The following is a 57,159-nucleotide window of genomic DNA, read 5'->3' on the forward strand; positions in this document are numbered from 1 at the left end:
CCACGAGGCTGTCCAGGCTGTCCGATTCCTCTTCGGCCACGATGGAGATGTAGGTGCGGCCGTTGCGGACCTCAATGTCAATGTCGCCATCGATGTCAGCGATGTCCAGAAGTTCTTCGAGGTAGTCGGCAGCAACATCGCCCTCTTCCTCCAGGCGGCTGGCCGTTGAGCCCTTCGTGGAAGTGGCATCACTCACGGACTCGTCGCGGTCTTCGGTGACCTCGTCGGAAAGGGCGTGTTCGGTGCTCTCGGCTGACATTACTTCTTCTTCCTGTTCTTGCGTTGTGGCTGAATGCGCTGACCCTTGGCCTCGATGATTGCAGCGGCAGCGGCGGCCTCTGCTTCGGCGTCGGCCTTCTTCCCGCCCAGGATGGGCAGGGCCGGCAGGCCCTTGGCCGCACGGCGCTCGGCCAGTGCCTTGGCGGCGGGGGATCCCGGCGTCGGCATCCGTCGGATGACAAAGAATTGCTGTGCCATGGTCCACAGGTTGGTGGTGGTCCAGTAAATCAGCACACCGATGGGGAAGTTGATGCCGCCCACGCCGAACACGATCGGCAGGATGTACAGCATCATTTTCTGCTGGCGCATGAACGGGCTGGCCATGGCTTCTTCAGACATGTTCTTGGCCATGATCTGCTTCTGCGTGATGAACTGCGAGGCCGTCATGGCCAGGATCATCACGATGGAGAGGATCCAGACGGAGGTCAGGTTGCCTTCGCCGCCGTGCAGGAGCGATGCGGAGAGCGTGGCTCCGAAGATCGTGGAGTCGTCAAACTGCACTACCTGCTCGTGGCTCATTGCCCCGATCCCGAGGCCCTTGTCACGGGCAGTACTGATACCCGACAACACCGTAAACAGCGCGAAGAAGAACGGCATCTGAATCAGCATGGGCAAGCAGGCGGAGAACGGGTTGGTGCCGTGCTTCTTGTACATGGCCATCTGTTCCTGCGCCATTGCCTGGCGGGAGAGCTGGTCGGTCTTGCCCTTGTACTTGTCCTGGAGTTTCTTCAGGTCCGGCTGCAGCAGCTGCATGCCGCGCTGGGCTTTAATCTGCTTGACGAACACCGGGATCAAAGCGGCACGGATCACCAGCACCAGGCCGATGATGGAGAGCGTCCATGTCCAGCCGGAGGCCTCCGGCATGCCGATGGAACTCAGGCCCTCATGAAAACCCACCATGATGATGGACACAAGCCACTTGAACGGAAACATGATTGTTTCAAAGAAGTCCATACGATATCCCTATTCGTCAGGCCGCAAGGCGGCCTTCTCCATCAGTCTGAGCAGCCAGGTACTTGTCCGGGTTGTTCAGCACAACAATTGTGGGGGTCCGGTTTTCAGGCCATTCCCGGTGGCCGGCGGGGACATGGTCCACGCCGCCGGCATTCCACGGGTGGCAGCGGGCGAGGCGCCGGACGGCAAGCCAACTCCCTTTGACTGCACCATGGACAGTGATTGCTTCAAGGGCGTATGCCGAGCATGAAGGGAAGAAGCGGCAAACCTGGCCGTACAAGGGGGAAATCACCTTGCGATAGGCCTTGAGCAGCAGAATGAGGATGTTGCGGGGCAGGTTCCAGATGACCTTGCCCAGGGTGACGGCAACAGGCTGCAGGAAATGGACGACGGCGGCAGTCACGTTATGCACGCTGTGTCCCTTCCTGTGTTGTACCGGTAGAACCGTTAACAGCAGCCCGCGGAAGGCGGCTGCCCAACCGGCTCACCGTCGATTCCAGCGCGGCGTTGTAGTCCGCCAACAACTGATCCCAGCTGGCGGCCGCGGACGCAGGCAGAGCCCGGACCACTATGGCGAACCCGGTACCGTACTCGCGTAGCGAGGCAGCACCGGCTTCCCTCAGTCTCCTCTTAACGAGGTTCCTGACCACAGCGTTCCCGACACCTTTGGAAACGATAAACCCGATCCGGCTGGGTTCGTCGGCAGCGATAGCTGCCGTATATAACACTACGTTCCGGCGCCCATTGCGGACACCGGAACGTACGGTTGTTGAAAAATCGGATGCAGTCCTCAAACGGTTACGGGTGGCCAGCACCTTAAACTCGCAAAGAAATGTAAACCGACGAGTCAGTTATTTAGGCCGACAGTTCGGTGCGGCCCTTGCCACGACGGGCTGCCAGGATGGCACGGCCGGCACGGGTACGCATACGAAGGCGGAAGCCGTGCTTCTTGGCTCGACGGCGGTTATTCGGCTGAAAAGTCCGCTTGCTCACGTTAGTTACTCCAGTGGATCAAAGGTGCGCCCACCCGATCAGTAAAGGGGAAGAACTGGCCGACGCTAAGTTTTGTAATGCACGCTTCCCCCGGCTGCTCGAACGCGGTGCGTCTGAGAGATTCAGATGGGGCCAAAAAGCGGACACAAAGGACTTCACAACGTTAGGGCAAATTACGCCCGAGAGTCAAACCGGGACGGCCCGCGGTCCTTGTCCCCAGCTGTGGTTAACCATCCACAACAGCCTGTGGATGAACTGGCTCACAGGCCCCTTTTTAGAACCACACGGGTGTAATTATCCACAAGCTACTTCCCAGCTATCTTCTGGCGTTTTGATCCCCTAGAGTGGCTCAGTAGCCGATTATCCACGGACTGTGCATAACCCTGTGGATGAAGCTGGACCAGCATCCTGGTTCCGGACTTGGGGCTGCAGGTAATGCAGGCAAAGCAAGTTTTGAGGAACTGATTGATGACAGTAGACGAAGCCAACCACGCCAATACTGTCGGAAGTTCCTGGCGGCGCGTTGTCAGCCTGCTGGAGCAGGACGACCGCGTTTCACCACGGCAGCGGGGCTTTGTCATCCTGGCCCAGGCCCAGGGCCTGATCGGTTCAACCCTTCTGGTGGCCGTCCCCAACGAACTCACCCGCGAGGTCCTGCAGACGCAGGTCAAAGATGCGCTGGACGACGCACTGCACAACGTTTTCTCTGAGGACATCCGCTGTGCCATCGACGTGGACACCGATCTGGTGCCCATCCATGAGGAGCCGGAACTCGTCGTCGAGCCGTCCTTCACGTCCGACCAGCTGATCGAGCAGAAGCCGCAACCCATGCTGCCGAGCACCTCCCACGAGTTCGGGCGGCTGAATCCCAAGTACGTGTTCGATACCTTCGTCATCGGCTCGTCCAACCGTTTTGCCCACGCGGCCGCGGTGGCCGTTGCCGAAGCGCCGGCCAAGGCCTACAACCCGCTCTTCATCTATGGTGACTCGGGGCTGGGCAAAACCCACCTCCTGCACGCCATCGGCCATTACGCCCGCCGCCTCTACAGCGGCATTCGTGTCCGGTACGTGAACTCTGAAGAATTCACCAACGACTTCATCAACTCCATCCGCGACGACGAGGGTGCGAGTTTCAAGACCACGTACCGCAACGTGGACGTGCTGCTGATCGACGACATCCAGTTCCTGGCAGGCAAGGACCGGACGTTGGAAGAGTTCTTCCATACATTCAATTCCCTGCACAACAACAACAAACAGGTGGTCATCACCTCGGACCAGCCGCCCAAGCTCCTGGCAGGGTTCGAAGACAGGATGAAGTCCCGCTTCGAGTGGGGCCTGCTCACGGACATCCAGCCGCCGGAACTTGAAACCCGAATCGCCATTCTCCGGAAGAAGGCGCTCAGTGAGGGCCTCTCCGCGCCGGACGACGCCCTCGAGTACATCGCTTCCAAGATCTCCAGCAACATCCGCGAACTCGAAGGCGCCCTCATCCGCGTCACGGCGTTCGCGAGCCTGAACCGGCAGCCGGTTGACGTTGCCCTGGCAGAGATGGTCCTCAAGGACCTCATCACCGATGACGGCGCCCAGGAGATCACCTCCAGCCAGATCCTCACGCAGACGGCGGAGTACTTCAAGCTCAGCATGGAGGAACTCTGCAGCAAGTCACGCACCCGAACACTGGTGACGGCCCGCCAGATCGCGATGTACCTGTGCCGCGAGCTCACGGACATGTCGCTGCCCAAGATCGGCCAGGAGCTCGGCGGCCGCGACCACACCACGGTGATCCATGCGGACCGCAAGATCCGCGAACTCATGGCCGAGCGCCGTGTGATCTACAACCAGGTCACCGAGCTCACCAACAGGATCAAACAGCAGCAGCGCGACTCCTGACCCTCCGCCTCTATACCTTATTAACAGGTGCATGTGGATAACCCTGTGGACAGTTAAGGGGACAAGTGCGGTTAATGGGCTTAAAACCCTTAACCCATCTGTGGATCAGCGAAACCGCCAAAATTCTTATCCCCATCCACACCCTGTTTAAAACCTGCTTCACCCACAGTCCATGAACAGGGCTTAACCGCCGGATCCTGCGGCGAGACGGGGTTATCCACAGTTTCCACAGCAGTTATTAACACTACTAATCCCAAAAAATTGATTTCCCTCAAACAACAATCTGGATCCACACGGCGAACCTGCCAGGGCCTGGCGGCCCAGGACAACCGGGATCCTTGCCGGGGATGGGTTAATCCCGGATCTTCCGGCTAAGCTGTCAGCAGCGCTCCCATCCTCGGGTTTCTTTGTGGTTCAGCAAGCACGGACCATGCAGGTTCAGGAGTTTGGGGCACCCACTTTTGGAACTCCACGATGGAGTTCCCGGTTCAGACATGGCAGCAGCAATGAAAGGCGGCACCCTTCCGTGAAGTTCAGAGTCGATCGGGACGTCCTGGCAGAAGCCGTCACATGGACAGCCCGCTCGTTGTCTCCGCGGCCGCCAGTACCGGTCCTTTCAGGCCTGCTCCTCAAGGCTGAGTCCGGCACCGTAAGCCTTTCGAGTTTCGACTACGAAACCTCTGCCCGGCTTGAGATCCCGGCTGACATCGCGGTGGAAGGCACCATCCTGGTATCGGGCCGTCTCCTGGCAGACATCTGCCGCAGCCTGCCTTCGGCCCCGGTTGACGTGGAAACGGACGGCAACAAAGTCACGCTTACTTGCCGCCGCAGCAGTTTCCACCTAGCCACCATGCCGGAAGCCGAGTACCCGCCGCTGCCGGCGTTGCCCACGATCAGCGGCACAGTTCCCGGTGATGCTTTCGCCCAAGCTGTTTCCCAGGTCATCATCGCGGCCAGTAAGGATGACACCCTCCCCATCCTGACCGGCGTCAGGATGGAAATTGAGGATGATCTCATTACTCTCCTGGCCACCGACAGGTACCGGCTGGCCATGCGCGAAGTCCCATGGAAGCCCGTCACCCCGGGAATTTCCACCAGCGCGCTGGTCAAGGCGAAGACCCTGAATGAAGTTGCCAAAACACTGGGCAACAGCGGTGACATCAACCTGGCCCTGGCGGACGACGACAGCCGGCTCATCGGCTTCGAAAGCGGCGGCCGCACCACCACATCTCTGCTGGTGGATGGCGACTACCCCAAAATCCGTTCGCTTTTCCCCGACACGACACCCATCCACGCCACCGTGCAGACCCAGGAACTGGTCGAAGCCGTGCGTCGTGTGTCCCTGGTGGCCGAACGCAACACCCCGGTGCGCCTGGCCTTCACCGAAGGCCAGCTGCACCTCGACGCCGGAACCGGCGAGGATGCGCAGGCCTCTGAAGAGCTCGAGGCACAGTTGTCCGGTGAGGACATCACGGTGGCCTTCAATCCCCACTACTTGGTGGAAGGGCTGAGCGTCATTGAAACCAAGTACGTCCGGTTCTCCTTCACCACCGCGCCCAAACCAGCGATGATCACGGCCCAGGCGGATGTCGACGGCGAAGACCAGGACGACTACCGCTACTTGGTCATGCCGGTCCGCCTCCCCAACTAGCAGCCTCCCAGCCTCCCACCCAACTAGGTAGCAGTAGATGTCGTTATGAGGGTTCAAAACGACATCTACTGCTACCTAGTTGGGATGACGTCCCCGCAGCCACACCACCAGCGCAGAAAAGAGATCCAGCGTGCATATCGGACTGATCGGCCTTGGCAAAATGGGTTTCAACATGCGCGAACGCCTGCGCAAGGGTGGAATTGACGTCACCGGCTTCGACCGCAATCCGGACGTCACCGATGTTTCCTCGCTGGACGAACTCATCGCCGCCGTCCCGGCACCCCGGATTATCTGGGTCATGGTCCCGGCCGGCGATATCACCGATGCGGTCGTCACCGAACTCGGGGCCAAACTCGACGCCGGCGACCTGGTGATCGACGGCGGCAACTCGCGGTTCACCGAGGACCAGAAACATGGTGCCGCGCTGGCCGAAAAGGGCATCCGGTTTGCCGACTGCGGTGTCTCCGGCGGCGTGTGGGGCCTCCAAAACGGCTACGGCTTGATGGCCGGCGGTGACGCGGCCGACATCGAACGGGCCCTCCCGGTCTTCGACGCACTCCGCCCGGAAGGCGAACGGGCCGACAGCTTTGTGCATGTGGGCGGGGTCGGCGCCGGACACTACGCGAAGATGGTCCACAATGGCATCGAGTACGGCCTGATGCAGGCCTACGCCGAGGGCTATGAATTGCTCGCGGCCAAGGACATCGTCAACGATCTTCCCGGGACCTTCCGCGCCTGGCAAAAGGGAACGGTTGTCCGGTCCTGGCTGCTGGACCTCATGGTGAAGGCCCTTGACGAAGATCCGGGCCTTGCCTCCATCGATGATTACGTAGAAGATTCCGGCGAGGGCCGCTGGACCGTCGAAGAGGCGATCGCCAACGCAGTGCCCGCTCCTGCCATCACGGCAGCACTTTTTGCCCGTTTCTCCTCACGGGAAGACAATTCCCCCGCCATGAAGATGGTTTCGGCGCTGCGCCACCAGTTCGGCGGGCATGCCACCCGCCCTGCCAAATAGCTCCAATCCCCGGGACCCGAGGGTTTCGAGAATCCTGAAGACCGCGTGTACCTAGAACACCTCTCACTGACTGACTTCCGCAGTTACGCCCAGGTTGACCTTGCCCTGGAACCTGGCGTCACGGTGCTGGTGGGATCCAACGGAATTGGCAAGACCAACCTGATGGAAGCCATCGGCTACCTCGCCACCCTCAGCTCGCACCGTGTCAGCGCAGACGGTCCGCTGCTGAGGTTCGGTACGGAGCGTGCCCTGGTCCGGGCCCGGCTGGTCCGCGAAGGCCAGATCACCGTGCTCGAACTGGAAATCAATGCCAGCCGTGCAAACCGTGGCCGCATCAACCGCAGCAATCCCGTGCGTGCGCGGGACATCCTCGGGATCTGCCAGACCGTGCTCTTCGCCCCCGAAGACCTGGCGCTGGTCAAAGGTGATCCGTCCAACCGGCGCCGGTTCCTCGATGAGCTGCTGGTCAGCCTGGTTCCGCGGCACGCGGCAACCCGCAGCGACTATGACCGTGTGCTGAAGCAGCGTAATGCGTTGCTGAAATCTGCGAGGGCCGGCAAATTCACCGCCGGCCACGAAGCCACTCTTGACGTGTGGGACCAGCACATGGCCAGGGCCGGCGCCGAGCTGCTGCATGCCCGGCTGGAACTGGTAGAGCGGCTTCGTCCGCACTTGGCCAGTGCCTATGCGCAGCTCACGGACGGTTCAAAGGTTGCCGACGCCGCCTACCGCTCAAGCCTGCAAAACATGATGGACGACGACGGCGGCGCAGCACCGGGTGCTGCCTTTCCGTCCGCTACGGGCGGACCGGTTCAGGAAGACCTCCGGACGCTGACGGTGGAAGAACTCACCGAAGCGTACGTCCGGGCGTTCGCCGCGTCCCGCCGCAAGGAACTTGAGCGTGGCATTTCACTGGTGGGCCCGCACCGCGACGAGCTGGAACTTGTCCTGGGCGAGGCTCCGGCCAAGGGGTACGCCTCACACGGCGAAACATGGTCCATGTGCCTCTCCCTCCGGCTGGCGTCCTACTATGTGATGCTCGACGACGCCCGAACGGGCGGGTCCGCTCCCATCCTGATCCTCGATGATGTTTTTGCCGAACTCGATGTCCAGCGGCGGCGTAAACTGGCGGCAATAGTCTCCGGTGCGGAACAGGTGCTGGTGACTGCCGCCGTCGACGCCGATATTCCGGAAGAACTCTCCGGCCGGCGGGTGAAGGTCATCCCGGGAGGAATCGATGAATAAGGATGAAAACGGCGGCCTCCAGCCCGGCCGGGATCCCGACAACATCGACGCGCCGCAGGCGGCGCTGAATCGGATGCGCGAAGCAGCAGCGGCACGCGGCGAGATCCGCCGCAAGGCACCACCCGCCGCCGGTGCCGGCAAGACAAAACGTGGCGGCATCCGGGACACCCGAGGTTTTAGCCAGTTCCACTCCACCGGCCGTGATCCGCTGGGCCTCGGCAAGGTGGTGGGACGCCTGGTGGCCGAACGCGGCTGGACCTCGCCCGTTGCTGTCGGGTCGGTGATGGCCGAATGGGCCACCCTTGTGGGGCCGGAAATCTCCGCGCACTGCACACCGGAGAGCTTTACGGACACCACTTTGCACGTTCGCTGCGACTCAACGGCCTGGGCCACCCAGCTTCGCCTTCTCAGCATCAGCCTGCTCGAGAAGTTCCGCACCGAACTTGGTGACGGCGTGGTGACCAGCATCCACGTCCTGGGCCCGTCGGCGCCCAGTTGGCGCAAGGGAGGGCGAAGCGTTAACGGCCGCGGCCCCCGCGATACTTACGGGTGAGCCTGCGAGGTCCGTGCCGCCGTCGTCGACTATTGAATATTCGCCCAAGGGCGTGTAGGGCGATGCAACGGCCGTGGGGTGTATAGGCACCCGGAGACCGGACCGCTGGGGCGCCCAAGGCGGGGTCAACGGCCTGACAAAGGCACATTGCCTGCCGCCGAGGCCCTCCGAATGCGGGTGAACGCCGCGATCCACGATAGAATCGCAACAGATAACTGGGCGCCGGTGAAACGTTGACTGAGTCCGTTTTCCGCACGCTTCCCGCTGGCGGATCGCGGTTCCGCATGTCAGCTAACTCGCCAGCGCCATCAGTTTGTGCCTGTTGGCCGAAGCTTTCCCTGGGGGAAGGACTCCGGCCGGCCATCATCGAAAACAGAGGAGTCGACAGCGCCTGTGGCTAACGACAATACAGATATCCAGGCAGTGGAACCCGCAGTTGAGGATGCCCGTACCCCCGACACCCCGGCAGACGCTGTGACCCCCCGTGAATACGGTGCAAGTGACATTACCGTCCTTGAAGGCCTCGAAGCCGTGCGCAAACGCCCCGGCATGTACATCGGCTCGACCGGTCCGCGCGGCCTCCACCACCTGGTCTATGAAGTGGTGGACAACTCTGTAGATGAGGCTTTGGCCGGTTACTGCACGCACATCGAGGTAGTCCTTCAGGCCGATGGCGGCGTCAAGGTGGTGGACGATGGCCGTGGAATCCCCGTGGATATGCACCCCACCGAACACAAGCCCACCGTCGAAGTTGTGATGACAATCCTGCACGCGGGCGGCAAGTTCGGCGGCGGTGGTTACGCGGTTTCCGGCGGCCTGCACGGTGTGGGCATCTCCGTAGTGAACGCACTTTCCAGCCGTGTTGACACCGAAGTCCGGCGCCAGGGACACGTCTGGCGGATGTCTTTCGCCGACGGCGGCAAGCCCCAGGGCGGCCTTGTCCAGGGCGAGGAGACGGACCACACCGGAACCACGCAGACCTTCTACCCGGATGCCGGCATTTTCGAAAGCACTGAATTCGATTTTGAGACGCTTCGGGCCCGCTTCCAGCAGATGGCCTTCCTGAACAAGGGCCTGCGCATTACCCTGACCGACGAGCGCACCTCCCCGGAGGACAACGACGGCGACCTGGACCTGGACGCCGTGGTCACCGAGGGCGAAGTCACCGCAGAGCACCGCACCGTGGTCTACCAGTACGACGACGGCCTGCTGGACTACGTCAAGCACCTGAACTCCGGGAAGAAGGTCGACGTCGTTCACGAGGACGTGATTGCCTTCGAAACCGAGGACAAGGATCGGCGTATCGCGCTGGAAATGGCTATGCAGTGGACCAACGCGTATTCCGAAAGCGTCCACACCTACGCCAACACCATCAACACCCACGAGGGCGGAACGCATGAAGAGGGCTTCCGCGCCGCCATGACCTCGCTCATCAACCGCTACGCGCGGGAGAAGGGCATCATCAAGGAAAAGGATGACAACCTCACCGGCGATGACATCCGTGAGGGCCTGACTGCCGTTATTTCAGTCAAGCTTGCCGAGCCGCAATTCGAGGGACAGACAAAGACCAAGCTGGGCAACTCCGAGGTCAAGGGCTTTGTCCAGCGCGTTGTCACAGACGGACTCGGCGACTGGCTGGAGCGCAATCCGGGTCCGGCCCGTGACGTTATCCGTAAGGCAATTTCCGCGGCCCAGGCCCGTATGGCGGCCCGCAAGGCACGCGACAACGCCCGCCGCAAGAGCCCGCTCGAGTCCTTCGGCATGCCTGGAAAACTTTCGGACTGCTCCTCGAAGGACCCGGCAAGGTGCGAGGTCTACATTGTGGAGGGTGACTCCGCAGGTGGTTCCGCCAAACGCGGCCGCAACCCGGAAACCCAGGCGATCCTGCCGCTCCGCGGCAAGATCCTGAACGTTGAGCGGGCACGCCTGGACAAGGCCCTGGGCAACGCCGAGGTCCAGTCCATGATTACTGCCTTTGGCACCGGCATCGGCGAGGACTTCGACCTCAGCAAGCTCCGGTACCACAAGATCGTGCTGATGGCCGATGCCGACGTCGACGGACAGCACATCACCACGCTGCTGATGACGCTCCTTTTCCGGTACATGCGTCCCCTCATCGAGAACGGTTACGTCTACCTGGCCCAGCCGCCGCTGTACCGCATCAAGTGGTCCAATGCGCCGCACGACTACGTCTTCAGCGATAAACAGCGCGATGCCAAGCTGCTGTCGGGGCAGGCAGCCGGACGCCGCATTCCGAAGGACAACGGCATCCAGCGCTACAAGGGCTTGGGCGAAATGGACTACACCGAGCTCTGGGACACCACCATGGACCCGGACAACCGGACCCTCCTGCAGGTCACCATGGACGATGCCCTGGCTGCGGACCAGATCTTCTCCACCCTGATGGGCGAGGACGTTGAATCACGCCGAAACTTCATCCAGCAGAACGCCAAGGACGTCAGGTTCCTGGATATCTAGCGGTACTCCCGACTGATATTCCAGAACTGACATATACCTGAAACGGAAAATATAGACGATGAGTGACGAGACACCCGAGAACCAGGCGGAATCCGCCGATCTTCCGGAAACCGTGCTTGAAGGCGATGTGCTGATCGACCGCGTAGAGCAGGTGGACCTGCAGACCGAAATGCAGCGGTCCTATCTCGACTACGCGATGGCCGTTATTGTGGGCCGCGCCCTTCCTGACGTGCGCGACGGCCTGAAGCCGGTACACCGCCGCGTGCTGTACGCGATGTTTGACGGCGGGTACCGCCCGGACCGCTCGTTCAACAAGTGCGCGCGTGTGGTGGGCGAGGTCATGGGCCAGTACCACCCCCACGGCGACACCGCCATTTACGACGCCTTGGTCCGCCTGATCCAGGACTGGACCATGCGCTACCCGCTGGCGCTTGGGCAGGGAAACTTCGGTTCCCCTGGCAATGACGGTGCTGCCGCCCCGCGGTACACCGAAACCAAGATGGCGCAGCTGGCCATGGAGATGGTCCGGGACATCGATGAGGAAACCGTCGATTTCCAGGACAACTACGACGGCAAGAACCAGGAACCAACCATCCTGCCGGCGCGTTTCCCCAACCTGCTGGTCAACGGTTCCTCAGGCATCGCCGTCGGCATGGCCACCAACATCCCGCCGCACAACCTGCGAGAGGTCGCCGACGGCGTCCAATGGTACTTGGCGAATCCGACCGCCAGCCGCGAGGAACTGCTCGAAGAGCTGCTGCTGCGGGTTAAGGGACCCGACTTCCCCACCGGGGCCACGATCCTGGGGCACAAGGGTATCGAGGACGCTTACCGCACCGGCCGCGGATCTGTCACGATGCGGGCTGTGGTCAACGTTGAGGAACTCCAAGGCCGTACTTGCCTGGTGGTTACCGAGCTGCCCTACCAGGCCAACCCGGACAACCTGGCCATCAAGATCGCCGAACTGGTCAAGGACGGCAAGATCTCCGGCATCGCGGACCTCCGCGATGAGACGTCCGGCCGTACGGGCCAGCGCCTGGTCATCGTGCTTAAGCGCGATGCCGTTGCCAAGGTAGTGCTGAACAACCTTTACAAGCACACCGAACTGCAAAGCAACTTCTCCGCGAACATGCTGGCCATCGTGGACGGAGTGCCGCGCACGCTCAGCCTGGATGCCTTCATCCGGCACTGGGTGACCCACCAGCTGGACGTTATCGCCCGGCGCACGAAGTACCGCCTGCGCAAGGCCGAGGAAGAAGCACATATCCTGCGGGCGCTGCTCAAGGCCCTGGACATGCTGGACGAGGTCATCGCTCTCATCCGGGCCTCGAACACCACGGAGGCGGCCCGCGACGGGCTGATGCAACTGCTGGACATCGACGAACTGCAGGCACGGGCCATCCTGGACATGCAGTTGCGCCGCCTGGCAGCCCTGGAACGCCAGAAGATCCAGGACCGGCACTCAGAACTCGAAGCGCTGATTGCTGAGTACAACTCGATCCTGGCCTCGGAGGAGCGTCAGCGCGAGATCATCAGCACCGAATTGGCTGAGATCGTGGCCAAGCACGGTGATGACCGCCGCACGAAGATCCTGATGGGCTTCGACGGCGACATGTCCATGGAGGACCTGATCCCCGAAGAGGAAATGGTTGTCACCATTACCCGTGGCGGCTACGTCAAGCGGACCCGCAGCGACAACTACCGTTCGCAGCAGCGCGGCGGCAAGGGCATCAAGGGCGCCCAGCTGCGCGGCGACGACGTGGTGGAGCACTTCTTTGTAACCACCACGCACCACTGGCTGCTGTTCTTCACCAACCTCGGCAGGGTTTACCGGGCCAAGGCTTACGAACTGGTGGAGGCGGGCCGCGATGCCAAGGGCCAGCACGTCGCCAACCTGATGGCTTTCCAGCCGGACGAACACATCGCCCAGGTACTGGACCTCAAGGACTACCAGCACGCGCCCTACCTGGTCCTCGCAACCAAACGTGGACTGGTCAAGAAGACCCGGCTGGAGGATTACGACACCAACCGTTCTGCCGGCGTCATTGCCATCAACCTCCGGGACGAGGACGAACTGGTGTCCGCCCAGCTGGTCTCCGAATCGGACGACCTCCTGCTCGTCTCACGCAAGGGCCAGTCCATCCGGTTCACGGCCACCGATGACGCACTGCGGCCGATGGGGCGTGCCACGTCCGGCGTCACCGGCATGAAGTTCCGGGAGGACGACGAACTGCTGGCCGCCAACGTGGTCACGGACGGCTCCTTTGTGTTCATCGTGACCGAGGGCGGCTACGCCAAACGCACGGCCGTGGAGGAATACAGGCTCCAGGGCCGCGGCGGCCTGGGAATCAAGGTTGCCAAGCTGGCCGAGGAACGCGGTGACCTCGTGGGAGCCCTGATTGTCCAGGAGGAAGACGAAGTCCTGGTAGTCATGGAAGGCGGCAAGGTGGTCCGTTCCTCCGTGGCTGGCGTCCCTGCCAAGGGCCGCGACACCATGGGAGTGATCTTCGCCAAACCTGACAAGAATGACCGCATCATCGAAGTGGCCCGGAACAGCGAACGCGGTCTTGAGGGCGATGAATCCTTGGAGGATGACGTAACGTTGGCTGAAGAGGACGGATCCCCCGAGGGGTCCGCAGGGTCAGCAGCAGTGGCAGAGACAGCACCGGCCGTTGAGTCAGAGGACGCCTCCGGCGACGCTGAGCCGAACGAAGACTACACCGGAGGTAACGAGTGAGTAATCCCGACTCATATCCCAAGCAGAACAGCAATGTTCCCGGCGGAACGGGGCAGCCCGCGGCTGCCCCCCGAGTAAACGCCCCCGTTCGTCCCCAGCAGCGCCCTGCGGCTCCGGCAGGCCTGCCCGGCCAGCGCCCCGCGGCAGCAGGCCAGCGTCCGCAGGCCCAGCCCGGGCAGGCCCAGCCTGGACAGGGCCAGCGCCCGGCTCAGCGTCCCGCCACGGCAGGGCAGCGACCCGCGCCTGGCGGTCCGGGACTGGTAAAGCCGGCCCCCAAAGCCAAGGTCAGGCGTGCGCGCCTGCTGGTCAGCAAAGTTGATCCCTGGTCCGTCCTGAAAATGGCGTTCCTGCTCTCTGTGGCGTTGGGAATCGTTACGGTCGTTGCGGCCATCGTGCTCTGGACGGTCCTGGACCTGACCGGCATCTTCGACCAGGTGGACAGTCTCCTGGGCACCCTCGCCGGGTCCGAAGGCGGGGGCTTCGAATTGAAGAAGGTTGCGTCGCTGGGGCAGGTGGCCTCCTTTGCCACCATCATCGCCGTAGTGAACGTGGTCCTGCTGACCGCGTTGTCCATGTTGTCTGCAGTGCTGTACAACATCTCCGCCACCCTGGTGGGCGGTATTGGCGTTACCCTCACGGATGACTGAAAATCCCATAATTCCGGCGGATTTTTTGCTCGGAATGCCTCGATTTGAGATCGGGCCGGGATGTGCTGTACAGTCATATCTCGGCCCGATGAGGCATCGGGGCGTATAGCTCAGGCGGTTAGAGCGCTTCGCTGATAACGAAGAGGTCCCAGGTTCAAGTCCTGGTACGCCCACGGAACCTGTGCAGGTTTCAGGAAAGGTTCAGTCCTCCGGTTGGTCGATTGAGTCGGAACGGGGTGCATGTGAAGAAGTTGCTGGTTCTTGCAGCTGCGATCGCAGGCGTCCTGCTCTACCGGAAAGCACAGGAATCCGAGGCCCGGAAAACGGTCTGGAGCGAATCAACCGATACGGTTGATTAGCACGGATTCCCGGATCGGGAGCTGGCAAGAGGCTCCCAGGTTCTAGGGTATGATTGACGGGTTGCTTCTTATGGGGGCATGGCGCAATTGGTAGCGCACCTGCTTTGCAAGCAGGGGGTTCGGGGTTCGAGTCCCCGTGCCTCCACCATATGGAAAGTCCCGGACAGCGGAAACGCTGTCCGGGACTTTTTGGTTAACTCGAAAAAGTAGGGTTGGACAGTGAACTTCTTCATCGCGGCACTCGGCGTGCTGGGCGTTGCCTCGTCCGGTCCGCTGATCGCGGCCACCCTCGGTGCCACCACTGTCAGCGCCCTGGCCATCGCGTTCTGGCGCAATGCCATAGGCGCGGTGGTGATGGCCACACCCACCCTCGTGCGCGAACCGCGGCAGTTCGGGGCCATTTCCGGCCGGGAGTTCCGCTGGTCGCTGCTTGCCGCCGTCGCCCTGGCCCTGCACTTCGCGTGCTTCATCACCTCACTGCAGCTGACCTCCGTGGCCGCCGCGACTGCCCTCGTGTGCCTTCAATCCGGTTGGATTGCTGTCTTCCAGCTATTTCGTGGCACGAAACACCGCTGGCCCGTACTGGCCGGCCTGGGCATAGCTTTCGGCGGCGTCGTTGCCATCACGGGTTTTGATATGGGCAGCTCCCCCGAGGCGCTCTTGGGCGACCTGCTGGCGGTGGCCGGCGGGGCCCTGGCCGGGCTGTACACGCTGGCGGGCGGCAAGGCGCGGCAAAGCATGACCACAGGGACGTACACGACGCTCTGCTACGGCATGTGCGCCGCACTGGTGGCCGTCCTCGCCCTGTTCAGCGGACAACCCCTGACAGGGTTCGACGCCGGCGGCTGGCTGGGGATTATCGCCATCACCGTGTGTGCGCAATTGGTGGGCCACACAGCCTTCAACCACCTGCTGGCCACGATGAGCCCGTTGCTGGTCTCGATGATCATCTTGCTGGAAATCCCCGGCGCTGCGGTGCTGGCGGCCGTCTTCCTGGACGAAACCCTCCCGGCCGGAACCTATGCAGGGTTGGCCCTGATCCTGGTAGGACTGGCCGTCGTCGTCCTGGGACAACGGTCCGGAAACGCCCGACGGCGGCGCCTGGATTCAGAGGACGGCACCCGGGACGGCGAACCGCCGTCGGACCGCCTCGCGGAGCTCGGAACGGACTGACCGTAAGGACCGTACCGAAGGTGCTTACTGGCCGCCGCGGCGGACCGGCTGAGCCGTGTTGACGGTGTGGATGGCACGCAGCAGCTTGGCCGGGAAGTAAACGGAGAAGAAGACCACCATGGGGGCCTTGAGAGCCATTTTCTTCACGTTGTGGGCCTTGTACGTCCGGTCGAAACGCGTCACGTAGTAGCGGTAGTCGCGGGGTGAATCTTCCAGCCGGCGGGCAGACATTCCGGACACCATCTGCGGCCAGTACTGCACTTTGAGTTCGTGGTCGGCAAGATGCAGGGACAGATCGATGTCCTCATGCATCTCATCCTTCTCATCACGGCAGGTCTCGGACCGAATGGTTTCCCACGCCGAGGCCCGAAGCGCCATGTTTGAGCCAAAGAGAAAGTGGTATTGGTGCTTGGCGAGCTTAAGCATCAGCTGGCGCATTTTGTCGTCGGCTTTAAGGCCGAACCGGCGCATTGGCATGTCGTAGTAGACCACCGGGCCCGTGGCCGCTTGGACTGAGGGGTCCTGGAACGCCTTCTGGACCTGCTCCACCCAGTCCGGCTCCACGACGGAGTCGGCGTCAATCCGGCCCAGAATGTCACCGGTTGCATGGTCCAGGCCAAAGTTGCGGGTGGGAATCAACCCCTGGTCGCGGTCTTGGCTCAGCAGGATGATGGGGCTTTCCGGATACTCCAGCTGCATCTGCTGCACGATTGCCGCGGTCCGGTCTGTGGAGAGGTTGTCCACCACGATGATCTCGTGCGCCGGGACCGATTGGTAGACGGCAGCGATGAGGCACTGCCGGATCACACTTTCCTCGTTGTAAGCCGGGATGACAATGGACACGCGGGGCAGCTGTGCTGCGTCGTTCAAGGCATCCCCAGAGGATTTATCGGCTGACATCAGTTCAAATTTAGCATCGATCGGTGACCGCCCCACGGGCTGCCGGCTCAAGTCCGGACAAACACTGGGAAAACACTGAAGGGGCCCGCACCAGGCGGGACCCCTTCAGCTGACGGCGCAAAGCGCCTGAACTGCTAGACGGTGTCCTTGTCCGCGGATCCGTTCATGTTGGAGGCGATGTTCTTCATCGCGGTCTTGGCATCGGTTGTTGCCTTCGCGGCAGCGTCCTTGGCGTCCTCGGCGACGTGCTTGGCTTTGTCGGCTGCATCTTCAGCAGCCTCCTTGGCATCTTCCGCGACATCCTTGGCCTTTTCCGCAACGGCCCCTGCAGCTGAGGCAGCAGCGGCTGCCACGTTGCCGACGGCGTCGGCTGCGGTTTCCTTGAGGTCGTTGACCGTGGTGGCGGGCACCGGGGCGGGTGTGGGCGTCACCGGAGAAGGGGTCTTCCACGGATCTTCAACCGGCTTGGAAGCCTTCCACGCGGCAACACCAGCGGCCACGGCGGCGGCGATGATGCCGAAGACCAGCCAACCGCGTTTCTTGGGCTTCTCAGGCTGGGCGATCTGCACGCCTACCACCTTGCCGGCTTCATGCGCGGCTGCCTTGAGCTGGGTCCCTGCCGTGTGGGCCTGCTCCTGGATGGAGTGCACAACTCCGGAATCGGCAAGACGCTGGGCTACGGCGTCCACGTGCAACGGAGCATTCTCCAGCGTGCGGTGAACAGCTTCGGACGCCTGGCCGATCTGGTCCGAGAGGCGTGGCAGGTACTCCACCACTACGCGGTCGCGGGCGTTCAGGATCACGGGTGTGGCTTTGTCCAGCGCTTCGTGAAGGCGCGGAGTGGTGCCTTCAACAGCATCGTGGATCTTTGGGGCCAGGTGGGCTAGCCCGTCCTGGATCCGCGGCGTTACTGTTGCTACGCCGTCGGCAAGGTTGTGGGCGGCTGTCTTAAGCCCTTCCTGGATCTTGGGAGATGCGGTATCCAGGCCATGCTGCAGGCGGGGAACGGCCCAGTCCACTGCTGCTTCCACGCGGGGGGCTGCCCAGTCCTTGGCGTTCTCTACCGCGCTGTTGACTGACTGCTCAAGGTCACGGGCAATACGATCCGATTTCTTCACAACTACCTCCCGATTAATGTGACGGTTCTGTTGTTAGCCTACGTGGATTGACCTTCACCGGCTATTCTTGGCCCGGAATTCAGGCTGATTTCACCCAGCGCGGAACTGCCGTCCACACCCGTGCCGCTTTGGCGGGCCGTGAAAGAATAAGCGTTATGACTGCCATCGCAACCGCAAAAGCAACCATCCACACCAGCCTCGGCGACATCGTCGTGAACCTCTTCGGGAACCACGCCCCCAAGACGGTCAAGAACTTCATCGGCCTCGCCACGGGCGAGCAGGCCTGGACCCACCCGGAAACCGGCGAGGACAAGACGGGTACCCCGCTGTACAACGGCACCATCTTCCACCGCATCATCAAGGATTTCATGATCCAGGCCGGCGACCCCCTGGGCCGTGGTGTGGGCGGACCCGGCTACAAGTTCGACGACGAAATCCACCCCGAGCTCAGCTTCAACCAGCCCTACAAGCTGGCCATGGCCAACGCAGGCATCCAGATGGGCAAGGGCACCAACGGCTCCCAGTTCTTCATCACCACGATCCCCACCGACTGGCTGCAGGGCAAGCACAGCATCTTCGGCGAGGTGGCTGACGAGGACTCCAAGAAGGTCGTCGACGCCATCGAGGGTGTCCGCACCGGCATGGGCGACCGCCCGGTCGAGGACGTCACCATCAACAGCATTGACATCGAACAGCTCTAACAAGCACCAATGAGTTACGGAATCCCTGCGGCGGAGCCGTCAGCGCAAGTTCCGGTCTGCCCCCGGCACCCGGACCGGCCCTCCTATGTGCGGTGCCAGCGCTGCGGGCGCCCCGCGTGCCCTGACTGCCAGCGCGCGGCCGCCGTCGGGTTCCAATGTGTTGACTGCGTCAACGAAACAGCACGTTCGACGCCGGCCGTCAGGACCGTCTACGGCGGTACGGTGACAACCGGCAAGCCCATCGTCACGTACGGAATTATCGCCGTCTGTGCGCTGATGTACGTCCTGCAGTGGATAGTGCCCGGCGGCGCCGTATACGAACAGTTCGCGTACAACAATGTGTTCGCGACGCCCGCCTACGGCGCGTTTGAGCCCTGGCGCATGCTGACGGCCGCGTTCCTGCACTCTCCAGATTCAGTCCTCCACATCGTGCTGAACATGTATACGCTGTGGATTTTCGGGCAGGCCCTCGAGCCGCTTCTGGGCAGGGTCCGCTTTCTGGCGGTTTACCTGATCTCAGCCGTCGGCGGTTCGGTGGGCTATCTGCTCCTCAATCCGCTGCTGGTCCCAGGCCAGCAGCTCGCCGGAGTCGTCGGGGCATCCGGTGCCATTTTCGGACTCTTCGGGGCGATGCTCCTGGTCCAGCGGCATCGGGGCGGGGAAACGCGCCAGCTATGGGTGCTGATAGCCATCAACGGCGTCATCGGCTTCCTGATCCCCCAGATCGCTTGGCAGGCCCACTTGGGCGGCCTCATCACCGGGGCGTTGTGCGCTGCGGTGGTAGCGTACACGCCGCGCGGCCCGCGTCAGGGCCTGCTCCAGGCAGCTGGCCTGGTGGCCGTTTTTGGGCTGCTGATTCTCGTGAGCTGGGTCCGCGTCACGGCGGGCTGATTTTGGCGCTGTAGCCGCTCTTACCGAAGACCCCGGTGTCCCTTGGACACCGGGGTCTTTTTGTGTCCGGAATGCCGACGGAGGTTTTCCACAGGGTTTATCCACATTGTTGGTAACTTACACGGGTGTAGTTCAAGGCCAAATCCTGCCAGAAGCCTGCAACGACGCACTGGCTGGCAGGCAAGGGTCGGCGTACGTCCACAGTTGTGGATAACTGCTGGGGATGTCCCTGTGGTTAAGTGGACAATCACGCGCCTTGGAGCTGCATCTGTGGATATCGCTGGCTTTCTGGAGCCGGGGAGGCGCTGAGCAAGCATAAACGGCGGGATTTCAACATGGTTATTCACAGTGTTAATAACTCACACGCGTGTAGTTCATGGTCGACGCGAGGCTCTGCGGAGCCTCTGTGGGGAAATAACCGTGTGTACTCATGCATGTTGTCCCCATCTGTGGATAAGTTGTGGGTAGTCGTGTGTTAGCAAGTGGATAACCGCGCGGATCGGCGCACCGGTAAGTTCCGCCGCCGACGCAACCCAGAATCAGGAGGGCCCATGGGCCGCAACACCGCAAACATCTTCCTAGACAAGCAGCACCCGGCCGTGTGGCGATCGCTGAACGGCCTGGGACTCAAGGCACGCGAGGCAGCGGCCACCGCCGGAGTGGATGAAAAGATCATTGAACTGATGTACGTGCGCATTTCGCAGATCAACGGTTGCGCGTTCTGCCTGGACATGCACGTCGGCGATGCCGTGGAAAACGGCGAATCCCCCCAACGGCTTGCGGTACTTCCCGCGTGGCGGGACACGGCCCTGTTCACAGACCGGGAGCGTGCTGCGCTGGCGCTGGCCGAGAGCATCACGGAACTCCCGGATCCGCGCTCACGGGAGGTAGAGGAAGGCTATGCCCGGCGACACCTCACCGCGGATGAGTTCTCAGCGGTCAGCTGGCTGGCGATCACCATGAACGCGTTCAACCGGGTCTCCATAACTAGCCATCATCCAGTACGCCGCCAGGAGTAACGGTTCCAGCGCGGAAGCGGGACTTGCTGCGGCCACGGTTTCCCGCCCCGTCTGTGGGGAGAGCCGAGTCTTATCCACAGCTAATCCACACTGTTAATAACTGCCTCGCCAAAGGCACTGTTCGCATAAGCCTTGATTGAGGGCATCTGCGGGCCCTTTCGGTAAATCGCCGGGCGTCAGTTATTCACATTGTGGATAACTTTAGGAACAGCTGGGGAGAACTCGCAGGCACGGACTTATTCGCGGGCATCCAGCCATACCCCGGATGATCCTCGGCGGTGGCTGTCCAGCAGGTGCGTGTCCACCATCCCGATCGCCTCCATCAGCGCGTACATCGTAGTAGGCCCCACGAAGGAGAAGCCCTTCTTGCGGAGCGCCTTGGAGAGCGCAACCGATTCCGGGGACTGGGTGGGGATATCGGAATGTGTGAGCGGCTGCGGCGTCTCGGGGGGCTGGAAGCTCCAGACGAAGTTCACGAGCCCGCCTTCGCTGCGCAGGGCTATGACCGCCTTCGCGTTCGTGATGGCGGCCCGGATTTTGAGCCGGTTCCGGATAATCCCGGGGTCCTGCAGCAGCCGCTCCACATCGTCTTCAGTGAAAGTGGCTACGATATCCGGGTCGAAGTGGTGGAACGCGGCGCGGAAAGCCGGGCGTTTCCGCAGGATAGTGGCCCAGGACAGGCCGGCTTGGAAACCCTCCAGGCTGATGCGTTCGTAGAGGCCCTGTTCGTCCCGGACCGGCAGGCCCCACTCGGTGTCGTAGTACTCCCGGAGGAGGGGATCAACGGCGGCCCAGGGCGGACGGAAGAGTCCGTCGTCGCCAAGAACGGTGCCGCCAGGGCCGGGGATCATACTCCGGACGCTACGAACGCCAGCGGGTGGTCATCAGGAAGCCAACGATGGCGATGCCGAACCCGGCGACGATATTCCATGATTCCCAGGCCTTGACCGGAAGCTGGCCTTCGCTGATATAGAACGTGATGATCCAGAGCAGCCCGATGATCATGAGGCCGAACATGACAGGCTTGAACCACACGGGGTTCGGCTTGTACGCCTGCGTGGACGAAGCCGCTTGGGCCGGGGTGGAAGTCTTCTTGCGTGGCTTGGACTCGGGCACGTGCTCTCCTTGCGGCTGAGGCAAGCTCGGCGACCCGGGCTTGATATCCTGCAAGAAGGAAATTGCCAGCGGTCTGCGCGATCTTGGTCAAATCTGGATTCTTACTAGCAGCCAATTCTAGCCGTAGTTCAGGGCCAACCAGCGCCCGTGGTGACCGCCCGGAGGAGAACGCGTGGTATTGCAGGAGAAGGCGAGGACCGGCACTGCGCCGGGGCCCGGCGTCGTGATTCTGCGTGGGACTGTCCAGGTGCTGGGCGAGCTGCTCATCACGGCGGGCATCGTCCTGCTGCTTTTTGTGGGCTGGCAGCTGTGGTGGACCAACGTGGAATCGGACGCCAGGCAGAGCGCCATCATCAAGGAATTCGCACAGGATCTCGGCGCGGATGCGCCCACCAGTTCGCCCTCGGCCCCCGGCGCCGTGAATTACGGAGCACCCGTAGTCTCTGCGGCCCCCGGACACGCCGGAACCATCGGCATCATGTACATTCCGCGCTTCGGTGCGAACTACACCCGGCCCATTGTCCAAGGCACTACCGGTGATGTGCTGGATACCCTGGGGCTGGGCCACTACAGCAACACTGCAATGCCCGGGGCCGTGGGGAATTTTGCGGTGGCCGGCCACCGGCAGACACACGGCGCAGTCCTGGACAGCATCCACACCCTGGTACCCGGGGACAAAATCTACGTCCAGACCAAGGATGGCTACTACGTGTATGTCTTCCGCAACAACCAGATTGTGCTGCCATCCCGGACCGATGTGCTGGAACCGGTGCCCACCAGGCCCGGCCTCACACCCACCGAAAGTTTCCTCACCATGACAAGCTGCAACCCGCGCTTCGGCTCCCAGGAACGCATTATCGCCTATGCGCTCCTGGACAGCTGGCGGCCTGCCTCGGCGGGCCCCCCGGCTGAGATAGCGGCCCAGGTGGCCGCCGCGATCGGAGAGGGCTGATCATGTACGCCTGGATTTTCCGGCACCTGCCGGGCCCCCTTTGGCTGCGGATCGCCACTTCGGTGCTGCTTGTCTTCGCCGCCCTGGTCCTGATGGCCCAGTTCCTGTTCCCCTGGATGTCCACTTTCACCCCATTCACCGACTCAACGATTGGTTCTGCAACCCAGCCATGACCACAACCAAGATCCTGGTCGTAGACAACTACGACAGCTTTGTATACACCCTGGTGGGATACCTCCAGGAGCTCGGCGCCGAGACCACCGTGGTGCGCAACGACGATGTCACGCTGGCTGAAGCCATTGAAATGGCAGGAACGCGCGACGGTGTCCTCATATCGCCCGGCCCAGGCAACCCGGCGGAAGCCGGAGTCTGCATCGAACTGATCAAGTGGTGCGGGGACAACAACAAGCCCATGTTCGGTGTCTGCCTGGGCCACCAGGCTTTGGCCGAGGCCTACGGCGGCAAAGTGACCCATGCCCCTGAGCTGATGCACGGCAAGACCTCTTTGGTGGAGCACCACGGAACGAGTGTTTTCGAAGGCCTCCCCTCCCCCGTGACCGCCACCCGGTATCACTCGCTGGCAGCCGTCCGCGACACCATCCCGGACGTCCTGGAGATCACGGCGGAAACTTCTACCGGCGTGGTTATGGGCTTGCAACACCGCACGGCGCCGCTGTGCGGCGTGCAGTTCCACCCTGAGTCCGTGCTGACGGAGGGCGGCTACCAGATGTTGGGCAACTGGCTCGAATCGTTGGGCATGGCCGGTGCCGCATCCCGGGCCGCCAAACTGAGTCCGCTCATCCAGCACTGACCAATAGGCGCTGCTGACCGGCGCAGTGCAGCAGGACTGGCACATCTGGCCCCGCGTTCCATGAAGGACGCGGGGTCAGCCTTTTTTGGTGGCTGACGGGGTGGGAGTCGGCGTCGGTGTGGGGGTTACCGGCGGTGGCGGCTCCTTGGCCACCACGATGTTGATGGTCTTCCCCTGTTCGACAGCGGCGTTGACGGGATCGCTCTGGTCCGTCACCCGGCCAGCCTCCACCTGGGAGTTTTCCACTTCCTGCACATTCGGAACAAGGCCCAGTTCCTTCAAGGCAGTTTCGGCCTCGGCACGGGTAAGGCCGCGCAGTTCCGGCATGGCCACCTTCCCGGTGGAGACCACAATCTCCACGGTGCTGCCGACGGCCACCGATTGCCCGGGGGCGGGGCTGGTGGTGATCACAATGCCGGCCGGTACGGTGGCGCTGTTGGCCATAGTGGTGGTCGGGGCGCCCACCAGGCCGCTTTGCCGCAGGACGTCCCGGGCTGCCGCCTCAGTCTTCCCGGGCAGGTTCTCCGGTACCTTGACCGCGCTGGGGCCATCGGAGATGTTCAGGATTACTTCGGAATTGGGATCAAGCGATGTTCCGGCTGCCGGGTCCGTCCCGATCGCTGTCCCTTTGGGAACGGTATCGTGCTGGGCCCGTTTGATCTGCGGGCGCAGGTTGGCCCCGTAGAGCTCTTGCAGGGCCGCGGACTCTGTCATGGCGGCCACTACGGGGATCTCCACCTTGGGGGCTGCTGGGGCTGGTCTGTTGACCGTGTTGTAGAGCCACAGGCCGCCGCCAGCAAGGACCAGCAGTGTGAAGATCACCAGGGTGACTATCCAGGCACGACGACGGGACTTCTGCCGCGGACTCCGCTCCCGTTCCGGCGGGAGGCCGAGAGGAAGCTCATCCGCGTCCGGCGGCTCGTAGGCTCCGGCCGCTCCGGCCGCTCCGGCGGCCAGGGAGTTCCCGTTGGAGTGGTTGTTGGACGTTGCCCGCAGCCGGCCGGTGGGGGCGTCGTCCAGGAAACTGGCGCCAGTGAAAGCGAAGGCCTCGGTGGCGGGCGTACGTTCCGGCGTCGGAACGTGGTCGTTCGGATCCGTCGGCGCCTCGGTTGCCGAAACGTCCGGAACCGGCACTCCAGCCCGGGCGGCGCGAAGGGCACGCCGGAATGCCGCCGCGTCCTGGAACCTGTCAGCCCTGTTCTTGAGCAGGGCCTTGGCCAGGACACTGTCCAGCGCCGGCGACACCTCGGGATTAACGCTGCTCGCAGGTTCCGGGATCTCCCGGACGTGCTGGTAGGCGACTGAAACCGGACTGTCCCCAATGAACGGCGGGCGGCCCGTGAGCATTTCGTACAACAGGCAGCCGGCGGAATAGAGGTCGCTGCGGGCGTCCACGGTTTCACCACGGGCCTGCTCCGGCGAAAGGTACTGCGCCGTGCCCACTACGGCCTGGGTCTGGGTCATGGTGGCCGACGAATCGGCGATAGCCCGGGCGATGCCGAAGTCCATCACCTTGACGGAGTTGGTACCCTCGCAGCACATCACGTTGGCCGGTTTGATGTCCCGGTGCACGATGCCGGCCTTGTGGCTGTACTCCAGTGCCGCGAGCACGCCCAAGGCGAACTCGATGGCCTGGTCAATGCTGACTTCCTTGGCCCTGATGAGGTCCCGGATGGTCTTGCCTTCCACAAACTCCATCACGATGTAGGGAACGCGGATGCTGTCTTCCGTTCCGTCCGGAACCGTGTGCTCGCCGGTGTCGTAGATGGCAACGATGGAGGGATGGTTCAATGCGGCGACGGCCTGCGCCTCGCGCTTGAACCGTGCCTGGAACTGCGGATCCCTGGCCATGTCGGGGCGGAGCAGCTTGATGGCAACGGTCCGGCCCAGCCTGGTGTCCACCCCCCTGTGGACATCCGCCATTCCGCCGCGCCCGATCAGCCCGCCGAGTTCGTAGCGGCCGCTCAGGACACGCTGGTTATCCACCGGGAGGCTGTCCTCACGGTGCGACGGCGTACGGGGCGTGTCAGTCACTGGGCGTCCCGGAGGCTACGGCTTGCAGGTGGCGGGCACGCCCGGCAACTGGCCAGTGGTGCAGTCGGGCAGGGCGGTCTCGCTGGCGGTGGCCTTCGGCGTCGTGGTTGGAACCGGAGTGGCCGTCGGAAGCGGTACGGCGTAGATGATGGTGACGGCCGTGCCCTTGGGAACGGTTCCGGTCGGGTTGATTTCCAGTACCGTTCCGGCCGTCTCAGCACTCTGCTGCGGAAGGACGGTCACCGAGAGGCCCAACGCTTCCAAGGAGGACTGGACCTGGCGGTAGTCCTTGCCCAGGTAGGCCGCGGAAATGATGTTTACGGTCTCGGGCGTCGGGGTGGGCGTGGGCGTTGGCGGTGGCGTCGTCAAGGTGGGAGTGGGCGATGCGGACGTTGTTGTCGGACTTGGGCTGCTGGATGTCGTGCTGGGCGCGGAGCTGGTGGGATTGCTCGGAGGGAACAGGATGCCTTGCTGGGACAGGAAGAAACCGACCAGCGCGAAGAGCACCAGCAGGATCAGGGCGATCAGGGGCCAAGTCCAAGGGCTCCGGCCCCGCCGCTGGGGCTCGTCGGCAGGTTCGTCGTCGTACGTCTCTTCTTCCTGGACCCAGGAGCGTTCCGCAGCAAGCGCATCGGCCCGCGACAGCGTACCGGCGGCTCCAGTGCCGGTGCCGGCGGCGTTGGCAGCAGCAGCGCCTGCTGCGGCACCGCCTGCCGCACCTGCGGCAGCGGCCCCCAGTACCGGCAGTGCGGAGGTGGACGTGGTGGAGCTGTCCTTCTGCCCGCCGATGATGCCCGTGGGCGCGGTGGCAACATTCACCGGGGCCGTGATGGGGCCGGTGGCAGCTTCGAACAACAGCATTCCGGGGACGGCGGCGTGTGCGGCGCTGATGTCGCCGTTGCGGATAGCCTCGGCGGCCTCGGACAGCTTGATGGCGTTGGCCGGCCGGTTCTTGGGATCCTTGGCCAACATGGACATCAGGAGGGCACGGACCGGTTTGGGCAGCGTATCGGGCAGCGGCGGCGGGGCATCGTTGACCTGCGCCAGGGCAATGGCGATCTGGGATTCGCCGGAGAACGGCCGGTGCCCGGTAAGGCACTCGTAGCCGATCACTCCGAGCGAATAGATGTCCGAGGCACCAGTGGCGGTCTGGCCTGTTGCCTGCTCCGGGGCGAGGTACTGGGCCGTTCCCATTACCTGCCCGGTCTGGGTCAGCGGGACCTGGTCGGCCAGGCGGGCAATGCCGAAGTCGGTGACCTTGACCCGGCCGTCGGGAGTGATCAGCAGGTTGCCCGGCTTGATGTCGCGGTGGACCAGTCCCTGGGCGTGGGCGACGGACAAAGCCCGGGCGGTCTGCGCGATCATGGACAGGGTCCGGTCCGGGGACAGCACCTGCTCGTGCTCGATGATGCTGCTCAGCGGCTGGCCCGGGACGAGTTCCATCACGAGGTAGGCGGAGCCCTCTTCCTCGCCGTAGTCAAAGACATTTGCGATGCCCACGTGGTTCAGGAGCGCGGTGTGGCGTGCCTCAGCACGGAACCTCTGCAGGAAGCCGGGGTCGCCGGTGTATTCCTCCTTGAGCACCTTAATGGCGACGATTCGGCCCAGGACCTGGTCCTTGGCTTTCCAAACCTCTCCCATGCCGCCGATCGCAATCCGCGTGGTCAGCTGGAATCTGCCGCCGAGGGTGATTCCTGTTGTAGGCCTCACTTATTCAACACCGCCTCAAAAATCTTCTTCGCGTTCGGACTGGTTAGCTGTGCGCCGGTGGTGATGTCTACGCCTTCCATGACGATCGTGACACCCACCTGCGGGTTGTTCGCGGGGGCAAAGCCCGTGAACCAGGAGTTGTTCAGGCCATTGCCCAATTCCGCCGTACCTGTCTTGCCGGCCACCTGAACGCCGGGAACGGCCGCGCCGCGGGCGATGCCCTCGCTCACCGCACTGGTCATCCATTCGGTGATCTGGTTGGCGATGTCGGGCGTGGTTGACGTGCGCAGAGGCGTCGGCTGGGGTTCTTCCAGGACGCGGAGGTCCGGTGAGCGAAGGGTCTTGACCAGGCTTGGGCTCATCTGGACGCCATCGTTCGCTATTGCCGCCGTCATCAGCGCAATCTGGAGCGGCGTTGCCCGGACGTCCTTTTGGCCGATAGCGGACTGGGCCAGCCCCGGTTCGTCCAAGTTATCGGGGAAGCCCTGCAGAGCGTAATCAAGTTTCAGCTGGTCCCCCAGACTCTCGCCAAAGCCGAACTTCTTCGCCTGTTCGGCGATGGCGTCGCGCCCCAGGTCCAGGGCGATGCTGGCGAAAGGCGTGTTGCATGACTGCTGCAGGGCGAAGGCGAAGGAAGCCGTGTCCCTGGTGTAGCAGTTGCCCCCCGCGTAGTTGGGGAGCTTGTACGAGATGCCGGTGAAGGGCATCTCGGCAGGGTTGGGTAGCTGGCTGTCCTTGTTGTACTTGCCCGAATTCAGGGCCGCGGCGGTGTCAACGAGCTTGAAGACAGAGCCGGGGGCGAGGAGCTCGCCGGTCGGGCCGCTGACGGACTGGTTCAGGTTGATACCGGGGACCTTGACGAGCTCGTTGATATTCGTGCTCTCAGCAGTGGGGTCCTGGGTGGCGATGAGGTTGGGGTTGTAGGAGGGCTTCGACACCATGGCCAGGATGGCACCGGTCTTGGGGTTGGTCACCACAATGGAACCGCGCTGTCCGTCCGGAATGAGGTCGTAGGCGAGCTGTTGGATCCGAGGATCGATGGTCAGCTCCACCGATGCGCCCTTGGGCTGGTTTCCGAGGAACAGCTGGCCTATCCGGTCCAGGAACTGCTGGTCGGAGCTGCCGGCCAGCTGGTCATTCATCGCAATTTCCAGCCCTGTGGCTCCATAGTTTTGAGAGAAATAGCCGGTGATGCCTGCATAGAGTTCGGGCTGGGAATAGGTGCGCTGGAACTTGCACGTCTCCGAGCCTTCAACCGACTCGGCTATCGGCGTGCCGCCCACAATGATGGCACCCCGGTCATTGCAGTAGTCCTGCAGGATGGCGCGCTTGTTCCAGGCGTTGGCCTTGAGGTCGTCCGCCCCGATCACTTGCACGTAGCTCAGAGCACCGAAAATCAGTGCGAACATCGCGATCGCGGCGACCCATGAGTTTCGTATTGCCTGGTTCACAGGTGCTTCACCGCCTCGGTTGGTGTGTCAATGCCGTTGGATTCTGCGCCCTTGGCAGGCGGCAGCGGTGTGGTGTCCACTGGCCCCCTTGCCGTGTGCGAAATCATGAGCAACAGGCCCACGATGATCCAGTTGGCGAGCAACGAGGAACCGCCTGCGGCCAGGAAGGGCGTGGTTAGGCCGGTGAGTGGAATGAGGCGCGTGACGCCGCCTATCACCACGAAGCACTGCAGCGCGATGGCAAACGACAGGCCGCAGGCGAGGAGCTTACCGAAGGCGTCGCGGGTGCCCAGGGCTGCCCGGAAGCCGCGCGTGAAGAGCAGCAGGAACATCATGACGATGGCGAACAGCCCGATGAGTCCGAGCTCTTCACCGAACGAGGCGATGATCATGTCGCTGTTGGAAAAGGGCACGAGATTGGGCCGGCCCTGTCCGAGACCCGTCCCTACGAGGCCACCGTTGGCCATGCCAAAGAGGCCTTCAACAATCTGGAAGCTGCCGCCGAACTGCCGTCCATAGACCTCGTCGGTGAAGGCGTTGAGCCAGCCATCAATGCGCAGGCCAACGTGGGAGAACACCTTCGAAGCCACAAAGCCGCCGCCCAGGATGAGTGCTACGCCGATCACTACCCAGCTGATCCGGCTGGTGGCCACGTAGATCATCACGATGAACAGGCCGAAGAACAGGACAGAGGAACCAAGGTCCCGCTGGAAGATGAGCACGCCGATGCTCACCAGCCAGGCGGTGATCATCGGACCCATGTCCTTGAACCGAGGGAATTGCAGCGGGCCGATCTTCCGCCCCGCCAGCAGGATCAGGTCCCTGTTTGACGAAAGGTAACCTGCGAAGAAGATGGCAAGCGTAATCTTGGCAATTTCGCCCGGCTGAAAGGTCCATGGGCCGAGTCTGATCCACACACGGGCGCCCAGGATTTCGCCGGCTGTGATTCCCGGTACCAGCGGCAAGACGAGCAAGAGTGCGCTGGCTGCCAGGGAAATATAAGTGAAGCGACGGAGGACCCGGTGGTCCTTGAGGAACCAAATGACGGCGATCGCCACGGCCATAGCGACCAATGTCCAGCGGAGCTGGTCGTTGCCGGTGTCGTCGCCGGGCCCGTCCAGTCGGTGGATCATGGCGAGGCCGAGACCGTTTAACGCTACAACAAGGGGAAGTATCACCGGATCGGCATATTTCGCCCGGATCCGCAGGACCACGTGGAACGCCAGTGCGGCAGCGGCGAGCAGGCTGGACTGGAACCAGAAATCGGTATCAAACGCCTTTTCCTGATCCACACCGACCAACATGTTGGCGCCGATTCCCACCGACAGGGCAAGCAACAACAACAGCAGTTCGACGTTCCGCCTGGGTTTGGGGATAGTACTTAGCTGGCTCATGGGGTGCCCTCGCAGGTGACGGTAGGACTTGGTGAGGGCGACGTGGGAGCCGGCGCTGCTGCCGGATCCGACGGAGAGGGTGCGGGCGCTGCCGTTTCTGTGGGTGCCGGTGCGGGCGGGGTCGTTGTGGCGCCGGTAGTCGGCGACGGGCATTCGTCAGCCGGGGAGGTAGTGCCCGTCCGCTCAAGGTTCTTAACGATCCGCTGGGCGTCGTAAAGGTCCCGCGCCGGGACGGTCTGGCGGACTCGCTGCTGCGAGAACGGCGGCAGCGAGTCCATCCGGATTTCCGTCACGGCTTCAAGGCTGGAGAGCTGGATAGGGCCGAGGCGCTGGGAGACTCCGTTGTAAATGGCGACCCGGGAATCGTATTCGCCGATGTAGTAGCGCGTCTGTGTCCACGCGTAGCCGAGCCAGAGCCCGACTGTGAGGACCACCAGGACCGAGGCCGCGATGGACCATGTGACCCAGCGGCGAGGCCTCGGCTGAAGGAAGGATTCATCTGCATCGACGGACTGCTGGTCGGCTTTGTGCGTCAGCACCGTGGCCGCGCGTCGGGCCACCGTACGGCCGGCGATAGTGGGAATGGAGCCGGACTCTGCCGCTGCGGCTGCGGCGCCCACAAGTTCGTGCGGGCGGGAAGCCAGTTCCTCCCGGAGGACTTCGGCGGAGAGATGTTCGCCGAGGTGCGGGTCTGTGGAATCGGCGCTTTCGCCCTTGCCGGACTGCCCCGCATCAGCTTTGGCTTCGTCCGGGTTTTCGGCGTCGACCCTTCCTGCATCAGGCTTTTCTTCGTCAGATTTCCCTGAGGGGAGCGCTTCGGCCGGTTTGGGCTCGGCCACGTCCCCGGCAGCAGGTGGCTGCTGTGCAGCCGGACCGGCGGGCCCGCTGGGTGTGACGACTGCGGTGACTGACGCGGGAGGGATGATTTCGACGGCGGCGGTACTGACGTCGTCGCGCGTTTCCTCCGCTATTTCCACCATCACCACCGTGACGTTGTCAGGTGAGCCGGCTTCCAGCGTCAGGTTAACGAGGGTCTCGACGCATTCGCGGAGGTCCTTCGTCTCCCGGACCGTCCGTTCCACTACGTGCCCGGCAACGTAGTTGAGGCCGTCCGAGCAGAGAAGCCAGCGTTCCCCGGGCTTGACGTCCAAGGTGTCGAGGTCGAGTTCCGGGCTGGCGTCGACGTCGCCGAGAACGCGCATCAGGACGTTTTTGTGCGGATGCGTCTCGGCTTCCTCGGGCCGGAGCCGGCCCTCATCGATGAGCCGCTGCACAAACGTGTGGTCGACGCTCACCTGCTCGAAAACGCCGTCGCGAAGGCGGTAGGCGCGGGAGTCCCCGATATGGGCGAAGTGCAGTTTGCCTTCGGCAAGGAGCAGGGCGGTGACGGTGGTTCCCATGCCGGCGAGCTTGGGATTGATGTGGACCAGCTCGGACAGGAGGGAATTGGCTGTTTGGATTTCATCCGCAAGCACGGTGCCGGCGTCGCCGTCGTAATCCCCGTGATCCAGGTGCAGCATGTCCAGGACGGTAGCGGCGGAGGCAACGTCACCGCCGGCGTGGCCACCCATGCCATCGGCGACGACCGCAAGGTGGCGGCCCACGTAGGCGGAGTCGTCATTCTTGGCGCGGATGCGGCCCACGTCCGAGCGGGCTGCATAACGCATGATGAGGGGCCGCTGCGCGGGCTGTGCCTCGTCTGCGGGAATTTCTGGATCGGCCATGGCTATGGCCTCAATTCGATGACCGTCTTGCCGATCCTCACAGGTACGCCAGGCTCAACGGGCAGGGCGCGGGTAAGTTGCTGGTCCGCCAGATACGTGCCGTTGGTGGAGCCCAGGTCCTCTATGAACCATCTACTGCCCTGCGGGAAGAGCCGGGCGTGACGGCCGGAGGCGTAGTCGTCTTCAAGCACCAAGGTGGCTTCCTGGGCCCGGCCGAGGAGGATGGGACTGGCCGCCAGGGGGATGGTGGTGCCTTTGAGGGGTCCTTCGGTGACCACGAGCTGGTGTGCCTGCTGCTTCACGGGCTGCGGCGGGGCATCGGCCAGTTCAGGGTTCTTCCGGACCTGGCGGGCAGTGGGAGTTCCAACGGCGGCCTTGCGGCCCACCATCAGGTCCCGGCGCATTGCCGACACGATACTGAAAATCAGCACCCAGAGCAGGAGCAGGAAGCCGAAGCGGAGGGCGGTAATGGTCAGTTCGCTCATGGGCGGCCACCAGAGGTGGCGGGGAGCAAGCGGAAGATGATCTTTGTCCGTCCCATCGTGATGGTGGAGCCGTCGGTAAGTTCGGTGCTGCCTGCGACCTTGTGCCCGTTAACATAGCTGCCGTTGGTGGAACCCATGTCCACGGCGCTGGTAACCCCGTTCGCCGTGCGGATCTCGAGGTGGCGGCGGGACACGCCGGTGTCGTCAACCAGGATGTCGGCCTCGGAGGACCGGCCCAGGATGATCGAAGGGGCATTGAGCGAGTAGCGCTGGCCATCGATGTCCAGGACTGGCTGCAGGCGGGTGGGCTGGCGGCTGGGGGCGGCCGGGAGATTAGGCCGGGGCGCTGGGCTGGCTGGTGCCCCGCTTGATTTTTCGGTGGAGGACTTGATCTCGAAATCGCCGGCCCGCAGCTCTTCGAAGCGGCGGAATGAGATCCGCACGGAGCCCTGGAGCGTGTAGCCCTGACTGCGGACATGGTTGATGACGACGTCGCACAGTTCCTCAGCCAGCGGAGTGCCCCATTCCTGCGCCCGCTTGAAATCGTCCTCGCTGAGCAGGACGTCGAAAACGTTGGGGGCGAGGGTCCGGCCGGCGGCAATGGTGATCGCCTTGTGGTCCACCTCGCGGCGAAGCCGGCTGGCGATCTCAACTGGCTCGACCTGCGCCCGGGAACCAGTGGAGAAGACACCGCGAACGGCCTTTTCGATGCCGCGCTCGACCTTGTCCAGCAAACCCATGGTCCTCCTCCTTTCCCCCCGACTGCGGGGCAGTTTTCGTTCCGGAACTCAACCAGCAACACAGATCACTGCGTATCGGCAGGCCCGCCGACGGCAGGCACTACTACATCAGATACTACTGGGCAGGCCTGTGAATGACCTTAATCCACGACGGCCCGGCCTGCGGAAAAGTTCGTTTCGGGCGATCTGCGCGCGGTCAGAAAGGGTTCATTACCGGTGGCTCCCGTGGCCTTAATACATGCCTGGATCGGCCGCGTAGGCCAGGCTGCCGACCTCAATTGGTGTTTTGCCGCCGATGTCCGTTATGCTTGATCTCGCTGCTTTTACATGGTGCGGAACCGGGAAACCGGTCGCAATTCATGGAAAAGAAGTTGCGCGCGAGTGGCGGAACGGCAGACGCGCTGGCTTCAGGTGCCAGTGTCCGAAAGGGCGTGGGGGTTCAAATCCCCCCTCGCGCACGCAAATAAAAGAGCCCCGGTCTTAGGACCGGGGCTCTTTTGCGTCCAGAGAACGGCAGCGCGACGACTTATCCCCGCCTCACGGTCATTTCCCCTGGAATCGCGTGGGGGATTGGACCGCGGGGCGGGGATAAGCCGAAGGACAGGTTTCTAGCGGGCGGTGGCCGGCTCCATAACCTCTTCGCCGGAGGTTGCCTTGCGGGACTCCTGCTCAGGTGCCTTCCCAGGCGAGGCCGGGGTGCGGCGTTCCTTGAGGAAGTAGACGAGTCCGGCCGCCAGGGTGGAGGCTGCGGCAAGTGCGAACAGGCCGGGCACAACACTGCCCGTGGTCTCCTTGATGATGCCGAACCCAAACGGGGCTACAAAACCACCCAGGTTGCCCAGCGAGTTAATGATCGCGATGGCGGGAGCAAGGACCAGAGGGTGCAGCCCAGACTGCGGGATGGTCCAGAACAGGGGCGACGCGCTCTTGAAGCCCATGGCGGCGATGGCCAGGAACACGAGGGCCAGGACCGGGCTGGCGATCGCGGCGGCCAGCGTTCCGACGGCGGCGACCAGCAGCGCGGCGACCAGCAGCGGCTTTTTGGACCTGGCCTTGTCCTGCCACTTGGCGGCGAAATACATCGCGAAGACGGCGCACACCCACGGTATAGAGGACAGGAAGCCAACACTCAGGTCCGTTGTTCCGGGAATCTGTTTGACGATGGTGGGCAGCCAAAAAGTGTTGGCGTAGATGGAGAGCTGCACGGAGAAGTAGATGCCGCAAAGCAGCAGGATCTGCGGGTTGAGCAGCATCTTCCAGCGGTTGATCTTCGCCCCGGAAGTGCTGGCGTGCTGGGCGTCCTCGTCAGCGATGGCGTTGGCCAGGGCGGACTTTTCGCCGACCGAGAGCCACTTGGCGTCCTGGATCTTGGCGTCCAACAGGAAGAATACGATGATGCCCACCACCACGGAGAGCAGGCCCTCGAAGCCGAACAGCCACTGCCAGCCGCGGATTCCCAGGACGTCGTGAAGGCTCAGCAGCATGCCGGCGATGGGCCCGGACAGTGCTGCGGCGATGGAGGAGCCCGCGATGAAGATGGCGGTCGCCTTGCCGCGCTGGCCGGCCGGTACCCACCGGGCGAAGTAGAAGATTACTGCCGGGAAGAAGCCGGCTTCGGCGGCCCCCAGCAGGAACCGCAACACATAGAACATCATTTCGTTCTGCACGAACGCCATCAGAAAGGAGACAATGCCCCAGCTGACCATGATCCGGGCCAGCCACACCTTGGCGCCGTACTTCTCCATCATGACGTTGCTGGGGAGTTCGAAGATCGCATAGGCGATGAAGAAGAGTCCTGCCCCGAAACCATAGGCGGCGGCGCCAATGCCCACGTCCGCTTCGAGGTGTTCGTGGGTGTAACCGATGTTGGACCGGTTCAGCTGGTTGCACACGAGCATGACAAGCATGATGGGCAGGACCCGCTTGAAAAACTTCTTCGTGGCCAGGGCCACATCCGTGACAGCGGTGTCTACAGACTGCATAGGGAAATTCCTTAGGTATTGCGGTGCGGGCCCGTCAGGGGACCCGTTCAACTCCTGTGGTATGAAACACAGCGACTTGGTCCACTGTATTCAGGGAATTCGATGCGCGTCCAAGGCACATATCGCATTGTTTGATGCCCTGAGGGCATCACAACAGGTGGACTCCATTTGCGCTCACGGAGACGGACGTACGGAAGCCTTAAACCGGCGTCGGGAATTTGCCAGATGGCTGCGCATCGCGGCGGCGGCGGCGGTTTCATCTCCGTCAGCGATGGCTGCGGCGATGGACCGGTGCTCGTGGATCACTTGGTCAAAGTGGTCACGCGCGTAGTGTTCGACGCCGGTCATCAGCCGGGTGCGCGGCATCGCGATCATGGTCTGGCCCAAGGCCGCCAGGCAGTCCGAGTAGAACGGGTTTCCGGAGGCGGCAGCGATGGCCCGGTGGAACTCGAAGTCGAACTTCATTGCATGGCCGGGGTGGTCCGGGCTGGCGGTGAACTGTTCCAGGGCGGCATTGATGGCCCGGAGTTGGCGTTCGGTATGGTTCCGGGCGGCCAAAGCGGCGGCTTCAGCCTCCACACCCATTCGGAATTCGAGCAGATGGAGGCGGTCCTCCACGCTGGCTACCGGTCGGCTGCCGGGGACTGGAAGAGGGCCGTCGTCGGGCGGGGTCAGCGCGAAGCTGCCCCGCCCGCGTTCGGTTTCCACGAGACCTTCAGCCTGGAGATGGGTCAAGGCCGAGCGCACCACGGTGCGGCTGACGCCGAATTCGCCCATCAGCGCGTTCTCGCTGGGAAGCTTGTCGCCGGGCTGGATGACGCCGTCCACAATGCGGGTGCGAAGGTCGGCGGCGAGGTCCGCGGTCAGGTTCCGGCTCATGCGTTCAAGGTTACGCGCCGAACTCCACGGTCTCGGTGGTCCAGGCCCGGGCCTGGTCACTCAGGGTCACGCCGAGGCCCGGGCGGTCCGGGACGATCATACGGCCGTTCTTGGTTTCGAGGCGTTCGTTGAAGAGCGGGTCTAGCCAGTCGAAGTGCTCCACCCACGGCTCGCGGGGGTAGGCGGCGGCCAGGTGCAGGTGGATCTCCATGGCGAAGTGCGGGGCCAGCCCTAGCCCGCGTTCATCGGCGAGGGCGGCGAGGCGCAGGAACTGGGTGATACCGCCGACGCGGGGTGCATCCGGCTGGATGATGTCGCAGCCGTTGGCGTTGATCAGGCCCTTGTGCTCAGCAACGGAGGCCAACATCTCACCGGTGGCGATGGGGGTATCCAGCACATTGGCCAGGTGGGCGTGGCCCTCGAAATCGTAGGCGTCCAGCGGTTCTTCGATCCAGACAAGGTTGAATTCCTCCAGCTGGCGGCCCAGGCGCAGAGCGGTGGCGCGGTCCCACTGCTGGTTGGCGTCCACCATGAGCGGGACGTCCCAGCCGATGTGCTCGCGGATGCCGGCAACCCGGCGCAGGTCTTCCTTGCTGTCGGGCAGGCCCACTTTGATCTTGATGCCGCCGATGCCCTCGTCGAGGGACTGCGTGGCACGGGCCTTGACCTCTTCCAGGGAGGCGTTGAGGAAGCCGCCCGAGGTGTTGTAGGTCTGGACGGAGTCGCGGTAGGAGCCCAACAGCTTCGCCAGCGGAAGTCCAGCGCGCTTGGCCTTGAGGTCGTAGAGGGCGATGTCGATGGCGGCCAACGCTTGGGTGGCGACGCCCGAGCGGCCCACGGAGGCGCCGGCCCAGAGGAGCTTGGTGTAGAGCTTGCCGATGTCGTTGGGGTCCTCGCCAATGATGCCTTCGGCGACCTCCTTGGCGTGGGCGTACTGGGCGGGGCCGCCGGCGCGCTTGGAGTAGCTGAAGCCGATGCCGCTGTGGCCCTGCTCCGTGGTGATCTCGGCGAAGAGGAAGACGACCTCCGTCATGGGCTTCTGGCGCCCGGTGAAGACTTTGGCATCACTGATCGGGACAGCGAGCGGAAGTCTTGCAGTGGAGAGTTTTACATGGCGGATGAGGTCGACGGTACTCATTGGTGCTCCTCGAAAGCTGGCTGTCAGGGCTGCATTGCCCGCCTACTTAGAATACAAGTATAAAACTTGTATTACAAGTGGCCGACGGGTGGCAGCTACACCAGCCAGGCGACAACCAGCAGCGCGCCAACGCTCAATACCGTGGTGCACAGGATGACATCCCGGGCCACGCTCATTCCGCGGCCATAAGGGGAGGCGAAGAGGAACACGTTCTGGGCCGTGGGCAGCGCGGCCATGATCACGCTTGCAAGCAGGTGCTGGCCGTCCAGTCCAAAGACAAAGCGGCCCAAGGCCCACACAACGAGTGGCATCCCGGCGATCTTCAGGAACGTTGCCACGAGGGTTTCTACCCGGCCATCGCCCTTCTGCAGTGGAGCGCGGCCCGCAAGGGAGAGGCCGAAGGCCAGCAGCACCATGGGCACGGCACCTCCGGCCAGCATGTCGATGGGCTTCTGGAGCAGGTCCGGTGCGGTCCAGCCGCTGAGGGCGACGACGACACCCAGTCCGGAGGCGATGATCATGGGACTCGCGAACGGCTGTAACAGCACCTTTTTCCACGAGACCTTGGAGCCTGAGGCAAGCCCCAGGACAGTGAGGTAGAACGGCGCCAGAACCAGGAGCTGGACCAGGAGCACGGGGGCCACATGCTGCGCAGTCCCCACTGCATAGAGGGACACCGGAATGCCGATATTGTTGGCATTCGCATAGCTGCTCGCCATGGCCCCGACGGCGGTCTCCGCCACCGGACGCCGGAAGAACAGGAAACTCGCCAGCCAATAGAGAAGCCCCACTATCGTTGCTGAGAGCAACGCGAGCGGGGCATCTGTTCCCAAGGCAGCGCGGATGTCGCTTCCGGCCACAACGGTAAACAGCAAGGCCGGATTGGTGATGTAAAAGGCCGTCCGGGTCAGCGCGCCCTGGACTTCCGGCCCCAGGATCCGCAGCCGGGCGGCGAAATAGCCTACGGCAATGACAGCGGAGACGATCAGTATTCCGGAGACAACGCCACCCAAGAGTGCGCCCTTCTATTTAACTGAGGTGATTCCGCACGGCCGCCTCCTGTTGCGAAAAGAGGGCCGGCCGTGCGGAAGCTTGGTGGTTGAAACGTCCTACCGCACCAGGCAGGGGCGCTTCGGGTCGAAGGACCAGCCTTCGATGTAGTACTGCATGCCGATGCTGTCGTCGCGGGCATCGAGCCCGTGCTGCAGGTACAGCTCGTGCGCCTTGTCCAGGGCCTCGCGGTCCAGCTCGATGCCCAGGCCCGGGGCGTCCGGAACCTCGATGGCGCCGTCGCGGATCTGCAGCGGGTTTTTGGTCAGTCCCTGCCCGTCCTGCCAGATCCAGTGCGTGTCCAGTGCGGTGATTTCGCCCGGGGCAGCTGCACCGGTGTGCGTGAACATTGCCAGTGAAATATCGAAGTGGTTGTTCGAGTGCGATCCCCAGGTCAGGCCAAACTCGTTGCACAGTTGCGCCACGCGGACGGAACCGGACATGGTCCAGAAGTGCGGGTCCGCGAGCGGGATGTCGACGGCGTTGCTGCGGATGGCGTGCGACATCTCCCGCCAGTCCGTGGCGATCATGTTGGTAGCGGTCTTCAGGCCGGTGGCACGCCGGAATTCAGCCATGACCTCGCGGCCGGAGAAGCGTCCCTCGGCTCCGCACGGATCCTCCGCATACGCAACGACACCCTGCATCCGCTTGCCGAGGCGGATGGCGTCTTCCAGGAGCCAGCCCCCGTTCGGATCAAGGGTCACGCGCGCCTCGGGGAAGCGCTTGGCGAGGGCGGTGACCACATCCACTTCGTCGTCGCCGGAGAGTACGCCGCCCTTGAGCTTGAAGTCGCTGAAGCCGTAGCGCTCCTGGGCGGCTTCGGCAAGGGCAACAACAGCCTCCGGCGTCATGGCCTCCTGACGGCGCAGCTTCTCCCAGCGATCCGACGGCGCCTCCTCCACGAGATACGGAAGGTCAGTCCGGGCGGTGTCTCCTATAAAGAAGAGGTATCCGAGCATCGGCACAGAGGCGCGCTGCTGGCCGTCGCCGAGCAGTTCAGCGACGGGGATGCCGAGGAACTGGCCGTGAAGGTCCAGCAGGGCGGATTCGACGGCGGTGACGGCGTGCACGGTGGTCCGCAGGTCAAAGGTCTGCAGGCCGCGGCCCCCGGCATCACGGTGGGCGAACTCTGCCGCAATCTCCCGTAGCAAGGACCGGTAGCGGGCCACCGGTTGGCCGGTGATGAGCGTCCCGGCTTCCTCGATGGTGCCCTTGATCTTCTCGCCGCCGGGAACCTCGCCGAGGCCGGTCCGGCCCTCCGAATCGGTAACGATGACCACGTTGCGGGTAAAGAACGGTCCGTGGGCGCCGCTGAGGTTCATCAGCATGCTGTCGTGGCCGGCCACCGGGACCACTTCAATCCTTGCGATGGTTGGCTGGGTGCTCATGCGTTGACCTCTGCATCTGCCGCAACCACGGTGCCGTCGATACGGCGGTTCAGGTGCCAGGGGTTGGTGTCCTGCAGGGCTGCGGGGAGGAGTTCCTGCGGGAGGTTCTGGTAGGAGACCGGGCGGAGGAAGCGGTTGATCGCGAGGGTGCCTACTGAGGTGGTGCGGGTGTCCGAGGTTGCCGGGAAGGGGCCGCCGTGGACCATGGCATGGCCTACTTCGACGCCGGTGGGCCAGCCGTTGACGATGATGCGTCCCACTTTCTGCTCGAGGGCTGGAAGCAGGCGTGCCGCCGTCGGGTAGTCCTCTTCCGTGAGTTGCAGGGAGGCGGTGAGCTGGCCTTCGAGCCGGCCGATGGCCTCAATGAGTTCCTCGGTGGAGGAGTATCGGATCACCAGGGACGCGGCGCCGAAGATCTCGGCGTGCAGCACGTGGTTGGAGACGAACTCGCCGATGTGGGTGCCGAAGATGGTGGGGGCGGGCGCGTTTTCGGTGGGACCCTTTGTGCCCTGCCCGACGACGGTGACACCGTTCGCGGAACCGAGGGCTTCGGCGCCGGCATTCCAGGATCCGGCGATGCCTTCGGTGAGCATCGTTTGGCCGGCGCAGGCGGAGATCGCGCGGCCGACGGCGGCAGCCAGTTTGTCACCGAGCTCACCTTCGGGCGCGAACAGGAGTCCGGGGGAGGTGCAGAGCTGGCCTGAGCTGCCGGTGACGGCAGTGACGTACTGCTGTGCCAGCGCGTCAATTTGTTCCGCGGTGCCGCTGAGGGCGCCGTCGAAGACGAAGACCGGGTTCAGCGAGGACATTTCGGCGTAGACGGGGATCGGTTCGGGCCGGGCTGCGGCGGTGCGCATCAGCGCGATGCCGGCTGACTGGGAGCCGGTGAAGCCGACCGCCTTGATCGCGGGGTCGGCCACGAGGGCCTGGCCGATGCTGGATCCGGGGCCGTAGATCAGGGAGAACACGCCCGGGTGCAGGCCGGCGTCGGCAACAGCTTTGGCGATGGCCTGGCCGACGAGTTCGCTGGTGCCGGGGTGGGCGTTGTGGGCCTTGAAGACGACCGGGCAGCCGGCTGCGAGGGCGGATGCGGTGTCGCCTCCCGCCGTCGAGAATGCGAGCGGGAAGTTGCTCGCGCCGAAGACGGCTACCGGGCCGAGCGGGATCTGGCGCTGGCGGATGTCGGCCCGGGGCAGGGGCGTGCGGTCCGGGATGGCCGGGTCAATGCGGACGCCGCGGAAGTCGCCCTGGCGGACCACAGTGGCGAAGAGCCGGAGCTGGCCAGTGGTGCGTGCGCGTTCGCCGCTCAGCCGCGCGGCGGGCAGGCCGGTTTCCTGGCCGGCGCGGGTGATGAGTTCCTCGCCAATGGCCTCGATGTTGTCCGCGATTGCGTCCAGGAACGCGGCGTGCGTCTCCGGGTCCAGGGTGCTGAAGGACGGGTAGGCCGCCGCCGCGGCGGAGGTCGCCGTCGTCAGCTGCTCTTCGGTGATCAGCGTGTAGGCCGGTTCGAGTGCCTCGTTGGTGGCGGGGTTGAAGCCAAAGGTTGTCTTGCCGGCGCCGACGACGGGCTGGCCGGCAATCAGGGAATGTCCGGTGAGTGTCACTGTGGTTACTCCTCAGGAGAAGGTGTTCAGGAGACGGTTGATCAGGAGACGGTGGCGATGAGGGCTTTCAGGTCCGCGAAGTCCTGCGGAGCCAGGTTCTGCAGTGGCGGGCGGACACCGCCGGCCGAGCGGCCAATGGCGTCCAGGCCACCCTTGACGATGGAGACGGAGTATCCCTTCACTCGGTCGCGGATGTCCAGGTATGGGATCACGAAGTCATTGAGCTTCTTGTTCACGGCCGCGCGGTTGTTATTACGGACGTCCTGGTAGAAGTCCAGGGCAAACTGCGGAACGAAGTTGTACATGGCGGAAGAGTAAGTGCTCATGCCCAGTTGGAGCAGCGGGAGCGCGAAGGTTTCTGCCGTGGGCAGGCCGCCGAGGTAGAAGAGGCGGTCGCCGAGCTTGGCGTAAACCCGGGCATCGTGTTCAAGGTCGCCCACGCCATCCTTGAAGCCGATCAGGTTCTCGTGGCGGTCCGCGAGGGTGGCCACGGTGGTGTCTTTGTAGATGGCGTTGGCTCGGTTGTAGATGATCACACCCAGCGACGTTGCGCCGCAGATGGCGCTGACGTGGTCAATCAGGCCGCCCTGGTCAGCCTCGGTGAGGTACGGCGGGAGGAGCAGGAGGCCATCGGCGCCCGCTGCCTCGGCAGCCTTGGCGTTCTCGATGGCTTGGGCGGTGGAACCGCCAGCGGATGCGAGCACGGGAACCTGGCCACCTACCTCTTCAACGGCGGTGCGGACCACGCGCTCCGATTCCGACGGCGTCAGGGAGAACCCTTCGCCGGTGCCGCCCGCTGCGAAGAGGCCAGCCACAGGGAAACTCGCCTGCCAGGCAAGGTGCTTGCGGTAGTTTTCCTCATCGAACCGCAGTTGGGCATCAAACGACGTCACCGGGAAGGACAGCAGGCCTTCCTTGAGGGTGTCTGCCAGTTCCTGCGGGGTGTACTTTGCCACGATGTTGTCCTCTGTGTGAATGCCGCTGCCGGCTAAGGGGTGTTGGTTCGTGTCAAGAGTAGGCAGGGTGACTGATGCCTGTCTAAGTGCCTTTTCGTATTGATTGATACCCAAAATGTATCGTCGATCGGTTTGCCGGATCCCCGCGCTACTCTGTCCGGAATTCTAGGTCCTGGAGGAGGCGCCGGAGTGCCGGGTTGGCGACTTTACGGTTCCAGATGGCGTGCAGCTCCACCGGGTCCTCGCTGCTGGGCCCGGCGAGGGGCAGGAATTCGACTCCCTTGATGGCGAGCAGCGTGGCCGAGTGTGGCACAAAAGCCACCCCCCGCCGTGCTGCCACGAGGGAGACCATGGTCAGGATCTGGCTCACGGTGTGGAGGACATTCCCGTGCTGGATGTCATGCATGCGTATCACCAGGTCGTAGAAATAGGCGGCCTGGGTGGGTGAATGCATGATCAGGGGTTCGTCCCGGAGGTCTGCATCCTCCACGGGCCGGGAAAGCTCCGTCAACCGGTGCCCGGCCGGGACGGCCAGCATCATGGACTCGCGGTAGAGCAGGTGTGAATCAAAGACTTCGCGGTCGAACGGCGGCCGGGCCAGGCCCATGTCCAGCTCTCCCGTCAGCAGCCCCTGGATCTGCTCACCCGTGACGAGTTCCTGGAGATCGATGTCCACCTCTGGAAGGATCGCGGCGATTTCTTCCAGCAACGGTCCCAGGATGCTGAACCCGCTGGCCGCGGTAAACCCGACGCGCAAGACGCCTGCGCGCCCCGTGGCGATCCTGCGTGCGGTAATCGGCGCCCGGTTGGCCAGTGCCATAAGGCGCTTGGCTTCGTCCAGGAAGGCGATGCCGGCGGGAGTGAGTTGCACCTTCCGGTTGTCGCGTTCCAGCAGTTCCGTGCCGATGCTTTTCTCCAATTTCTGGATCTGGCGGCTCAGCGGAGGCTGGGTCATGTTCAGTCTTTCCGCGGCGCGTCCGAAGTGGAGTTCCTCCGCGACGGCAATGAATCCGGCCAGTTGGTCAAAAGTAAACATGATGCCTTTCCGGTATCACCCGATGCATTTTAGGGCTTAGACAGGCATCATAGCGGCTCCCTATAGTCGTCACAGCGAGCCAGTGATTCGGTTCACATCACATGCCGGACCCCCGTTCCGGAGATTTCCTCAAGGAGTTCCAATGATGCACTTCCCCACCCGCCGCACAATTCTCGGTGCGGCCTCTGCCGTGACGCTGCTGGCGCTGACGGCCTGCGGCAATGTCGCCGGCGGCGCAACAGACTCCGCCAAGTACCCCTCCGGGCCCGTCAACCTCTCGGTAGGCCAGGCTGCAGGTGGCAGCACGGACCTGATCGCCCGCGCCCTTGCCGAAGGCGCCTCCAAGACCCTGGGCCAGCCGATGCCCGTTGTGAATAAGCCCGGTGCCAACGGCGCCCTCGCCACCAAGGAAGTGGCAGGCAAGCCCGCCGATGGACAGGAACTGGTCCTCCTCACAGCATCCCTGATCACCATCACTCCGTTGGCCGTCACCCCGGACGAAGCCGTGAACATCGACGACCTGGACATCATCGCCGGCTTGTCGCAGGACGATTACGTGCTGGTTGCAAGCACCCAGTCCGGGTTTAAGACGTTCGACGACGTATCCGGCGCCGGCCGCAACGTCACCTTTGGCACCACGGGCGTTGGCACCGGAAGCCAGCTTGCCCAGACCGTTCTCTTCAAGCAGGCGGACGTGAAGGGTACGGATATCCCCTTCGACAGCGGCAAACCGGCCCTGACGGCTGTGCTTGGCAACCAGGTGGAGCTCGCCACTATCCAACTCGGCGAAGCGATGCCGCAGATCGAAGCCGGAAAGGTGGCACCGCTCCTCGTCTTCTCGGAGGAACGCAACAGCTTCCTGCCGGACACCCCCACTGCCAAGGAAGCCGGCTACGACGTACCGGTAGCCCAGTATCGCGCCGTCGCCGCCCCCAAGGGCACGCCCGCGGACGTCAAGGAGAAACTGCTCGCGGCCTTCCAGGAGACCTTCAAGTCGGATGCCTACAAGGAGTTCAACAAGAAGAACATGCTGACCCCGAAGGAGATTTCCGGTGAGGAAGTAGTCGCCGACTGGAAGGGATACGCAACTAAGTACAAGGAACTGGTGGAGAAGTACGACATCAGCCTCAGCGGAACTAAGTGATTCCTGTGAAAGGAACCCCCGCAGTGCCCGCCGGAGGCAGCACGTCAGCTGCCTCCGGCGGGGACACCCCGAGCACCCTCCCCAGCGAAGTTCCCGATGACCTGACGCCAGAGCAACTCGCAGCCCAGTGGGAAGAGGAAAAGCCTCCCGCGGCCGGCGCCCTCGCCAACGCGGCGTCATCGCTGGTGGTCCTTGGCGTCGGAATCGGCGCGGTCATCCTCTCGGTCTCCATGGGGCTGGGAACGCCAGACAAGCCCCAGCCTGGCCTGTGGCCGTTCATCATCAGCTGCGTCATGGCAGCCCTTGGACTCTTCCAACTAATCCTGGGCCGGCACAACCGGGATGCGGAGAAATTCACCCGGATGTCCGCGGCCCCGCTGACCGGCCTGGTGACGCTCGCCGCCATGGTGGCCCTGATGCCGCTGATCGGTTTTGAGCTGCCGGCCCTGGTCCTGTGCGTTATCTGGATGCGCTTCCTGGGCGGCGAAACGTGGCGCTCCACGCTGGTAGTCAGTGCCGCCGTCGTTATTGCCTTCTACGCAATCTTCGTCCTGGCACTCAACACCTCCATTCCCCACCTCTTCTAGGAGACCCCCGTGGATTTTCTGAATCCCGTTATCAACGGATTTGCGGTTGTCCTGGAGCCGACCAACCTCCTCTACTGCCTGATCGGCGTCGTGATCGGCATGCTGATTGGTGTGCTGCCCGGCCTTGGACCGGCGGCAACCATCGCAATCCTGCTTCCGCTCACCTACAACGTGGAGCCGGTCACCGCCATCATCATGCTGGCCGGCATCTTTTACGGCGCGCAGTACGGCGGCACCATCACCTCCGTGCTCCTGCGGCTTCCCGGAGAAGCGTCCTCGGTGGTCACCGTCTTCGACGGCTACCAGATGGCAAAGCATGGCAGGGCAGGAACGGCACTGGGGCTGGCCTCCATTGGATCCTTCATCGGTGGCACCGCAGCCATCATCGGACTGACGTTCCTGGCGCCCATCGTGGCAAGTTTCGCCCTGGACTTCGGTGCACCCGAGTACACCGCCCTGGCCATGCTCGGTATCCTCCTTGTGGCCACCATCAGCAGCGGTTCGAAGGCCAAGGCACTCATCGCCGCGGCTCTTGGGCTCCTGCTAGCCACCGTGGGCCGCGACATCTTCACCGGTGAAAGCCGGTTCACGTTCGGCAGCCTGCAACTGGCCGACGGCCTGGACTTTGTGCCGATCGCCATGGGCATCTTCGGACTCGGCGAAATCCTCTACAACCTTGAGGAACGCCACCGGGCCGCCAAGGCGCCGTCGAAAGTCACTAACGTCTGGCCTTCACGCAAGGATCTCAAGCAGGCCTCCGGCGCGATCGGCCGAGGTTCAGTCCTGGGCTTCGTCCTGGGCATCCTGCCCGGCGGCGGTGCCACGATCGCGTCCATGGCCTCCTACGCCATGGAGAAGAAGCGGGCCAAGCAGCCCGAGCGTTTCGGAAAGGGCGCACCCGAAGGTGTGGCCGGGCCGGAAACTGCCAACAACGCTGCCGCGACGTCTTCCTTTATCCCGCTGCTGACCCTTGGCATCCCCGCCAACGCCACCATGGCGCTGATGTTCGGTGCGCTGCTGATCCAGGGCGTCACGCCCGGACCGCAGCTGGTGGAGCAGAACCCGGAACTCTTCTGGGGCGTGGTGAACTCCATGTACATCGGCAACGTCCTGCTGCTGATCATGAGCCTGCCGCTGGTCGGAATCTTCGTGAAGATCCTCCGCGTCCGGGCTGCCATTCTGGCACCCGTCACGGCCCTGATCACCCTGCTGGGTGCCTACACCATCAACAACAGCATGTTCGACGTCACACTCGTCGTTGTGTTCGGCATCATCGGCTACCTCATGAAGAAGTTCGGCTTCGAGCCGGGACCCCTGGTGCTGGCCTTCGTGCTGGGCGAACTGCTGGAAAGCTCTATGCGCCGCTCGTTGCTCATGTTCGGCGGCGACTCCCTGGGCTTCTTTGGCCGTCCGATCTCCGCAACCCTGCTGGCAGTCTTCGTCCTGGTAGCCGTCCTTCCGGTCATCCGCGGTGCTATCGCCAAGCGCAAATCAATTGCCCCTACGGCTGTCACGCCGGAAATCAAGGAGAAGGTATGAGCATCATCGTCGGATTCGTCCCCACGCCGGCAGGAGAGGCCGCGCTGACGGCAGGCATTGCCGAAGCCAAGCTCCGCAACGAGGACCTGGTGATCGTCAACTCGGCCAGGGAAGGCGCGCTGGTGGACAAGTCAGTGGCACCGGACAATGTCCTGGCACGGGCGGCCAGCCGCGCGGCAGAAGCCGGCGTCATGGCCACCGTGATCCAGCCCCCCTACCAGCACGACCTTGCCGATGAGTTCCTCGACGTCGCCCGTGAGGCCAATGCATCACTGATCGTCATCGGGCTCAGGCACCGGACCCAGGTAGGAAAGTTCATCCTGGGAAGCCATGCCCAGCGGATCCTGATGCAGGCCGACCGCCCCGTCCTCGCCGTCAAGGCGGCCGGCGCCTGGGAAGTACCTCGTTCAGCGCGCCCTTAGCCCCGCAGCGCCCCGAGTCCAGTGATGAGTGCATCGAGCCCCAGGCCGAAGGCTACGTCCGCGGGGCGCTCGTCGCCCCGCGCCGCCAGGCTCCGTACGGCCGCAGTGAAGTGCGGAGTCGCCTCGGCCATGCTGCCGGCGTCGAAAATGTCCGCCGGCGCCGTGACGTCATAGGCCGAGCCGAAAATGAATGACTCCAGGGCCACGATCGCCGACACGATCCGCTCTTCGGGAAAGCCTGCCGCCACGAAACCGGCGCTTACGGTCTCGTACATGGCCAGGGTCTGCGGTGCGTCCGTCACGGGCAGAACCGCGATGACAGGGATCAGCGGAGTGTGCTGGGCAAAAACATCGCGGTAGCTCCACGCCCACGTCCGCACGGCGTCTTCCCACGGCCGCGCCCCGAATCCCGAAACATCGACCAGGGCCGCGAGGTGGTCCTCCACGAGCAGGAGGACATCACGTTTGGAGGCCACATGGTTGTAAAGGGCCGACGGCGCCACGTCCAGTTGGCGTGCCAAGGCAGCCATCGTGAGGCCGTCGTAGCCCTTCTTGCCGATGAGTTCCAGGGCGGCTGCCGTAATGCCGGCTTGGTCCAGCAGGGCCGCCGAGGGGCGGCCGGCCCGGCGTCGTGCGCCCTTTGCCCCGTCATCGGGTCCCGTGGCGACGCCGGGGGCGGTACTGGTGCCGGCTTTTCCGGCGGTGGTTCCTGGTGCGGCGGCAGCCGGCATGGTGCGGGCCCTTTCGTGGGGGTTCCCCAGCATTATTCCACCCACGTCTTCCCGAGCGCGGCGTGAACCGCTATAGTTCTAATAAATGAATGGCATTCATTTAGTGGCGCGTATCACTGGCGCAGCCACAGAGAGGACATCATGCTGAACCTAAACCGCGACGTTGTGGTCGTTGGAGCGGGACCCTCGGGGTTGACCGCAGCCCGTGAACTGAAGAAAGCGGGACTGACCGTGGCCGTGCTGGAAGCCCGGGACCGCGTGGGTGGCCGCACTTGGACGGACACCGTGGACGGGGCCATGCTGGAGATCGGCGGCCAATGGGTCTCGCCGGACCAGACGGTGCTCCTGGACCTGCTGGATGAACTGGGCCTGAAGACCTATTCCCGCTACCGCAGTGGCGAGTCCGTCTACATCGGAGCGGACGGCAAACCTGTTCGCTACACCGGCGACTCCTTCCCGGTGGACCCGGCCACCGCCGTCGAAATGGACAAACTCATTGCCCTGCTGGACGGACTGGCCGCCGAAATCGGTGCTACCGAACCCTGGGCGCATCCCAAAGCCCGGGACCTGGACACGGTTTCCTTCCACCACTGGCTGCGCGCCAACTCAGACAACGAGGAAGCGTGCAACAATATCGGCCTGTTCATCGCCGGCGGCATGCTCACCAAGCCCGCGCACGCCTTCTCCGCGCTCCAGGCCGTACTGATGGCAGCCTCTGCCGGGTCCTTCACCCACCTCACCGACGAGGACTTCATCCTGGACAAGCGCGTGGTGGGCGGAATGCAGCAGGTCTCCCTGCTGCAGGCGCGGGAGTTGGGTGACGACGTCGTCCTCGACAGTCCGGTGCGAACCATCAACTGGGAACATGATGAGGACGGCCACCGCGTCACCGTCGTATCCGAGCGGGCAACCGTGAATGCGCGGTTTGTGATCATGGCCGTGCCGCCCAACCTTTATTCGCGTGTTTCCTTCAACCCGCCGCTGCCGCGCCGCCAGCACCAGATGCACCAGCACCAGTCGCTGGGCCTGGTCATCAAGGTCCATGCCGTCTACAGCACGCCGTTCTGGCGCGAGGAGGGCCTTTCCGGGACCGGATTCGGCGCCGGCTCGCTGGTCCAGGAGGTCTACGACAACACCAACCACGGCGATGCACGCGGGACTTTGGTGGGCTTCATCTCGGATGAAAAGGCCGACGCCGTCTTCGAGTTGGGTGCCGACGAACGCAAGCGCCTGGTGCTTGAGTCGATCGCCGGGTTCCTGGGGGACAGGGCGCTGGACCCCGAGGTGTACTACGAATCGGATTGGGGCTCCGAGGAGTGGACCCGGGGCGCATACGCGTCCAGCTACGACCTGGGCGGGCTCCACCGCTACGGAAAAGACCAGCACACCCCCGTCGGCCCCATCTACTGGTGCTCCTCCGACCTCGCCGCGGAAGGCTACCAGCACGTGGACGGAGCCATCCGAATGGGCCGGCTCACTGCCGCCCGAATTGCCGAAGTTGCCCGTGTGGCCGAGCCGGCCGGGGTGTAGCTGTCAGCCCAGTCAGGACTCGGCGGCCCGATTCCAGGGTGGGCGGCCTCGATGAAGGCGGCATACCCTGGGGTGGGCCGACCCCTCGCCTATACGGTCGAAAAGTAACCATTCGTGGCCGTCAGGTAGTAGAAAGGGGTGAATCCGGTTCTTTCGCCGGCCGGGATATTGCACCGAACAATTGATGCGTCCTCCAGCCTCGATAAGTGATATTGCACACTTGCCCGGGGCGAGCCGACGGCGTCGCTGATGTCCGATAACCGGCTTGCTCCGCGCAGTGCCAGGTGGTCAATTATTTGGGTGCGGACAGGATTGGTCCGGAGCTCGATTATTCCCCTTGTGATGGGATCTGCAATTCTTGTGCCCGTCATGGTGCCGTTCATCCTGCCGCCTTTCAAAAGTTGAATCGCAATTACACCCCAGCAGTGTTGCGGGCACATTTCAGCCGGGTTATTCATGCCGTTCGACTCACGATGGAACCGAGTATGATGGTTAAGCTCGTCGACAGCGGGGGTAGCCCGTAAGAAGGAAACGCCTATGAGTTCGGCGAAGCAGTCCAGCATGCAGCAAACGGGGGCCCTTCGGCAGAAACCGTTGATGAACATGCGGCAGATCCTTTTGATGAATATCGGGTTTTTCGGGATCCAGTACAGTTTCGGGATGCAGCAGACCGCGATTAACCCGGTCTACGAGTTCCTCGGCGCAGACCCCTCCGATCTGCCCATCCTCAACTTGGCAGGGCCGATCACCGGCCTCCTCATCCAGCCCCTCATTGGTGCCCTCTCGGACCGCACCTGGAGCCCTCGGTGGGGGCGCCGCAAGCCGTTCTTCCTCATTGGCGCAATCGGCTGCGCCCTGTGCCTGTTCCTATTCCCCTTCGTCACCGCGGTCTGGATGGCGGTGATGTTGTTGTGGCTCCTGGATGCGAGCAACAACACGGCCATGGAGCCGTACCGTGCGTTCATCGCCGATAAACTGCCTCCTTCCCAGCTCGGTAAGGGCTTCCTGGCCCAGGCGTTCTTCACCGGCCTCGGCATCACCCTGGCCAACATCTCCCTGTTCGTCTTCCAGCAATTCATCCAGGGGGCCACCGAGGCCGGCATCCCGTACTGGGTGGTCGGCTCATTCATGGTTGGTGCCGTGTGTTCGATCGCCACAGTGCTCGTCTCCGTCCTGACCACGCCGGAGATCCCGCCATCCAAAGAGGAGCTCGCGGCATTGCGAGCGAAGAAGGGCGGCCTCGTTCCCGCGGTCAAGGAGATCGCCGAGGCGATCCGCGTGATGCCGCGCCAGCTGCGCAAGCTCGCAGTCGTGTACCTGTTCCAGTGGTACGGCATGGTCTGCTACTGGCAGTTCGTGGCTCTGTCCGTTGCCAAGTCAGTGTTCCCGGACAACCTGCAAGGCAAGGAAGATGCTGTCGCCTGGACCGGCCTCGTCAACGGCTGGTACAACATCATCACCTTCAGCGTCGCCTTTGCCCTGGTTGCCTTCGCACGGCGTCGCGGCGCCAAAATGGTCCACTGCGTGTGCTTGTTGCTGGCGGCTGCCGGGCTGGTGATCTTCCCGTTCATCGACAACAAGTTCCTGATCTTCCTCCCGATCATCGGGCTCGGGATCGCCTGGGCCTCCATCATGGGAGTGCCCTACATCATGGCAGTCCGGATGATCCCCTCAAACAGGTACGGCGTCTACATGGGCATCATCAACATGATGATCGTGGTGCCAATGATGATTCAGTCGGTGACGTTCGGTTGGATCTACGAGCATCTGCTGGGAGCCAACCCGAACAATGCGATCGTGTTCGCCGGTGTGCTCCTCGGTCTGGCCGCGGTCACCATGCTGTGGATCAAGGAACCACCGATCATCGACGACGTCGACGACGTCACCCACGTCCCGGCGTCCGCGCATTGAGAGAGGCAGCCATGCAATTCTTGGTGGGGGACAAGGTAGTCATGAAGCCGCCATAGTCGGGCTGGAGGAAGCAAGTTGACTACGATGGTCGTAATCCTTCTTTTGAAACGATGCAACCACAGGGGAACTCAATGACGAACGCTCCAGTAATGCTTAACGACAATGGTGCCTGGTGCTGGTTCCAGGATGAACGGGCGCTGATCGATCCCGTGAACAACACCCTGCTGGTGGGCTCCGTCGCCGCACCCGAGGGGCCGGGCGGCGAACACCGCTGCGGCAACATCGAAGTGGCGGTCCTGGACCTGGCCACGGGTGTCAGCCAAGTCCACGTCCTCCACGAGCAGCTCGAATCGGACGACCACAACGCGCCGGCGCTGCTGATCCGTCCGGACGGGCGCTACCTGGCGATGTACGCCAAGCACAAGACGGACAATTACTCCCGCTGGCGCGTTTCAGTCCGGCCGCATGACGCCAGCGAGTGGGAGCCCGAACAGGCCTTCGACTGGACCGAACTCGCAGGCGGCCGCGGCGCCACCTATTCCAACCTGCACCGCCTCGCCAACGAGTCACGGACCTACAACTTCGTCCGTGCCATCAACGATGACCCCACCCTGATGGTTTCCGACGACGACGGCGCCACCTGGAGCTATGGCGGAAAGCTCTTTACCCGTCCCAAGGTGGGCTACGTCAACGGCTACACCCGGTACTGCTCCAACGGCACGGACCGGATCGACCTCATCTCCACCGACCACCACCCACGGGACTACAACAACAGCATCTACCACGGCTATGTCCAGGGGGATGCCCTGCACGATGCGGCCGGGCAGGTCATCAGCAAGCCCGTGATCGGGTCCGCCGGCGTCAGCCAGGTTGGGTTGACCACCATCTTCGAGGCAGGCACCGAGCTCGACGGCGATGTCCTCACCCACGGATGGACCGCCGACCTGCGAAGGCAGGAAGGCCAGCTTGCCGCGATCATCACCTGCCGCGCCAACGACGTCAACGGTGTGCTGAAGCGGGAGCAACGCCTCGACGTCGACGATCACCGCCTGCTGTACGCACGCTTTGACGGCTCGGCCTGGAGCCTCCACCCGCTCGCCGTCGCGGGGCCCGCCCTGCTCCCGCACGAACAGGACTACACCGGGCTGGGTGCCGTGGATCCTCACGACCTTGACCACGTTTACATCTCCGCGCCGGTGGATCCGCGCTCCGGAGGCCCGACGGACCACTACGAGATTTATTCGGGACGGACGTCCGACGGCGGCGCGAGCTGGGACTGGGAGGCCGTCACCTCCGATTCTGAAGTGGACAACCTGCGCCCCCTGGTGGTCCCGGGGGACGCAGGCGTGCATGCCCTCTGCTGGTTCCGGGGCTCAATGCGGTCATCCCAGTCGTACAACACGGAGATCGTCGCCGTCGTCACGGAGAACAGGGGAGCTGAGGCCCGGTAGGCGCCTACTGCCGGGCGGTCAGTGCGGCGAAGACAGCCGGGAGCAGGACGTCGTTCCTGCCCCACACGGGGTCCAGGATCTCCACGTACCAGGAGTCGGCCAGCAGCAATGCCAAGCTTTCGTTGCTTTCCTCCGCCCAGTCCCGGATCTGATCCTCGGTGACCGGATTCTCACTGGAACCCAACACTGTCACTACCTCGCCGCCGTCGAGCGTTACCGCTATGGACGCACTGCTGGACTCACCGGGGGCGTGGGCCACGGTGACGAGGTCGGACCGGGTGGACAGAGCCAGCAGGTCGGCAGCGGTTTCGGCGCTGCAGAATCCTGTGACGTACTGGCGCTGCGCGCTTTCTCCGGCCTGCAGGCCGGGCTGGGACTCCTTGGTGAAGAGACCACTTCTGTTAAGAGCTGCCAGTTCGACGGCGATGGGTTCAGTTTCGTCGTCATAGCGGACCGTGAAGGTAGCCGCCTGGTACTCACTTTTCCCTTCGAGCCAGCGCGCCGTCAGTTCCCCGGCGGCGTCAAGAGTGGTGGCCTGCCGCCAGGCACCCTTGTCCTCCAGGTTCCTGCCGAACTGGTCACGGACTTCCGCTTCTGTGGGTTCCATCCTCGGATGCTACCGGCGTCTTGTGGCTGCATTCCAGCCACAACGACACAGCACTTAACCTCGGACCTGTGGGCGGGGATTTACAACTGACCCACCGGAGGGGTCAGGGTGAAGCTTGATGCCTCGTCGCCGAAGTCATCGCTGATCGCGATGGTGGTCGGTCCGTTCTTGATGTCAAATGCAATCACTCCGCTGTGGACCTGGCCAGCCGGGCTGTCCATCTCGCTCGGCAGGGCACCCTCCTCCAGATATATGCCCTCGCCCTCGTTACCGTCCGCACCGTAGGCCTCAAAGTTGGCAGGGCTGGGGGAGCTCATTCCAGTGAGCGTCTCCCAAGACACTTCCACCAGAAGGAACCCGCCGTTGTTCGGAGTCATGTAGGACATGGACGGAATCTCTGTGACATAGAGGGAATCTATGACGGTGACCTTTGCTGTATTGCCCTCGGACACAGTAACCACGAAGGAGTTGGCGTCACCGGAAAGCGGTGCGGGTGCGGCTTCGGTGGCAGCGGTATCCTCCGCAGCGGCCGACTGCGTGGCCGGCGACTTCTGAAGCTGCTCCATCATTGCTGCGGTGGACGCAATGGCAACGAGCCCATACAGGATTCCCACGACCAGCCCGATGAGCCACACGACGCCCGTGACGATCCATGCCGTCTTCTTGCTCTCCGTGTACCCCTCCAGCGGTCGGCCGTCTTTGTCCCTGGCATTGCCGGTCAACGTGATGATCAGGTCAACGATGGACCAGATGCCGAGTCCGCCGGCGGTCAGCAGCTTGGCAATGCCGGTGCCGATCTTGCCCAGGTAAAAGCGGTCCACACCCAGGCTGCCGAGGAGGAGAGACAGGATCCAGGTGGTCATGAAGGACTTGCCCGGACCATTGGTGTAGGGAACGTAGCCGTAAGGGCCTGAACCTGGTCCCACCTGGTACCCGCCCTGCGGTGCTCCCTGGTACTGCCCTCCAAAACTGGACGGTGCGTTCGGGATCGGCGCGTTCGGGATCGGCGGAGCTCCTGCTCCGGTGTCATTCTGGGGCGAGTGGGGGTAAGGGGGGTGACTCATGTTTGCTGGATCCCGTTTCTGTTTGGCCGATGGCGCTCACAGCACGGGGATCCACGATCGGCTGCCCCCAGTACCGATGATGCTTTGAAAATTCTAGACGACGGCCTGCGGTCCCCGCGCATGGTGACCTTAGGTATCCCGTCTACACGGAGTGACCGTTTCGTCGAGTAGCGCCACCAAGGCGCTACTCCTTATTCCTTAATCCGCGTTCCTACCCTCTGCGAGCCACACCGTGTCGCCCTCAACCCGGTCCAGCTCATCCGCGGCGAAGTAGGCGTGACCGGCCAGGAAACCGGACCTGTCGACTTTCACATAGCCAATCCGCAGCAGCCTCTCTGCGGCATGCCGGGGCAACTTGGAGGACACAGCAAAGCCATCGATCACGCTGTTGACGAGGCCTCCTGTTTCAGGGTCTGTCTGGCCATCCGAGGTCACTGCCTCCGGATCACCCATTTTCAGGTCCTCGACCTTGCCGATCTTCTTCCCATCCGACGCTACGACGTGCATTCCTTCACGCACCTGCTCGATGACCGCCATGACCTTCTCCTTTTGTGCACGCAACCGCTGAGTGCAAGACCAGTTTAAACCTGACGTGTGGCCAGCAATAGGGGCAGGCGAGCAGCATGTGAATGGTGTTGCGGATGGCGCCCACCCACTCCTGGAAGGGGATGTTTCCGGCGCCGGTCCAGACGTTCCGCCAAACCGACTGGTCCGGGACTTCACCAGGAGTTACGTGCAGCCCATCGCAGACGTGGATAGCTGCTAGCGATCAAGAGTGCCTTGCTTTTGACTGCTTCCTGAACCGATTTGACCATCTCAATCGACCGTCCAAAACCCGAGGGCCATGGGGTCGGAGATGACCCATTCTTTGCTTCCGGACCTTGCTCTTGCGGCCGGCAAGATCCCCGGCATCTCAAGGGCCTGCGGCGCGGAAGCGGTCATCCGAGCACCATCCTGGAAAGTTTGGACGAGCCTCTCCCCGAAGGGTTGGGAAGAGCTACTCACGCCGCGGACCCCCGCGGAACGCGAACAACCCGACACCTCAGACGCCGCCTGGGAGACCTGAGGAGGGGCAAAGCGTGTGGATGTCGTCGTCGGGGCCATGCCGCCGGACCTGCGGGGACTTCAGCTTCCTCGATATGAACCGGGAAGCCAGCGAGTTGGCAGCGATCATGCCCTCATCCCCGGCTGAGTTGCAGCAGACACAGGTCTGGCTGGCTACGTCTTTATTGATGACTTCTGCTGCTCGGCCATGATTCACCCCAAATGGATCGAAAATTCCAAGGTGTTCCTGTCCAACCTAATGCGGACGGAGACAGGTTTTGCGTTCACGGCCAAGGGGGGTCGGTGGTCCGACCCCCTTGGCAGCCGATTCTGTCTCTGCGTCACTTTGCTGCGGCGGGCGCATTCTCGGCGAGGCGCTTGTTGAGCCGGTCGACCTCATCCAAGACTTCCGTTGCAGCCCAGGCCCGGTGGCGCTGGGATGTCCCGACCAAGCTGATGACTCCGGCCTTGGTGAGCCGTTCCAGGGCGCCGTACACGGACTTCTCAGCAACGCCGGCAGCGTAGGCGGCGCTGTGGGCCTCAAACACAGGCCGCTCGAGCAGCCAGGGGATGATCTTCTCGTCGGCAGACCCCTTTCGGGGTTTCGCCATCTCCATCCACTGTGCAGGCAGGGCATCCAAGGCTGATACGGATTCACGTGCCGCATCCGAAGCGTGGAGAGCCGATTGAGCCAGGTACAGGACCAAAGGGTCAACATCGCCGGTCCGGTAGTTGTTGACCAGGCTGAAGTACATGTCGACGTTGGCGACCATCGCCGAGGCAATGGGTGTGACGGTGTTCTTGGTGAGTCCGCGGCGACGGGAGATCGCTCCGATTAAAGCACGCCCGATGCGTCCATTGCCGTCTGTGAAGGGGTGAATGGACTCAAACTGGGCGTGAGCGATGGCGGCCTGAGCCATGATCGGGATGTCCTTGCGGTTGCAGAAGACCATCAGGTCCGCCATCAGGTCCGGAACTAGCTCCGGCGGGGGTGGGACGTGTATAGCTCCGCGAGGCGAGTAATCGCTGCCACCGATCCAGTTCTGAACATCCCGCACCTTCCCGGCGTGCGGGCCGTCGACCGGATCGTCCTTCATTAGGGTGTGGTGAGCCGCGAGCAGGTCCTTCAACAGGATCTCGCCGGTGTGGCCCGCGGCGTTGATCATTGCCTGCACCGCGTCAGCAGCAGCAACCATGGATCGCGCGTTGGCACTGGCTTTCAGCCCGACCATGGCGCGTGCATAGTCCTCGCGGTTGGCGTTGACGTGCTCGATCTTGGAAGACGATACTGCTTCACTGCGCAGCAGGAAGCCGCTGATAGCGGCCATACGGGAGCTCGCTGTGACATCCAGGGAGGCAACCGCTACGGCCGCCTCTTCAAGGGCAACTATGGTTTCGCGGCTGGGGGAGTACCAGAGGTCGGAGATCTGGGGCGGCAGGGAGACGACCACTTCCGTGAAATCGCGGTCCTCACGGGGTGGCCGGCCCGAGGATTTCCATGGCATGGTTTTGCTTCCATGCGCTGGCCAGAAATCGGTCATCGGTTCTCCTAAGTCTGAATAAGAGCGAGCTTATTCCTATTTTCGGGCCAAAGTACGAATAACGGCGTCATTGGTCATGGTTTGTGACGATCCAGTGGGGTGCAGCGCTCGGCGGCCACCGCCGACACACTCCGGCGCTTCTCGTCGTCATCACGGTGGTGATGGTCGCGGCGGCGGTGAGGGTCGCCGTGGTAAAGACCTCGGCGAAACGTTCCGGTATGAGGGTCTTTGTGCGCCCTTTGTAGGCCCCGCGCTGTTTCTCGTGGGCAATGCCTGCCCGCTTGCATTCTCTGATGAGGGAGCGTTCGAATTTCGGCGAAGGCGCCCATGACGGATAGACCTGCAAAACCCCGAATTAGTCACGGAACGGGAGTTCTCGCAGCTACTTCTACTCCCGTGGTTTTAGTGCCGATAACCCACGTTACGTAAAGAAACGCGTCGGCACCCGGGACGCTACCCCCGACTACAACACGGTTTGTGCCATATTTATCCCGTGCTTCCCATTTCCGAAATCTGGCGAATCAGCAGGACCGTG

Annotated in this window: 55 protein-coding genes, 3 tRNA genes and 1 pseudogene (2 of these 59 running past the window's edge); 27 read left to right on the top strand and 32 right to left on the bottom strand. The window is 63.2% G+C overall.

From position 1 onward, the window contains the following. The 5 genes in view from V9L18_RS00245 to rpmH are tightly spaced (at most 40 nt apart) and all read right to left on the bottom strand, a layout consistent with a single transcriptional unit that may run on beyond the window. On the bottom strand, positions 1-259 hold the beginning of the coding sequence (locus V9L18_RS00245; protein WP_337345171.1) for a Jag family protein. It extends 305 nt beyond the left edge of the window; 259 of the gene's 564 nt are visible here — the first part of the coding sequence; the start codon lies at positions 257-259; its stop codon lies beyond the left edge, outside the window. Further along, the gene (gene yidC / locus V9L18_RS00250; protein ID WP_337345172.1) at positions 259-1,233 is read right to left on the bottom strand and encodes a membrane protein insertase YidC; all 975 of its coding nucleotides are present in this window, start codon (positions 1,231-1,233) and stop codon (positions 259-261) included. Before yidC ends, V9L18_RS00245 begins: the two co-directional genes overlap by 1 nt. 16 nt (positions 1,234-1,249) lie before the next feature. Further along, on the bottom strand, positions 1,250-1,645 hold the full coding sequence (gene yidD / locus V9L18_RS00255; RefSeq protein ID WP_337345173.1) for a membrane protein insertion efficiency factor YidD: 396 nt from the start codon (positions 1,643-1,645) through the stop codon (positions 1,250-1,252). Next, positions 1,638-2,048: a ribonuclease P protein component gene (gene rnpA / locus V9L18_RS00260; protein ID WP_337345174.1), complete on the bottom strand. Its 411-nt coding sequence runs from the start codon at positions 2,046-2,048 to the stop codon at positions 1,638-1,640. The genes yidD and rnpA overlap by 8 nt, the downstream gene beginning before the upstream one ends. A gap of 40 nt (positions 2,049-2,088) precedes the next feature. Beyond that, on the bottom strand, positions 2,089-2,226 hold the full coding sequence (gene rpmH, locus V9L18_RS00265; protein ID WP_003800212.1) for a 50S ribosomal protein L34: 138 nt from the start codon (positions 2,224-2,226) through the stop codon (positions 2,089-2,091). 468 nt (positions 2,227-2,694) lie between these two features. Here rpmH and dnaA point away from each other — a divergent pair, with 468 nt between their 5' ends. The 12 genes from dnaA (at position 2,695) to V9L18_RS00325 (ending at position 15,974) form a co-directional block, all read left to right on the top strand. Beyond that, complete coding sequence (gene dnaA / locus V9L18_RS00270; protein WP_337345175.1) at positions 2,695-4,116, top strand: chromosomal replication initiator protein DnaA; 1,422 nt, start codon at positions 2,695-2,697, stop codon at positions 4,114-4,116. Positions 4,117-4,642: 526 nt separating this feature from the next. Further along, positions 4,643-5,767, top strand: a complete 1,125-nt coding sequence (gene dnaN, locus V9L18_RS00275; protein ID WP_337345176.1) for a DNA polymerase III subunit beta — start codon at positions 4,643-4,645, stop codon at positions 5,765-5,767. Positions 5,768-5,897: 130 nt separating this feature from the next. Continuing rightward, positions 5,898-6,782 (top strand): phosphogluconate dehydrogenase (NAD(+)-dependent, decarboxylating), encoded by an 885-nt coding sequence (gene gnd / locus V9L18_RS00280; RefSeq protein WP_337345177.1) that lies wholly within the window; start codon positions 5,898-5,900, stop codon positions 6,780-6,782. 45 nt (positions 6,783-6,827) lie between these two features. Next, a complete protein-coding gene (gene recF, locus V9L18_RS00285) occupies positions 6,828-8,027 on the top strand; it encodes a DNA replication/repair protein RecF (protein WP_337345178.1) in 1,200 nt (399 codons plus the stop codon). Continuing rightward, positions 8,020-8,580, top strand: coding sequence for a DUF721 domain-containing protein (locus V9L18_RS00290; RefSeq protein ID WP_337345179.1), 561 nt, complete (start codon positions 8,020-8,022; stop codon positions 8,578-8,580). Before recF ends, V9L18_RS00290 begins: the two co-directional genes overlap by 8 nt. Positions 8,581-8,973: 393 nt before the next feature. Further along, a complete protein-coding gene (gene gyrB, locus V9L18_RS00295; RefSeq protein WP_337345180.1) occupies positions 8,974-11,058 on the top strand; it encodes a DNA topoisomerase (ATP-hydrolyzing) subunit B in 2,085 nt (694 codons plus the stop codon). 58 nt (positions 11,059-11,116) lie between these two features. Next, positions 11,117-13,795: a DNA gyrase subunit A gene (gyrA, locus tag V9L18_RS00300; RefSeq protein WP_337345181.1), complete on the top strand. Its 2,679-nt coding sequence runs from the start codon at positions 11,117-11,119 to the stop codon at positions 13,793-13,795. Next, on the top strand, positions 13,792-14,442 hold the full coding sequence (locus tag V9L18_RS00305) for a DUF3566 domain-containing protein (RefSeq protein WP_337345182.1): 651 nt from the start codon (positions 13,792-13,794) through the stop codon (positions 14,440-14,442). Before gyrA ends, V9L18_RS00305 begins: the two co-directional genes overlap by 4 nt. A gap of 99 nt (positions 14,443-14,541) precedes the next feature. Beyond that, positions 14,542-14,615: transfer RNA gene (locus V9L18_RS00310), tRNA-Ile, on the top strand. A gap of 69 nt (positions 14,616-14,684) precedes the next feature. Then, the gene (locus V9L18_RS00315) at positions 14,685-14,801 is read left to right on the top strand and encodes a DLW-39 family protein (RefSeq protein ID WP_242633290.1); all 117 of its coding nucleotides are present in this window, start codon (positions 14,685-14,687) and stop codon (positions 14,799-14,801) included. A 72-nt stretch (positions 14,802-14,873) separates the two neighbouring features. Beyond that, positions 14,874-14,949, top strand: a tRNA-Ala gene (locus tag V9L18_RS00320). Positions 14,950-15,020: 71 nt separating this feature from the next. After that, positions 15,021-15,974, top strand: a complete 954-nt coding sequence (locus tag V9L18_RS00325) for a DMT family transporter (RefSeq protein ID WP_337345183.1) — start codon at positions 15,021-15,023, stop codon at positions 15,972-15,974. Between the two features lie 24 nt (positions 15,975-15,998). Here V9L18_RS00325 and V9L18_RS00330 read toward each other — a convergent pair whose 3' ends face one another. Beyond that, positions 15,999-16,874: a glycosyltransferase gene (locus V9L18_RS00330; protein ID WP_337345184.1), complete on the bottom strand. Its 876-nt coding sequence runs from the start codon at positions 16,872-16,874 to the stop codon at positions 15,999-16,001. Between the two features lie 134 nt (positions 16,875-17,008). Then, entirely contained in the window at positions 17,009-17,992 is a 984-nt protein-coding gene (locus V9L18_RS00335; RefSeq protein ID WP_337345185.1) for a hypothetical protein, read from the bottom strand. Between the two features lie 155 nt (positions 17,993-18,147). Here V9L18_RS00335 and V9L18_RS00340 point away from each other — a divergent pair, with 155 nt between their 5' ends. From V9L18_RS00340 to V9L18_RS00350, 3 genes are all read left to right on the top strand, one after another. Then, positions 18,148-18,693 carry a peptidylprolyl isomerase gene (locus V9L18_RS00340; RefSeq protein ID WP_066288542.1) on the top strand — a complete coding sequence of 182 codons (546 nt, stop codon included), beginning with the start codon at positions 18,148-18,150 and terminating at the stop codon, positions 18,691-18,693. A 9-nt stretch (positions 18,694-18,702) separates the two neighbouring features. Continuing rightward, positions 18,703-19,584: a rhomboid family intramembrane serine protease gene (locus V9L18_RS00345; RefSeq protein ID WP_337345186.1), complete on the top strand. Its 882-nt coding sequence runs from the start codon at positions 18,703-18,705 to the stop codon at positions 19,582-19,584. Between the two features lie 551 nt (positions 19,585-20,135). Then, entirely contained in the window at positions 20,136-20,603 is a 468-nt protein-coding gene (locus V9L18_RS00350; RefSeq protein WP_337345187.1) for a carboxymuconolactone decarboxylase family protein, read from the top strand. Between the two features lie 236 nt (positions 20,604-20,839). On the opposite strand, the gene V9L18_RS00355 is transcribed toward V9L18_RS00350, so the two are convergent. Further along, positions 20,840-21,454 carry a DNA-3-methyladenine glycosylase I gene (locus tag V9L18_RS00355; RefSeq protein ID WP_337345188.1) on the bottom strand — a complete coding sequence of 205 codons (615 nt, stop codon included), beginning with the start codon at positions 21,452-21,454 and terminating at the stop codon, positions 20,840-20,842. 10 nt (positions 21,455-21,464) lie between these two features. Continuing rightward, positions 21,465-21,719, bottom strand: a complete 255-nt coding sequence (locus V9L18_RS00360; protein WP_337345189.1) for a cell division protein CrgA — start codon at positions 21,717-21,719, stop codon at positions 21,465-21,467. 172 nt (positions 21,720-21,891) lie between these two features. On the opposite strand from V9L18_RS00360, the gene V9L18_RS00365 reads away from it, so the two are divergent. The 3 genes from V9L18_RS00365 to V9L18_RS00375 are packed head-to-tail and all read left to right on the top strand — an operon-like array spanning position 21,892 to position 23,482. After that, positions 21,892-22,671, top strand: coding sequence for a class E sortase (locus V9L18_RS00365; protein ID WP_337345190.1), 780 nt, complete (start codon positions 21,892-21,894; stop codon positions 22,669-22,671). Between the two features lie 2 nt (positions 22,672-22,673). Beyond that, positions 22,674-22,844, top strand: coding sequence for a hypothetical protein (locus V9L18_RS00370; RefSeq protein WP_337345191.1), 171 nt, complete (start codon positions 22,674-22,676; stop codon positions 22,842-22,844). Beyond that, the gene (locus tag V9L18_RS00375; RefSeq protein WP_337345192.1) at positions 22,841-23,482 is read left to right on the top strand and encodes an anthranilate synthase component II; all 642 of its coding nucleotides are present in this window, start codon (positions 22,841-22,843) and stop codon (positions 23,480-23,482) included. Before V9L18_RS00370 ends, V9L18_RS00375 begins: the two co-directional genes overlap by 4 nt. A gap of 75 nt (positions 23,483-23,557) precedes the next feature. On the opposite strand, the gene pknB is transcribed toward V9L18_RS00375, so the two are convergent. Genes pknB through V9L18_RS00410 form a run of 7 tightly spaced genes read right to left on the bottom strand, consistent with a single transcriptional unit; the run spans position 23,558 to position 33,020 of the window. Further along, on the bottom strand, positions 23,558-25,516 hold the full coding sequence (gene pknB / locus V9L18_RS00380; RefSeq protein ID WP_337345193.1) for a Stk1 family PASTA domain-containing Ser/Thr kinase: 1,959 nt from the start codon (positions 25,514-25,516) through the stop codon (positions 23,558-23,560). A gap of 15 nt (positions 25,517-25,531) precedes the next feature. Then, positions 25,532-27,226 (bottom strand): protein kinase domain-containing protein, encoded by a 1,695-nt coding sequence (locus tag V9L18_RS00385; protein ID WP_337345194.1) that lies wholly within the window; start codon positions 27,224-27,226, stop codon positions 25,532-25,534. Next, entirely contained in the window at positions 27,223-28,677 is a 1,455-nt protein-coding gene (locus V9L18_RS00390) for a peptidoglycan D,D-transpeptidase FtsI family protein (RefSeq protein ID WP_337345195.1), read from the bottom strand. Before V9L18_RS00390 ends, V9L18_RS00385 begins: the two co-directional genes overlap by 4 nt. Continuing rightward, positions 28,674-30,071, bottom strand: a complete 1,398-nt coding sequence (locus V9L18_RS00395) for an FtsW/RodA/SpoVE family cell cycle protein (RefSeq protein ID WP_337345196.1) — start codon at positions 30,069-30,071, stop codon at positions 28,674-28,676. Before V9L18_RS00395 ends, V9L18_RS00390 begins: the two co-directional genes overlap by 4 nt. Next, positions 30,068-31,795 carry a PP2C family protein-serine/threonine phosphatase gene (locus V9L18_RS00400; RefSeq protein WP_337345197.1) on the bottom strand — a complete coding sequence of 576 codons (1,728 nt, stop codon included), beginning with the start codon at positions 31,793-31,795 and terminating at the stop codon, positions 30,068-30,070. Before V9L18_RS00400 ends, V9L18_RS00395 begins: the two co-directional genes overlap by 4 nt. Positions 31,796-31,797: 2 nt before the next feature. Further along, on the bottom strand, positions 31,798-32,280 hold the full coding sequence (locus V9L18_RS00405) for an FHA domain-containing protein FhaB/FipA (RefSeq protein ID WP_337345198.1): 483 nt from the start codon (positions 32,278-32,280) through the stop codon (positions 31,798-31,800). Continuing rightward, positions 32,277-33,020: a DUF3662 and FHA domain-containing protein gene (locus tag V9L18_RS00410; RefSeq protein WP_337345199.1), complete on the bottom strand. Its 744-nt coding sequence runs from the start codon at positions 33,018-33,020 to the stop codon at positions 32,277-32,279. Before V9L18_RS00410 ends, V9L18_RS00405 begins: the two co-directional genes overlap by 4 nt. A gap of 375 nt (positions 33,021-33,395) precedes the next feature. Here V9L18_RS00410 and V9L18_RS00415 point away from each other — a divergent pair. After that, positions 33,396-33,478: transfer RNA gene (locus V9L18_RS00415), tRNA-Leu, on the top strand. Positions 33,479-33,628: 150 nt separating this feature from the next. On the opposite strand, the gene V9L18_RS00420 is transcribed toward V9L18_RS00415, so the two are convergent. The 8 genes from V9L18_RS00420 to V9L18_RS00455 all read right to left on the bottom strand — a co-directional run bounded on the left by V9L18_RS00420 (position 33,629) and on the right by V9L18_RS00455 (position 43,053). Then, entirely contained in the window at positions 33,629-35,002 is a 1,374-nt protein-coding gene (locus V9L18_RS00420; protein ID WP_337345200.1) for an MFS transporter, read from the bottom strand. A 174-nt stretch (positions 35,003-35,176) separates the two neighbouring features. Continuing rightward, the gene (locus V9L18_RS00425; RefSeq protein WP_337345201.1) at positions 35,177-35,881 is read right to left on the bottom strand and encodes a FadR/GntR family transcriptional regulator; all 705 of its coding nucleotides are present in this window, start codon (positions 35,879-35,881) and stop codon (positions 35,177-35,179) included. Positions 35,882-35,891: 10 nt separating this feature from the next. Next, positions 35,892-37,019, bottom strand: a complete 1,128-nt coding sequence (locus V9L18_RS00430) for an L-talarate/galactarate dehydratase (protein ID WP_337345202.1) — start codon at positions 37,017-37,019, stop codon at positions 35,892-35,894. Positions 37,020-37,114: 95 nt separating this feature from the next. Next, on the bottom strand, positions 37,115-38,032 hold the full coding sequence (locus V9L18_RS00435) for an AEC family transporter (RefSeq protein WP_337345203.1): 918 nt from the start codon (positions 38,030-38,032) through the stop codon (positions 37,115-37,117). 96 nt (positions 38,033-38,128) lie between these two features. After that, a complete protein-coding gene (locus tag V9L18_RS00440) occupies positions 38,129-39,457 on the bottom strand; it encodes an enolase C-terminal domain-like protein (protein WP_337345204.1) in 1,329 nt (442 codons plus the stop codon). Then, positions 39,454-41,061: an aldehyde dehydrogenase (NADP(+)) gene (locus V9L18_RS00445; RefSeq protein WP_337345205.1), complete on the bottom strand. Its 1,608-nt coding sequence runs from the start codon at positions 41,059-41,061 to the stop codon at positions 39,454-39,456. The genes V9L18_RS00440 and V9L18_RS00445 overlap by 4 nt, the downstream gene beginning before the upstream one ends. 41 nt (positions 41,062-41,102) lie before the next feature. Continuing rightward, complete coding sequence (kdgD, locus tag V9L18_RS00450; protein WP_337345206.1) at positions 41,103-42,017, bottom strand: 5-dehydro-4-deoxyglucarate dehydratase; 915 nt, start codon at positions 42,015-42,017, stop codon at positions 41,103-41,105. A gap of 148 nt (positions 42,018-42,165) precedes the next feature. After that, complete coding sequence (locus tag V9L18_RS00455; protein WP_337345207.1) at positions 42,166-43,053, bottom strand: LysR family transcriptional regulator; 888 nt, start codon at positions 43,051-43,053, stop codon at positions 42,166-42,168. A 142-nt stretch (positions 43,054-43,195) separates the two neighbouring features. Here V9L18_RS00455 and V9L18_RS00460 point away from each other — a divergent pair, with 142 nt between their 5' ends. Genes V9L18_RS00460 through V9L18_RS00475 form a run of 4 tightly spaced genes read left to right on the top strand, consistent with a single transcriptional unit; the run spans position 43,196 to position 46,745 of the window. Beyond that, positions 43,196-44,197: a Bug family tripartite tricarboxylate transporter substrate binding protein gene (locus tag V9L18_RS00460; RefSeq protein ID WP_337345208.1), complete on the top strand. Its 1,002-nt coding sequence runs from the start codon at positions 43,196-43,198 to the stop codon at positions 44,195-44,197. 5 nt (positions 44,198-44,202) lie between these two features. Next, on the top strand, positions 44,203-44,784 hold the full coding sequence (locus V9L18_RS00465; RefSeq protein ID WP_337345209.1) for a tripartite tricarboxylate transporter TctB family protein: 582 nt from the start codon (positions 44,203-44,205) through the stop codon (positions 44,782-44,784). A 9-nt stretch (positions 44,785-44,793) separates the two neighbouring features. After that, positions 44,794-46,323 carry a tripartite tricarboxylate transporter permease gene (locus V9L18_RS00470; protein ID WP_337345210.1) on the top strand — a complete coding sequence of 510 codons (1,530 nt, stop codon included), beginning with the start codon at positions 44,794-44,796 and terminating at the stop codon, positions 46,321-46,323. Then, a complete protein-coding gene (locus tag V9L18_RS00475) occupies positions 46,320-46,745 on the top strand; it encodes a universal stress protein (RefSeq protein WP_337345211.1) in 426 nt (141 codons plus the stop codon). The genes V9L18_RS00470 and V9L18_RS00475 overlap by 4 nt, the downstream gene beginning before the upstream one ends. On the opposite strand, the gene V9L18_RS00480 is transcribed toward V9L18_RS00475, so the two are convergent. After that, positions 46,742-47,509 (bottom strand): TetR/AcrR family transcriptional regulator, encoded by a 768-nt coding sequence (locus V9L18_RS00480; protein WP_337345212.1) that lies wholly within the window; start codon positions 47,507-47,509, stop codon positions 46,742-46,744. The two genes, V9L18_RS00475 and V9L18_RS00480, sit on opposite strands and share 4 nt — an antisense overlap. Before the next feature lie 108 nt (positions 47,510-47,617). Between V9L18_RS00480 and V9L18_RS00485 the strand changes: the two genes are divergently transcribed. Next, positions 47,618-49,006: a flavin monoamine oxidase family protein gene (locus V9L18_RS00485; protein WP_337345213.1), complete on the top strand. Its 1,389-nt coding sequence runs from the start codon at positions 47,618-47,620 to the stop codon at positions 49,004-49,006. 89 nt (positions 49,007-49,095) lie between these two features. Here V9L18_RS00485 and V9L18_RS00490 read toward each other — a convergent pair whose 3' ends face one another. Continuing rightward, positions 49,096-49,611 (bottom strand): winged helix-turn-helix domain-containing protein, encoded by a 516-nt coding sequence (locus tag V9L18_RS00490; protein ID WP_337345214.1) that lies wholly within the window; start codon positions 49,609-49,611, stop codon positions 49,096-49,098. A gap of 16 nt (positions 49,612-49,627) precedes the next feature. Between V9L18_RS00490 and V9L18_RS00495 the strand changes: the two genes are divergently transcribed. Then, positions 49,628-50,917 (top strand): MFS transporter, encoded by a 1,290-nt coding sequence (locus V9L18_RS00495; RefSeq protein ID WP_337345605.1) that lies wholly within the window; start codon positions 49,628-49,630, stop codon positions 50,915-50,917. Positions 50,918-51,066: 149 nt separating this feature from the next. Then, positions 51,067-52,368, top strand: a complete 1,302-nt coding sequence (locus tag V9L18_RS00500) for a BNR-4 repeat-containing protein (RefSeq protein ID WP_337345215.1) — start codon at positions 51,067-51,069, stop codon at positions 52,366-52,368. Between the two features lie 4 nt (positions 52,369-52,372). Here V9L18_RS00500 and V9L18_RS00505 read toward each other — a convergent pair whose 3' ends face one another. The 6 genes and pseudogenes from V9L18_RS00505 to V9L18_RS00530 form a co-directional block, all read right to left on the bottom strand. After that, entirely contained in the window at positions 52,373-52,975 is a 603-nt protein-coding gene (locus V9L18_RS00505; RefSeq protein ID WP_337345216.1) for a DUF6919 domain-containing protein, read from the bottom strand. Between the two features lie 80 nt (positions 52,976-53,055). After that, positions 53,056-54,039, bottom strand: a complete 984-nt coding sequence (locus tag V9L18_RS00510; RefSeq protein ID WP_337345217.1) for a TM2 domain-containing protein — start codon at positions 54,037-54,039, stop codon at positions 53,056-53,058. A 198-nt stretch (positions 54,040-54,237) separates the two neighbouring features. Continuing rightward, positions 54,238-54,576: a hypothetical protein gene (locus tag V9L18_RS00515; RefSeq protein WP_337345218.1), complete on the bottom strand. Its 339-nt coding sequence runs from the start codon at positions 54,574-54,576 to the stop codon at positions 54,238-54,240. A 505-nt stretch (positions 54,577-55,081) separates the two neighbouring features. Next, complete coding sequence (locus tag V9L18_RS00520; RefSeq protein ID WP_337345219.1) at positions 55,082-55,213, bottom strand: hypothetical protein; 132 nt, start codon at positions 55,211-55,213, stop codon at positions 55,082-55,084. 211 nt (positions 55,214-55,424) lie between these two features. Further along, on the bottom strand, positions 55,425-56,588 hold the full coding sequence (locus V9L18_RS00525) for a Fic family protein (protein ID WP_337345220.1): 1,164 nt from the start codon (positions 56,586-56,588) through the stop codon (positions 55,425-55,427). A gap of 234 nt (positions 56,589-56,822) precedes the next feature. Beyond that, positions 56,823-56,962: pseudogene (locus V9L18_RS00530) on the bottom strand (recombinase family protein); the annotation flags it as partial. Between the two features lie 155 nt (positions 56,963-57,117). Here V9L18_RS00530 and V9L18_RS00535 point away from each other — a divergent pair. Continuing rightward, positions 57,118-57,159, top strand: the 5' end (the start) of a protein-coding gene (locus tag V9L18_RS00535) for a phosphotransferase enzyme family protein (protein ID WP_337345221.1). 969 nt of this gene lie beyond the right edge of the window; only the first 42 of its 1,011 coding nucleotides appear in the window; the start codon lies at positions 57,118-57,120; its stop codon lies beyond the right edge, outside the window.

This window comes from Pseudarthrobacter sp. CCNWLW217 (genome assembly GCF_037203985.1).
Classification (GTDB): Bacteria; Actinomycetota; Actinomycetes; order Actinomycetales; family Micrococcaceae; genus Arthrobacter.

Bases quoted from the DNA above. Each gene is read 5' to 3' on its own strand.
- yidC (WP_337345172.1), bottom strand. From the start codon at position 1,233: ATGGACTTCTTTGAAACAATCATGTTTCCGTTCAAGTGGCTTGTGTCC.
- dnaA (WP_337345175.1), top strand. From the start codon at position 2,695: ATGACAGTAGACGAAGCCAACCACGCCAATACTGTCGGAAGTTCCTGG.
- V9L18_RS00290 (WP_337345179.1), top strand. From the start codon at position 8,020: ATGAATAAGGATGAAAACGGCGGCCTCCAGCCCGGCCGGGATCCCGAC.
- gyrA (WP_337345181.1), top strand. From the start codon at position 11,117: ATGAGTGACGAGACACCCGAGAACCAGGCGGAATCCGCCGATCTTCCG.
- V9L18_RS00330 (WP_337345184.1), bottom strand. From the start codon at position 16,874: ATGTCAGCCGATAAATCCTCTGGGGATGCCTTGAACGACGCAGCACAG.
- V9L18_RS00340 (WP_066288542.1), top strand. From the start codon at position 18,148: ATGACTGCCATCGCAACCGCAAAAGCAACCATCCACACCAGCCTCGGC.
- V9L18_RS00345 (WP_337345186.1), top strand. From the start codon at position 18,703: ATGAGTTACGGAATCCCTGCGGCGGAGCCGTCAGCGCAAGTTCCGGTC.
- V9L18_RS00350 (WP_337345187.1), top strand. From the start codon at position 20,136: ATGGGCCGCAACACCGCAAACATCTTCCTAGACAAGCAGCACCCGGCC.
- V9L18_RS00355 (WP_337345188.1), bottom strand. From the start codon at position 21,454: ATGATCCCCGGCCCTGGCGGCACCGTTCTTGGCGACGACGGACTCTTC.
- V9L18_RS00370 (WP_337345191.1), top strand. From the start codon at position 22,674: ATGTACGCCTGGATTTTCCGGCACCTGCCGGGCCCCCTTTGGCTGCGG.
- V9L18_RS00375 (WP_337345192.1), top strand. From the start codon at position 22,841: ATGACCACAACCAAGATCCTGGTCGTAGACAACTACGACAGCTTTGTA.
- V9L18_RS00395 (WP_337345196.1), bottom strand. From the start codon at position 30,071: ATGAGCCAGCTAAGTACTATCCCCAAACCCAGGCGGAACGTCGAACTG.
- V9L18_RS00400 (WP_337345197.1), bottom strand. From the start codon at position 31,795: ATGGCCGATCCAGAAATTCCCGCAGACGAGGCACAGCCCGCGCAGCGG.
- V9L18_RS00405 (WP_337345198.1), bottom strand. From the start codon at position 32,280: ATGAGCGAACTGACCATTACCGCCCTCCGCTTCGGCTTCCTGCTCCTG.
- V9L18_RS00410 (WP_337345199.1), bottom strand. From the start codon at position 33,020: ATGGGTTTGCTGGACAAGGTCGAGCGCGGCATCGAAAAGGCCGTTCGC.
- V9L18_RS00420 (WP_337345200.1), bottom strand. From the start codon at position 35,002: ATGCAGTCTGTAGACACCGCTGTCACGGATGTGGCCCTGGCCACGAAG.
- V9L18_RS00425 (WP_337345201.1), bottom strand. From the start codon at position 35,881: ATGAGCCGGAACCTGACCGCGGACCTCGCCGCCGACCTTCGCACCCGC.
- V9L18_RS00430 (WP_337345202.1), bottom strand. From the start codon at position 37,019: ATGAGTACCGTCGACCTCATCCGCCATGTAAAACTCTCCACTGCAAGA.
- V9L18_RS00440 (WP_337345204.1), bottom strand. From the start codon at position 39,457: ATGAGCACCCAGCCAACCATCGCAAGGATTGAAGTGGTCCCGGTGGCC.
- V9L18_RS00455 (WP_337345207.1), bottom strand. From the start codon at position 43,053: ATGTTTACTTTTGACCAACTGGCCGGATTCATTGCCGTCGCGGAGGAA.
- V9L18_RS00460 (WP_337345208.1), top strand. From the start codon at position 43,196: ATGATGCACTTCCCCACCCGCCGCACAATTCTCGGTGCGGCCTCTGCC.
- V9L18_RS00475 (WP_337345211.1), top strand. From the start codon at position 46,320: ATGAGCATCATCGTCGGATTCGTCCCCACGCCGGCAGGAGAGGCCGCG.
- V9L18_RS00480 (WP_337345212.1), bottom strand. From the start codon at position 47,509: ATGCTGGGGAACCCCCACGAAAGGGCCCGCACCATGCCGGCTGCCGCC.
- V9L18_RS00485 (WP_337345213.1), top strand. From the start codon at position 47,618: ATGCTGAACCTAAACCGCGACGTTGTGGTCGTTGGAGCGGGACCCTCG.
- V9L18_RS00490 (WP_337345214.1), bottom strand. From the start codon at position 49,611: ATGTTCATCAACGGTTTCTGCCGAAGGGCCCCCGTTTGCTGCATGCTG.
- V9L18_RS00495 (WP_337345605.1), top strand. From the start codon at position 49,628: ATGAATATCGGGTTTTTCGGGATCCAGTACAGTTTCGGGATGCAGCAG.
- V9L18_RS00500 (WP_337345215.1), top strand. From the start codon at position 51,067: ATGCTTAACGACAATGGTGCCTGGTGCTGGTTCCAGGATGAACGGGCG.
- V9L18_RS00505 (WP_337345216.1), bottom strand. From the start codon at position 52,975: ATGGAACCCACAGAAGCGGAAGTCCGTGACCAGTTCGGCAGGAACCTG.
- V9L18_RS00510 (WP_337345217.1), bottom strand. From the start codon at position 54,039: ATGAGTCACCCCCCTTACCCCCACTCGCCCCAGAATGACACCGGAGCA.
- V9L18_RS00515 (WP_337345218.1), bottom strand. From the start codon at position 54,576: ATGGCGGTCATCGAGCAGGTGCGTGAAGGAATGCACGTCGTAGCGTCG.
- V9L18_RS00520 (WP_337345219.1), bottom strand. From the start codon at position 55,213: ATGATCGCTGCCAACTCGCTGGCTTCCCGGTTCATATCGAGGAAGCTG.
- V9L18_RS00525 (WP_337345220.1), bottom strand. From the start codon at position 56,588: ATGCCATGGAAATCCTCGGGCCGGCCACCCCGTGAGGACCGCGATTTC.